This window comes from Corynebacterium spheniscorum, assembly GCF_900113445.1.
In the GTDB taxonomy this organism is placed as follows: Bacteria; Actinomycetota; Actinomycetes; order Mycobacteriales; family Mycobacteriaceae; genus Corynebacterium; species Corynebacterium spheniscorum.
Map to the genome: position 1 here is coordinate 1 of NZ_FOPJ01000014.1, position 57,671 is coordinate 57,671.

Consider the following 57,671-nt stretch of genomic DNA (forward strand, 5'->3'; position numbering starts at 1 on the left):
CGTTCGCCACTCGAGTACCCCAACAAAGTTGGAGCCTTTCCGTTCGACTTGCATGTGTTAAGCACGCCGCCAGCGTTCGTCCTGAGCCAGGATCAAACTCTCCACAAAAAATCAGTTCAATCAGAACAAGACCCTAATTTGATAAAGAGCCCAACACCTGACAAAAACAACTGGTCATCAATCAAAAAAACGTTCAGTCGGCATCCGACGAGGAAAAACCCAACCAAACAAAATTTCTGCACACAGAAAAATCCATGCCCATGACAACACAGTGAAATCATGCACCAAACAAGACAATATTTTCATGGCCCCTCGAAAACACACCCTTCACAAAAAAGGATGCCAGTGCTTCAAGGCCACCCGGCACACAACCACACACGGTCACAAACACAAACACCATGCACAAAACAAACAAAAGTACATCAACACACTATTGAGTTCTCAAACATCAAGACCAACACCCACACCAACCCGCCAACCAAGACAGGAGATGAAGATGAGTCAAAAATACCAGCAGACCAACACACAAACCTCCGCAAACGAAGGCCGCAACCAGTCATGCTGACCCCCATAAAGTTACACACCCCCACAACACTTCACAAACCCCCAGGTCAACCACGGTTTTTTAGGCACAATCTCGCGCCTTAAGAGCAATTGGTGCGGATAACGGCGTCCTATGCTCAGCATTGAGCGGAATTGGAGACCGTCGGGGCTTCGATCTCGGGGATAGCTCTGTACCTTTGCCCCGCGGGGAGCGGGCGTGGTGTGTGGGCGCTAGCCTCGGGAGACAGTGTTAAATGCACCCCCTGTGCAGTGCGTTGAGATGGACTGAAATTTTGTACGCCCGTACCCTTATTTATGCGAGCTTGAAGCGCACTGCATAATCTTGAGATGTACGTCTGCTCTGCGGTCGTGCCCTAGTGGCGGGAATATGAGGAGGCACCTTTAGTGTTTCCCATGCTCCTCGTTGATGGGGTTGGTGGATACGAGGGCATGGTTAAGTTTTGTCTTCGCAGCCAGTATCGAAGAGATGCAGGCGTACAGGTGTTAACACCTCTATGAATTAGGAATTAGGAGCCATGCTTGAACGCACACTGCTTTTTGTGGATACCTCATATCTACTGGCGAGCTTTTACAACTCGTGGGAGACCGGGGCCCGCGCACAATTAGAAATTGATCTTCCGGAGGTCGTTAATGTTTTAGGTCAGATGGTCCAAACTCAGCTGGACCAGCCCGTTCACCGACAATTATGGTACGACGGCATCCCAGATTCCGGGCCTCACCGTTATCAACGTTCTTTGCGCACTTGTGAGGGTGTGCAATTAAGAGCTGGGCATTTAATTGAATGGGGAGAACGCCGTACCCAGAAGGCGGTAGATACTCGCCTGGTAGCCGACATGGTTTTATCAGCTGCTCGTGGGCAAGTTTCTGACTTTGTGTTAGTTTCCGGCGACGCCGATATGATTCCGGGCGTAGAGGAAGCGGTAACTGCAGGTATTCGCGTTCACCTTTACGGGTTCGGCTGGGATTCGATGTCCTCGCTTTTGCGTCACGCCTGTGATTCCACGACCATTTTGGATCCGCGCGAAGACTTTGCCGAGTGCATGCAATTGCAGGTACTCGAAGGTCCACTGCCACCGGTGGTCCGTTCGCGCACTACCCCCGAGGATGCTGAAGATGCTTCGGGGGATACCGCCTGCGAGGCCTCGCAGGCGACTTCGGGTGAAGCCTCCGAAGTGCAGTCTTCGGATAGCTGCTGCGCACCAAACAGCAGCACTGAGTCTGCACAGCCGGGCTCTGCTGACAGCAGCGAAAAATCCAGCGACACCGATACCTCGCAGGTCGAGGGTAGTTCTTCTTGTTGCCAAGAAATCGCAGGCCCCGCAGCCGGTGCTACCAGCACCGCGTTGGGGCAACAAGCGAAGCGTACTGAAGAAGGCCAGGCGGGAGCTTCGGCTTCGAAGGGTTCGATTCGGCGGGATCATTCTGCGCAGCAGGATGCCGACACCGATAGCGAGCCTTTAAAGCCTGCTTCCCCGCAACCTGGGGAAAGCATTCGCCGCAGCACCACCCCGGCCGCTACCCCAGCAGCGATCCCCGGCGCGCATGCACGCTTGGATGCAGAGACCGAAGAACATGCCCCGGCTATACCGGAGCCCAAGCATGAGCAGCCGGCTGAAACCATTGATCCGGCCGCTGAGGTGGCGGCAAGTACCTCAAGTACCCCGCGTACGGTTGCTGAAACATCCGGCACCTCGAACGCTAATGCCGAGACGGCTAAGGATGCTACGGCCACCAAGGATGCTTCGAGCAGCAGCGAGTCTGCCACAAGCAGCACTGAGGCTCCGAAGCCCACTGCGGTGCCGAAGCCTTCAATGATGGCGCCGCGCAGGAAATTGCGTTCGCGTTATGTACCGCTACCCAATGAGGTGTGGGCCTCTGGTGGTTATCAAACCCCGTTTGATGTGGGCCAACAGTACGCATCGTGGTGGTATGAGCATGCGGCGACCACGGATCAGCGCGATAATGCGCACTTGCTTTCTGGTGGTGGTTTGCCCCCAGAGATCGACCGTCCGCTATTGCAATTCGCCTGTGAAACTTTGCATGAGTACACGCTCAGCGAAACGCAGCGCGTGAGTCTGCGCGATGGTTTCCACTCCGGTATCCGCGGGGTGTTGATTAATGTGTCGCGCAGAAATTAGGCGCTAACACTAAAAGCGGCGTTGGAGATCAATCATTCCCCAACGCCGCTTTTGCTTTGGTTCGGATACTTAGGCTCAGTGTCTAAAAACGCCAGCGCCCCGGCAACACCGTCTCTTTTGTTGCCGGGGCTTGCTAGCGAAACCTCGTACCTAACGCTACCTTGCTTAAGGGCTTCCAGGAAGAGGACTCGCCTGCAATTTTTAGGCGAAACACCGCCCTAGGCCTGCGAGGTTTTCCTAAGGTTATCCCCGATCGCTGCCCTAGTTAGCGGGCTTATCCGTTGTACCCTGCGCTTCTGGGTTCTCCTTAGCCTCAAATTCAGTGGAGTTCGCGGCATCGGCATCTGCGGGATCCTGCGAAAGATCCTCAGCGCCGGCGGCCTCCTTGGCCCCCTGCTTGGGTGTAGTTTCCTCCACAACAGCATCTTGGGGCTCGGCGGCGACCTCAGCGCCAGCGCCAGCATCAGCAGCTTCCTCAGCTCCGCGTTCTAACTCACCCGGGGCCTTATCGGATTTACCGGCATTAAGCTCGGCGCGCAGCTCCTCCAGTCGGGCCGCGGCCTTCATATCAGTGCCGGAGCTTTGGATCTCAGCCATATGCCCACCCACCGAACTCTGGGTTAGTTCTTGGGCGCCCAAAGCATCGGCATAGCGGCGCTCAATCTTTTCACGCACCGCATCCAAGGTGGGTACCGCATCATCGGGCTTGAAAGTGCCCATGGTGTCCATGGCTTGGGTGGCGGTTTCTTGCATGGCGGCTTGATCCGCTTGGGAGCGCAGCTCATTAATCTGGCTGAGCTGTTCTTGGAGCTTGGCTTCAGATTCGCTTTGCTGCTGGCGGGCCTGCTCCGCGGCGGTTTTCGCCTGGGAGTGAAGGGCAGCGGTTTCTTCTACCTGTCGTTCCACCGACACCAGCTGCGTGGCCAGCACCTCAGCGGTATTGCTGAACTGTTGGGCCTTTTCTGGGGTTTCGGCGGTATCGGCGGCGCGAAGTGCATCGCGGGCTTGTTGCTGCAGGCGTTCTTGATCCTTGCGCAGGCGATCAAGCTTCATTTCCAATTGCTTTTGGTTGCCGATCACGCGAGCGGCTTGTTCGCTAATCGCCTGGTGCTGGGCTTTCACGGCTTCAACGGCCTGTTGGATTTGTACCTTCGGATCCGCATTTTCATCGATTTTCTGATCCAAGGATGCCTTGAGGTATTTCCAGCCCTTGCTCAAAGGATTCGCCATGATATGTACGCCTTTCTTCGCGCGAACGCTAAGCGCGAACGCAGAGTCTGTCTATGCTCATCACCCGCACAAATAAAAGCTACAGCGCGCGGGCAATCAGAATCAGGGCCTAGTCTACGTGCGCTGTACATATCAGCGTCGGCTTATACACTGCCCCGCCATACCCCCATCTCTACCCCCATTCCCTCGGGCTACTCCGGCCCAAGGCACTATCCCGGCGCGGCAGACCCCTGCACCGGCCCTCCCCGGCGGGGAAAGTGCCGGGGCTTAGCCCGCGGGTCTCGGGGAAAGCTCACAGCCTAAAACCCCAAGACCCAAAGGGCCCTCACACACTACTGCGCTTCGTTTTGCTCCTTGAGCTGGCGGCGCACATCTTCCATATCCAGGGCCTTGACCTGGTTAATCAGGTCGGTGAGCACCGGTAAAGGCAAAGCGCCGGCGTCGCGATACACCATAATGCCGTCGCGGAAAATCATCAGCGTAGGGATCGACTGGATCTCCAGGGCCGCGGCCAACGCCTGGTTAGCTTCGGTATCTAGCTTCGCGAAGATGATCTCGGGGTTTTCTTCACTGGCCTTCTCAAAGGTGGGGGCGAAGGCGCGGCACGGGCCACACCAGGATGCCCAGCAGTCCACAATAACGATTCCTTCACCGCTCACGGTGGCTTCGAAAGTGTCCTCAGTGATGTCGATGGTTGCCATTTTTGGGGTGACTCCTGTCAGTTTTGGAATGTTGCGAGTAGCTTGCAGGTGTGGCGCATCGCGTGCTCCTGCGGGCCTCACGCACATCGCTTGCGATCTGTCTATGGTCGATGGGTACACGCCACTTATTAGGGTCAACCGACCGCGTGGCGCTGATTATTCCCCATCCTTCCAAGCTTTGCTGAAGGAAGCTCGCGGAAACCCAGAAATAAACCTGCGAACTATTGACATGAAAGGAAGGGTCAACAATGACCAAGAACTATCGCATTAAGGGCATGACCTGCGAACATTGCAGCAATGCCGTGACTGAAGAAGTCAGCGAAATCGACGGCGTGACTGATGTCACTGTGGAGCTGGAGTCCGGGATCGCTCGGGTCAGCGGCCATGATTTCACCGACGCCCAGGTCACCGCGGCCGTCGAGGAAGCCGGCTATGAAGTGATCGAAGAGGACTAACTTTTAGCGCGAAAGGACTCGCTACCTGATGAAGCAACACGTTGACCTCGCCGTCAGCGGGATGACTTGTACTTCTTGTTCATCCCGGGTGGAGCGCAAGCTCAATAAACTCGATGGGGTTGAGGCCAGCGTGAACTTCGCGACCGAAACTGCGTCGATCGACTTTAATCCCGAGCAGGTTTCCTGCGAAGAGCTCATCGAGGTGGTAAAGAAAACCGGGTATGGGGCGAACGTAGTGCCTGGGGCGACCGTAGTGCCTGGGGCATCCGAGGAGGCAGCTGAGGCCCCTGCTTCCCAACCCACCTCACGCACCGTGGAGCTGGCGATTAGTGGGATGACCTGCACCTCCTGCTCCTCGCGGGTGGAGCGCAAGCTCAATAAACTCCCCGGGGTTGAAGCCACCGTCAACTTCGCCACGGAAAGCGCGAATGTGCAGCTAGAAGGTGGTGCCGCCAGCAATGAGGAGCTCCTTGCCCTCATCGAGAAGACTGGTTATGGCGCCACGGTAGTTTCTGACTCTGCCTCCCCCGAGACCCGCGGGCACAGCACGCAGGATGCTGCGGGTACGGCGGTTGAGGGGTTTGCCGCACCTGGCACCTCTGCACCGGCGAATGCGGATACACACGTAGAAGAAAGAGACGTGTTAGGCCGCCGCCTGGTGATCTCTGCGGTGTTGGCTTTGCCGGTGATGTTGATTTGTATGATCCCGGCGTTGCAATTCGACTATTGGCAGTGGGTGGCCTTGGTGTTGGCCACCCCGGTGTACCTGTGGGGCGGGTGGCCCTTCCACCGCGCCGCGGTGATTAACCTGCGCCATGGTGCCTTCACCATGGACACCCTGGTATCGCTGGGCACCACTGCTGCTTATGTGTGGTCATTATGGGCGCTCTTCTTCGGCGAAGCCGGGGAGATTGGCATGCATATGCATATGAGTTTGAGTACTCGTGCTGCTGATAGTGCTTCCCATATTTATTTAGAAACCTCCGCCATGGTGGTGGTGTTCCTGCTTCTCGGACGCTGGTTCGAACACCGCGCCAAGCGACGCTCCTCGGCAGCCCTACGCGCGCTGCTCAGCCTTCGCCCAACTGAGGCCACCGCTTTAATCGATGGCAAAGAAAAGCGCATCGCCGCGCACCTTTTGCAGGTAGATGACCTATTCCTGGTGCGTCCCGGCGAGAAGATCGCCACCGATGGGGTGATTGTGGAAGGGGCGTCCGCGGTTGATGAATCCATGTTGACCGGGGAATCCGTACCGGTGGAAGTCACCGTGGGTGATGAGGTGACTGGCGCGACCATGAATACCTCAGGCCGGCTGGTAGTGCGCACCACCAGGGTTGGTTCTGATACCACCTTGGCGAAGATTGCCGCCTTAGTTACTGAAGCCCAGGCTGGGAAATCCCCGGTGCAAAAACTGGTGGATCGTATCTCCCAGGTGTTTGTGCCGCTGGTGATTCTGGCTGCCATCCTCACCTTGGTGTTGCACCTATGGCTAAGTGATGCCCCCACCACCCAAGCTTTTGCTGCCGCCGTGGCGGTAGTAGTGATTGCCTGCCCCTGTGCTTTGGGGTTGGCTACTCCTACTGCCCTGCTGGTGGGGACTGGGCGCGGTGCGCAGCTGGGGCTTTTGATTAAGGGCCCGGAGGTGCTGGAGAACTCCCGCAAGGTAGACACCATCTTGTTGGATAAGACCGGCACCGTGACCACCGGGGTAATGACATTGAGGGAAATCATCCCGGCGCGCAACACCACTAAAGATGATGTGCTGCTTACGGCCGCTGCCGTGGAGGCCGGTAGTGAACACCCCATTGCTGCCGCAATTCTGCGGGCCTGGGAAGAAAGCCCCGCAGCACATGCTGGCCGCGCATTACCGGCGGTGGATAATTTCAAAGCCCATGCCGGAAGTGGCGTAAGCGGGTTGATTAATGGCCACCGTGTGGAAGTAAGCAAACCACGGGCGCTAAGCCGTGTGGAAGCTTTTAGCCCAGAATCAGCCGCCCTGGTGGATGCAGAACGTGCCTCCGGCGCCACGATTGTGGAATTGCAGGTAGATGACCAGCTGATTGGCGCTTTAAGCATGCGCGATGAGGTGCGCGAAGAATCCGCCAGCGCCATTAGCCACTTCCGCGAGTTAGGGCTTCACCCGGTACTTTTAACCGGTGATGCGGCTGAACCAGCCGCCGCGGTAGCTGCTGAAGTGGATATTGCCCCACAGGATGTGATGAGTGGAGTCACCCCCGCCGATAAGGTGCAGGCGGTGCGTGATCACCAGCGCCAAGGCCAGGTAGTGGCCATGGTCGGTGATGGTGTCAATGATGCTGCTGCCCTTACCCAAGCTGATTTAGGTATTGCGATGGGTGGTGGCACGGATGTGGCCGTGGAGGCCTCCGATATCACCTTGATGCGGGAGAACCTCGAAGCCGTGGTTGATGCCATGCGGCTAGCGCGCCGCACGGTCGCTACCATCCGCGGGAACCTCTTCTGGGCTTTTGGCTACAACATCATCCTCATCCCGGTAGCGGCCCTCGGGTTGCTCAACCCCATGCTGGCGGGTGCGGCGATGGCATTATCTTCTGTTTTTGTGGTCACCAATTCGCTTCGCCTGCGCGGCTTCCAGGCGCACTCCGCGCCGGATCTTTAAAGCGCACGTACCGCACGCACACCGCGCGCTGGTGGCGCCAGCGGCGCCCTTGAACCCCCTCCGAAACCGCTACTTTAAGGTTCCTACCACCGACCCCTTACTACCCCGAGATGGGGTCAACCCTCAGCCCGAATTCCTTGGGTTTTGTCCCCCGCTTAGCCAAACTACCCCCACCCAGTGCTAACTTGTGGTTCACGCCACAAGTGTGGTGCCGAGTGCGGGGTAGTTTCCATTTCTATGATCTTCACCGCAGCCGCTCCACACCCTTGTGCTTAAGCAGCTTAGTAACCAACTAAGCAACTACCCATAACTACCCATACCCGCACAACCCCTAACCTGAGCGAACGCAATCACTGACCGCGTTCTCCACAGGCCTGCACCGCGAAGGGAGGCATCACCCGACATGCTGAAAGCAGATTGGTTCCGCGTTGCCCTAGGAATGTTCTCCATCGGCTTCGGGGCGAACCTCTTCGCACCTCTTCTCCCCAGCTACCGCGTCATCGACGACCTCTCCCAATCCCAAGTCACCTGGCTCCTAGGTGTCTATGTCCTCGGGCTAGTACCCGCCTTGATCATCGGCGGCCCACTATCGGATGTCCGCGGACGCCGCGCCATTGTGCGGCCGTCACTCGTCACCATCTTCATCGGCTCCATTGTGTTGGCCGCCGGCATGACCGGCTCCTTCCTCATCTTGAGTGTGGGCCGGTTCATCGTTGGCGTTGCCGTGGGATTGATGATGGCCGCCGGTGCTGCCTGGCTAAAAGAACTCTCCCCCGGCTCCGATAGCCAAGGTGCGCGCCGCGCCACCGCCGCACTTTCAGCAGGCTTTGGCTCCGGCCCGCTAATCTCCGGGGCAATCGCCCAATGGTTCCCACACCCCGATCTTTTCCCCTATATCGTCCACATCGGCCTGATGATGGTGGTCATCCCCCTGGTATGGAACCTCCCCTCTCCAGAAATCCAAGCCAGCCCCTCGCGCACCTACTTCCCCCGCACGGCTCTGAGCCCCCGCTTCCTACTCGCGGTCGCCGCCTGGGCGCCCTGGGTATTCGGCACCGCCACCACCTCCTTTGCGGCACTGACCAGCCTGGTCGTCGGCGAAGTCTCCATCCCGGTGGCTTATACCGGACTCATCGCCAGCATCACCATGCTCACCGGCGCGCTCATCCAACCGCTCGCCACCCGCTTCGGCACTGACCTCATCCCCCCAGCGGTCATCGGCCTGCTCTTTACTGCCGCCGGCATGGCGCTTGGTGTGATCGTCACCATCACGCTGAACCCACTATGGGTCATCCCCGCCGCCTTCATGCTGGGCGCCGCCTACGGCACGATGATGGTTTCCGGCCTCCGCGAAGTCCAAATGATCGCCCCGCGCAGCGAACTCGGCGCACTCACCGCCATCTACTACGCGCTCACCTACGTCGGCTTCTTCGCCCCTTTCGTGCTCAGCTTCCTCGGCCCACGCTTTGGCTACACCCAATGCCTCATCGCCGGCATCTTCGTCGCACTACTATCCATCGTCCCGGTGGCACGCGCCGCCGTCACCGCCGCCAAAGGCGGGCGCGCAGAGGCTTAAACCCGTGCCTTCCCCGAGATCGGGTGATGCATGCTGTGCGGGCATCGAACCCCCGTGATCAAGGGGCTGGGGGTTAGCCGCGCGCCATATCCACGAAACGCGAGAAGCGCAGCTGATGGGCCACGGTCACGGTATCGATCGGGCCACCACGGTGCTTAGCCAAAATAATGTCAGCTTCACCACCACGCGGATCATCCTTATTCTGCGAATCAGGGCGATAGAGCAACATCACCATATCCGCATCCTGTTCCAGCGAACCTGATTCACGCAAGTCCGCTAGCTGCGGGCGCTTATCGGTACGCGATTCCGGGCCACGGTTCAGCTGCGAAATGGCCACCACCGGAACATCCAATTCCTTCGCCAATAGCTTGAGTTGGCGGGAGAATTCCGAGACTTCCTGCTGACGCGATTCCACACGCTTACCGGAGCTCATCAGCTGCAGGTAGTCCACCACCACCATTTGCAGGTCATGCTTTTGTTTCAACCGGCGCGCCTTAGAGCGAATCTCCATCATGGTCAGGTTCGAAGAATCATCAATATAGAGCGGCGCATCAGCGATTTGCCCCACGCGGTTAGCCAGCTTCGCCCACGCCTCATCGGTCATCCGGCCGGAACGCATATCAGATAGCGGGATCTCTGTTTCCGCGGAGAGCAAACGCATGACGATCTCAGATTTGCTCATTTCCAAGGAGAAGATCACCGAGGCTTTATTGTTCTTAATGGAACAGCTACGCATAAAGTCCAAGGCCAAGGTGGATTTACCCACACCAGGGCGCGCAGCCACAATGATCATCTGGCCGCCATGCAAACCATTGGTCACATTGTCTAGGTCAATAAACCCCGTGGGGATACCGGCCGCTAAACCACCATGGGTTGCGATCTCATCAATCTCATCCATGGTGGGCTGCAAAATATCGGCTAACACCGCATAGTCTTCGGTGACATTGCGTTGAGCAATGGCGAAGACTTCTTGTTGGGCCATATCCAACACGGTGTCCGCATCGGCAGCTTCCACGCCTTCAAAGCCCAATTGTGCAATCCGGGTGCCGGCATTAACAATGCGGCGCAAAGTGGCTTGCTCAGCGATGATTTCGGCATGGTAGCGGGCATTGGCTGCGGTGGTGACTGATTCCAGCAGCTCCATGAGGTACATGTGCCCGCCGACGCGCTCAAGTTCTTTATTTTGCTTAAGGCGGTCAGCCACAATCACCGCGTCGATCTTCTTATTTTCACTAAAAAGATCAATGATGGCTTTGTAGATCAGTTGATGCCGTGGCTCATAGAAATCTTCTGGGGTCAGGGTGTCGAGGACATCCATCACCACCCCTGGGCTAAGAATCATGGCACCCAGCACACCGGTTTCGGCATGCGAGTCATGCGGCATACGGCGATAGTCGCCGCTACTTCCTTGGTTCATTCCGTAGTTCCCCCTGTCTTGCCGGAATTTTTTGCGACCCGAGCTGCCGTGGCTCGAGCTTCCCCCATATCCACCATCGCCATAGCGGTTTAAAGCCGCATCATCGAAGCTGCCATAGCCCGGCCCACCATAGGGTGTAGGGCTAGCAGCTCCTAGGACAGAGAAGTCCGGTGCGGCAGCTAGCCCATCAAGGTCTGGTGTATAGATCTCTTCGGGCACTGGTGCTTCTGGAGCTTCTGGCGGAGGTGGCACCTGCGCATTGTCATCAAAGCTGGGTGAAGGATTCTCGGATGCACTCATATCGCTGTGGTGTTCCTCAACCTTTCTTCATGAACAAGAGGCGCTAGCGAGCACTAGCCTACGTGGGTCTTTCACCGCTATGAAACAGCCGGGGGCACAAGCCCCGTACCTCCTATGTTGCGGTGGCGATAATTTCAGCAGAAGCACCGAGTTTCACACAACTTATCCACAACCGCCTGTGGATACGTTCGGTAGCGTAAAAGGAGTTATCCCCAGATTTCTCAGAATATGGGAGGCCGCTTGTGGATAACCTGTGGATAACTCTTGGCATCTGCCGGCAGTGATCATCGTTATCGCAGGTCAACTATGGTTTCTAGTTGTGGACAACTGGGGTTCCAATTGAGGATAACCCTTCTACGCTGCAGGTTTGCATTCGTGTTCCTTGGGAGCTAAGGGCCCTTTAAGGTTCTGAGCTGGCAGAATCTTCACATCAAGAAAAGGGGTTTCTCCACATTTTTGAAGAAGTTATCCACAGGCCTTGGGACAGCTGAGGAATGTGGGAAACTTGGGGAATTCCGGGTGCCGAGAAGACACTCCGATTAAGCCGCGGTGCAACGTCGCTAAAAAAAATTTCCGTAGTTCCCCTACCGCGAATACACATGGGGTGTAGAGACACGTAGAGACCCTCACTTTCCGACTCAATGTGGAAAGAGGGGTCTCGCAGTGCGCTGTTGTCGTTGGGCTTCGCGTTATAAACGGAAGCCGTCGTGGCATTGGTGCCTAATTAGGCGGCCACGACCTCAAAGTTCACCTTGGCTGCAATGTCTTCGTGCAGCTTGACGTCAACCTGGTAGGAACCGGTGGTCTTCACCAGGCCCTTGGGCACAATGATGTTGCGCTTATCCAGGGTGGGGCCGCCAGCCTGCTTGACAGCATCGGCAATGTCGTCTGCCTTTACCGAGCCGAAGAGCTTGCCCTTGTCGGAGGTGCGCATCTTGATGGTCACACCTTCCAGGTTATTAAGCTGCTCGCGGACTTCGCGAGCGTGGTCGATATCGCGGATCGCGCGGGCCTCTTGGGCACGCTTGATTCCCTCGATCTGCTTCTCAGCGCCACGGGTAGCCACAATGGCGACGCCGCGCGGAAGCAGGTAGTTGCGTCCGTAGCCGTCCTTGACCTCAACGATGTCGCCAGCGACACCGAGGTTCTCAACGGCGGCGGTGAGGATCAGTTTCATGATCCCTGCCTTTCTGCTTGCTTCACCTCACTTAGCCTGCAAAAGCTAAGGAGATGCTTGAAGTGTGTGGAGTTTTTAACAGTGCTGAACTGCGTTAGGTTTGCACAGCGCGGAAAGTGCCTGATGCGGACAGCTATTTAGAAGGGAGGCTCATCATTGGGGTCGAAACCGCCAGATTGAGGGGCGCTATTCCAGGGGTCCTGCTGGGCTTGGTCATTGGCGGAAGAACCGCCTCCGAAACCACCCTGCGGGGCACCGCCACCGAAGCCACCACCGAAGCCGCCCTGCGGCGCACCTTGAGGAGCACCGCCGCCGAACCCACCTTGGGGAGCACCCTGCGGGGCGTTGAATCCGCCACCACCTGGGCCGCCACCTTGGGGGGCATTGCGTTGGACATTGGCTGTGGCATTGCGCAAAGCGGGGCCGACTTCGTCGACTTCCACTTCGAATACGGTGCGCTTTTCGCCTTCGCGGGTCTCATAAGAGCGCTGGCGAAGACGGCCGGTAACAATAACGCGCATACCCTTGGTCAGGGATTCCTTGACATTTTCCGCTGCTTGGCGCCACACATTGCAGGTAAGGAAGAGGGCTTCGCCGTCTTCCCACTGGTTAGTTTGGCTATTGAAACGCCGAGGCGTTGAAGCAACGCGGAAATTAGCTACTGCGATAGAAGACGCGGTGTAGCGCAATTCCGGGTCAGCAACGAGGTTGCCGACGATCGTAATGTTGGTATCTCCCTGTGCCATGCTGGGTACCTTCCCTGATATTGAAAGCTAGTGATGTGTTGATTAGGTCTTTTGTCCACTTGGCTTAGAAGCGTAGTGAGTTTTAGCAACTCGCGTCAGCACACCAAGCCCTTGAGCGTGGGGGTTGTTAATAAAAGTCCTCAACACGTCTTTTGTGCACACCTTGGTGCAGGTGCGCGCAGCTGTCAGGCTGAAGCTTTCACTTAGCTGTCGGTGCGCAGGACCTTGGTGCGCAGAATGTTGTCATTCAGGTTCAGCAGACGGTCGAATTCCTGCACGGTGGCAGGTTCGCAGTCCAGATTGACGACGACGTAGACGCCTTCGTCCTTCTTGTTGATCGGGTACGCAAGCTTGCGCTTACCCCACACATCAACCTTTTCGACAGTGCCATTTTCTTTACGGACAACTTCGAGGAACTTGTCCAGGGACGGGGCTACAGTGCGTTCGTCCTGGGTAGGATCCAGGATGATCATAATTTCGTAGTGACGCACGGACCTCATCACCTCCTGTGGTCTAGTAGTAGTTCGGCTGCTTCCCTGTTGGATGCAGCAGGAGGATTCGTTGCGTCAGCAACCCCTTCAACCTACCCCAAGACCTTGAGCTTGTGAAGTTAGCGCTTAGCGGTCCACATCGCGCACGGTGCCATCCGGGTAAATCTCCACTTCGATGTCACCCCACTCGATCTCCCAATAGCCGTCATTATCCCACTTCGCGGCAGTACAACCTTGGCGAAGCACCTCATCTACTTCTTCTTTGGTGACACCCTCATCAACCAGGTCTTTTTCAGCATCCGGGGTATAAGAGCTGGCAGCACAGGGTACCTCCCCATGATCTGCGCTGGTCGGTGCGGCCGCTGCAGGTACAGAAGCAGCATCAGGTGCTTCGGTAACGGTGGTGGTGAAGCTGGCGGTTTCGGTGACGGTGACACTGGAGCTAGAAGAGCTTAAGGAAGAACAGGACACCAGCGAAGGAATCATTAAGACGGTGACACCGAGAACCACAGCGGTGCGGGCGCGTTGCGGGGTAAGCATGGACAGTAGGCCTCCTTCATAGGGCAATAGCAGAACAAGGCTATGAATGCACTATCCCTGAGCCTAACAATTCAATGTGGTGCGGCAAGCCCCCGGGCACCCTAGGTGCCGGAACTATGCCTGCCGCCGCGGGCGCGGTTCTCGGGGGAAGCAAAATCAGTGCCAGCAACCTGCACCGGTGTTGTTGGCGGCAGTGCTGCCTCCGCGGGGATGACCTCGGCGCTGAGGGTTTTGGGTGCGCTTGTGGGAGTGTGGAAGCAGCCGGCGAGGCGATCGTAGTGCGGGTCGGTGCTGCTGGTGACGCGGACTTTGTCGGTGGTTTTGGCGAGCATTTGGCGGATCACCAGCACCACGATGGCGATGATGAATGCATCGCGGATCAGCACGATGAGGTTAAGTAGTGCGCCAGGTGCGCCTTTGTTGTCCGCACCGAGGAAGAACCAGAAGAGGATGCGCCACACCAGAATTTCGGTGACTCCCCAGGCGAAAAGGAGGCGCCAGCGGGGCAGCGCGAAGGCCGCGGGGATGAGTAACCAGAGTGAATACTGCGGGCTCCAGACCTTATTGAAAATAAGGAAGGCGGCGATGATGAGCACCATTAATTCGGCGGCGCGGGGCGTGCGGTTAAGGCGGATACCGAAGAAGAAAATGGCGGCGCAGGAGAGCGCGAAGAGCAGAAAACTCAGGGTATTGATGAGTTTTGGTTCGAAGAAATGGGGCTCGGTACTGGAACCGATGAGTCGGCTGGCGACCGCCCAGATGGTGGTCCATTCAGGCCCGCGGGTGCGGTTGAGGCGGAAGAATTCGTGCCAGGCTTCGGGGTAAAGGTAGTAGATGGGGGCGTTGACAACCACCCAGCTGATGACCGTAACCCCCAGCATGCGGAGGAATTCCGGCCAGCGGCGGGTGCGCCAAGTAAGGACCAGATAGGCGCCGAGGAGGAAAAGTGGCCAGAGTTTGAATGCGGTGCCTAGCCCAATGAAAAGTCCGGCGAGGCCGGGGCGGTTGCGGGCCACGCAGTACATGGCGAGGGTGGCCAGCAAGATGGAGGGGATATCCCAGTTGGTGAAGGCGTGGACGATGAGCATGGGGCTGCCGGCGACGATCATGGTGTCCCAGATGCGCGGGCCCATCAGACGGGCAACCAGATTTAAGGTGGCCAGCCACATGAATCCCAAGATCACGCAGGTGATGATGAAGTACCAGGAGGCTGGGGGAATGGCGAAGGCGGAGAATTGGGGGACTAGCCCGAAGGTAGCCCGCGAGATGCTGCTGACAAGACCTTGGAAGAGTCCGGCAAGTACCGGGTATTCCATGTAGCGGGTGATGTCGCCTTCGGTCCAGGAGTAGGCGTAGGGGAAGCCGGGTTGGTCGAGGCCGCGGCCGCCGAAGAGCGGGATGATGTCGTTGTAGCAGCCCCAGACGTTTTGGCGGTGCCCCGGCCAGCTGAGGTAGGGGGTGCCTTCTTCATTGATGGCGCCGGGGACGCAATGCGCTTTGCTGAGGAAACCGAGGGAGAGCAGGAAGGAGCCGACCAGGACGATAAGGCGCCAGGGGGTCCAATAGCGTTGGGTGCCGCGCAGGCCGTGGTCGCCGAGGTTCCCGCCGATGAAATTAGTCCAAGCGCGAGCGAAAGGCTCGGTGGTGGAGGGTTCGACGTAGCGGTGCGAGATTGGGGCGCTGGTGGAGGTGGTTGCCGTGGGCGCGGTGGCTTCGGTGGCCTTGGGCGCGGTGGCCTTTGGGGCAGCGGCTTGGTTCTCGGGTACCTGTCCATCGCTGGGGGTCACGGGAGCGCTCCTCGTTTTCTCAGGGGGGGGCAGTGTCTTAGGGACAACTGCGTCACCCTTGTATTTATACCCGGCCACGTGGCATCCCAGGGCCTGAAGGTGGTGATAAATAGCGGGGCTGCTGATTAAAACGAATGAAGACAAGAAGCAGGCGGGGGTATTGGTGGCGGCTTACCGAGCGGATTGCGGGATGCAGGAGCCTCGGGAGACAGCGGCGCTCAGGGCACGCGCACCTATCGGGGCAGATCCCACTCAGCTCCTCATATAAAGAAACCTCCGTGGGTGCTGAGCTAAAAGAGATAGTTCAGCACCCACGGAGGCTATGCGGGCCAGCTCTCTCGGGACCAACCCTTCAGAAAAGCTCCCTTTCGGTTTAACCCCTGGCCTTAACCCTGCCGTTGTGGCGGTGCCGGAAGGAACACGCCCGGCAGTATCTCAATGCCCTGCTGGGGTGCCGGCTGTGGCGCCGGTTGCCCCGGCTGGCCTGGTTGCCCCGGGTGCCCCGGCGCGGGAGCCCCAGGTTGACCCGGCTCAGCGGGGTTTTGCGGGTTCTCCGGATCCTGTCCTTCTTCCCCTTCACCAGGTTCGGCGCTGGGGTCAGCTTCTTGGGTCGGTTGGGTAATCACCGGCGGCACATAAGGCGTACCGGCCTTATTGCCAATGCCATAGTTAATGGGCTTCGGGGGATTGAAGTTGCGGATCTCCTTGCCCTCCAAGGCACCATCCATGGTGGCTTTCCAAATGCTGGCCGGCAGCCCCGCGCCATACATCAACCCACCCCAAGGCGTGGTGATCGGGGAGTTATCATCCGAACCCACCCACACCGCGGTGGATAGCTGCGGAGTCGCGCCAATCATCCAAGCATCCTTATTTTGGCCAGTATCACCCAGCTGTGCGGTACCGGTTTTTGCTGCAGAAGGCCGTCCCCCAGCCAGGTTATTGCCATTGGACCAGCCCGCGATCGGCAGCATTGCGTCCAGCACATTATTAGCCACATTGGTGTCCACGCGGCGCTCACCGGGGCCATCTTCATGCTCATAGAGCACTTCCCCATTGGCGGTTTCCACGCGCTGCACAAAGTGCGGGTCATGCCACACACCCTCATTCGCCAGGGTGGCCATCGCCACGGCCATATCAATGGGGCGAGAAAGGTACTGCCCCAAAATCACACCGGCATAGGGGGCATCCCCATCACCTTCACTTAAGGTGTGTGGAATTCCCGGTAGCGAACGCTCCACGCCCAAAGCATGCGCCATATCGGCGGTGTCCTTTGGGCCATATTTGAGGTCTTCTTGGAGTCGGATGAAGCTGGTGTTCAGCGATTCCTTCAGCGCTTGCTTAATGCTGCAATAGCCGCAGTCCTCGCCCTCCACATTGGTGATGGTCAAATCCCCAATGGTCACCGGGGAGGATTCATAAATGGTGCTGGTGGGAATGCCCTGCTGCAGGGCAGCTGCCAACCCAAACACCTTGAAGGTCGAACCGGTTTGCAAAGCCGAGGTGCCATAATCCCAGCCGCCGGCATCATCGCCGCCATAGTAGGCACGCACCCCACCGGTTGCGGGATCCACGCTCACCGCGGCGGTGCGCAGGTTATCGTTTTGGCCTTCTAGCTGCGAACGCATTGCCTCAATCACGGCATGTTGTGCTTGGGCATCAATGGTGGTGGTGATCTGCAGGCCGCGGGTGCTCACGTCTGCTTCGGTGATGCCCTTTTCCTCTAGCTCAGCAATCACATGGTTCTTCACCAGGGAGTTCGGGCCATCCGCCTCAGTGTTCGTGCGGTTTAACGCAGGGTCGGTGGTTTCGGGGTACTCCATCGCGTCGCGCTCAGCTTGGGTGATGGCCCCGGTGGTCACCATGCCATCTAGCACATAGTTCCAGCGGGCATGCGCGCCTTCGGGGTTTTGCCAGGGATCCAATTGGCTGGGGCGCTGAATACTGGCCGCCAGCACCGCCCCTTCTGCGGGGCCCAGGTCAGACACGGATTTCCCAAAATAGGCATGCGCGGCGGATTCCACACCATAGGCATTGCGGCCGAAATAAACAGTATTAAGGTATGCCGCCAACACGTCATCCTTGGACCATTCATTGGCCATCTTCACGGAGTACACCAGCTCCTTGGCTTTACGCTCATAGGAGCGTTCATTACCCACCAAGGCGTTCTTCACATATTGCTGGGTAATCGTCGAGCCGCCACCTAAGGTCGGGTTACCGGTGAGCTGCCCAATCACGGCACGCCCAAACCCGCTAAAAGAAAAACCTTGGTTGGTATAAAACTCACGGTCTTCGGCGGCGAGCACGGCGTTGCGCACCGCGGTGGGGATCTGCTCAATTTTCACGATCCGCCGATTACCTTCCGGCGGCACAATGCGCGCCAGCTCAGTGGTGGAATCAGCGGCATAAATCTGGGAGACCTGCTTGACCGTCAATTCTTCCGGTTCCGGCACATCCACCATGATGTACGCCGCCAAAAATCCGCCCAGCGGCAGCAATACTAGGCCCAGAACCAGCGCCAGTAGCCCACGCTTGAGGCCCTTATGCTTCTTCTTCTGCGCCTGTGCGCGCCGCGAGCGCCGCGGCTTTGTCGAAGAATCCTTCTTCTCCGTCACCATATGCCCCTGTTCTTCATCGCGTCGTACCCTGTCCAAACCCTACTTCCTCGTACACAATTCAGGGGAATTACCCTGGCCTATTCCCAGTAGAAATGCGACCATTTCCCTGGTTTCTTTGCTTCACCCGAGACCCGCGGGCTGCGGTGTGCGGTATCCCCTGTGCGACAGTCAGGGGGTGAAGGCTATGCCACACCTTGGCTGTTTTAGTACGCGAGATTGGGTTTTTAATTTAGCCGCGTACTGCTTCAGCGGTGGCGTTAAGGAAATTCCACCGACAGCGCGGACATACCTCCACCCAATGCACGCTTAAGGGTTCGGCCTTGGAAGAACGCTGAAAAACTTGGTCAATCAGTGCTTCTAATTCCGCTTCACTTCGGGCAGTCCCAGATGGGTTTTCCACTAGCTCCCCAGCCACCGTGGCACTTGGTGCGGAGGCCCCATACACCCACATCACGTCTTTTAAGGGTTTGCCGCAGATCGGGCAGGGTGTGGGGCTTTCTTCGCCATGAAATTCCGCGGCCGCCACCAAGATGCCATCGGCATCGCAGACATCTTCTCTTTCAATCAGCCCAGCTTTGAGCCGGCGCAGTACGCGACGGCGTTGCAGCGCATGGGAGAGAAGATTGCGATAAGCGGGCACGGTACCCCATCTAAGCACACTCCCTTTAAGTGGTGAGGGTGAGAGGAAGCACAGCGGATCTTGAACGGTACAGGCAGTGGCCCTTCCCCCAAAGCCCAGTTTGCTGGCATAACGTTGCCTCCGGGTAGCACGAGTCTTTCGCGTGCCCATTTTCAATTACGCAAGACCACTCTTCATAAGGAGCAATTCATCGTGGGCAAGAAGGTCAGGGTAGCCATCGCCGGCGTCGGCAACTGTGCTACCTCGCTGGTGCAGGGCGTCGAGTTCTACCGGGATACCCCGGATGATCAGAAGGTCCCTGGGCTCATGCATGTGCGCTTTGGTGACTATCACATCAGCGATGTTGAATTCGTCGCTGCTTTCGATGTGGATGCCGCCAAGGTCGGCAAAGACCTATCCGAGGCACTGGATGCCTCCCGCAACTGCACCATCAAAATCGCAGATGTGCCCAACACCGGTGTCACCGTTCAGCGCGGCCCCACCTACGACGGCTTGGGCACGCACTACCACCAAGCCATCACCGAATCTGATGCAGAGCCGGTAGATGTGGCCCAGGCACTGAAGGATGCCAAGGTGGATGTGTTGGTCTCCTATCTGCCGGTGGGTTCGGAAGAAGCCGATAAGTTCTATGCCCAAGCTGCCATCGACGCGGGCTGTGCCTTCGTCAATGCGCTGCCGGTATTTATTGCTTCTGATCCGGAGTGGGCCAAGAAATTCGAAGACGCTGGTCTGCCCATCGTTGGTGATGACATTAAGTCCCAGGTGGGGGCCACTATTACGCACCGCGTGCTCGCCAAGCTCTTTGAAGACCGTGGCGTGCGCCTAGAGCGCACCATGCAGCTCAATGTGGGCGGCAATATGGACTTCATGAATATGTTGGACCGCAACCGCCTGGAGTCCAAGAAGATCTCCAAGACCCAAGCGGTGACCTCCAACCTCAAGGAAGGTCCACTGGCCGGCAAGATCAATGACCGCAATGTCCACATTGGCCCCAGTGACTATGTGGAATGGCTCGATGACCGCAAGTGGGCTTATGTGCGCCTAGAAGGCTCCGCCTTCGGCGAGGTTCCTTTGAACCTGGAGTACAAGCTTGAGGTCTGGGACTCTCCTAACTCCGCCGGCATCATCATTGATGCGGTGCGCGCCGCCAAGATCGCTCTTGATCGTGGGGTTGCTGGCCCGGTTCTGCCCGCTAGCTCCTATTTGATGAAGTCCCCGCCAGAGCAGCTCGGTGATGATGAAGCGCGTGCTCGCCTGGAGAAGTTCATCTCCGAGGAGTAGTCCATACGCTGTGAGCCACTCTAAGGCGCGGGAGCTCCATACCCCCTTACTCCCCCGCCTGTGGGTGGCACTACCCCACTGTCTCATAAAGTCCTATGAAATCCGGACCTTAGATAGCTTCTTGGTGTGCCCCACCACATTCAGATAGCCCCTCTTGAACTCTGTTCCCACCTTTGAGAGTAACTAATCACCGGGTCACCAAAGGACTTCCAGGCGCCTCCCTACCGGAACTAATAGTTAAGACTCCGAAAACTCGAAAGCCGGACTTAAGTAAGTTCACAAGCGCGTTCCTAACGTTAGGTCACCCCAGTTCAGCCGATGTTTCCACCAGGTGCACATTCACGCCTAGCGCCCACCACAGCACCTCAATAGTTCAAGTGACTTATTTGGTTTGTAGCGAGAAACTATCGCTGTTTAAGTACCGGCCTTGCGCTTTGGGGTAGCTTATGCACATCGTTTAGCCAGCAGGTAAAGAAAGCTTTTAGTTAGCCCAAAATTAGCACTGTACAAATTAGCTCTAAATTGTATCGCCAGTTCCGCACTTGACGCGTTTAACCAATATTTTCGCAGGTCACGGCTAAGGCAACCATTAGTGTGCAGACGCTTAGGTTACTTAGATACTGCGGTGGAAGAACTTCTGAACCGCCGTGTAGCGCGAGTGAATATCACGAACCTAGAATTTCGGTCTATCATGAACACATGAGTTCCCCCAGTCCAGAGGATATTGCTCGCCGCATCCGTCCGGCGATGACGAAGCTATATGTCATGTATTTCCGTATTGCTGAGCAATCGGATCTCACCGGCCCACAGTTATCGATCATGACGCGGCTTCAGGAAAACGGCCCCTCCCGCATTAGTCAGATAGCGCGCGAGGAAGGCATCCGCATGCCTACCGCCTCGAATGCGCTGCACCAACTTGAGCAGCGTGGCCTCGTTGAGCGCCTCCGCGATACCTCCGACCGCCGCGGCGTTCGAGTTCGCCTCACCGTCCAAGGCTCCGATGAGCTTGCCCGCGTAGGCGAAGAGCGCATCCAATACCTAGCGGAGATGCTTTCTTCCCTTAATGAAGAGCAACTACGCGCCGCTGATGAAATCACCGACGTCATTAATGCGCTGGCTGAATCCTACGGTGGACAGCACCTGCTCAAACCCGAGGCTTCCTAAGAGGAATCCCAGCGCGGAACTCTGTAACCACTGCTCTGAAGCTTTCGCTCTCGTCATCTTCACCACGTCTTTCACCCTCGTACTCGCCCCAGGTGAGTATGGGGGTTGTTTTTCTTGAGTTCTTCCCACAACCTTCCCGACATGTTTAAGCTAGGAAGCAGCATGATGAAGTCCCGTAGGGCACATGCGTACAGCGCAGAGATTCTCATGCTGGAATCCTTCCTTCCCTCTCGTGATGAGTGAGGCAACACCCAATATGTCGGAAGAGGCATTAGCCGCCACGCCGGAACCCACGGCTAGCGCAAAGTCGAGCAACACCCGGCTTATCGCACCCCAGGAATGCATCCGCGTTCTCGTGGCTCTCCGCCCCGGTGATGATGGAGCTGAGCCCTGCGAGTTCGCAGCGTGGATCGCTCGCACCTCAAAAATGCGGGTTAGGGTGCGTGCGGTGACCACTTTCGTTCGCCCTTGGCCGGCTGTCTCCTTAGCCAAGCTCGGCGGCAAATACCGCAAGTGGGTGAAAAAAGAAGCCCATACCTCACGCGCCACCGTGAAAAAAGCACTCCATAATGCTGGTATCCCCAAGGAACAGTGGGATGAAGAATTCTCGGTTTTCCGCGATGGCCCTTCTGAGTCCTTATTGCTCACTGAAGAAGCCAATGCTTTCCACGCAGACCTCATCATTCTTGGTTCCGATGCCGCCGCAGCTAAGGGACGTTTCTTAGTCAGCAGCACCGCCGATGCCATGTTGCACTCCTCCCCACAACCCTTAGGGCTGGTACCTCGTGCCGTAAAGCTCAGCAAACGTGGTGTCACACGCGTGAACTTCGCTTTCTTGGAGACCTTCGAGATCGACGAACCCTCTCTCCTGCTTGCTGCTGCCTGGGCTGATCTTTGGGAAGTTCCACTACGGCTGCTCGCCTTCTCCCCCGAAGGCCTGGTGGATTCGCCACGTACCGACACTTTGGATCTTGCCGCAGAGCTGGGAGATCCCTGGCGGGAACATTCCCTGGCAATGTTGGATCGTGGCGGCGATATTGTCGGTCAGCACTTCCCGAAGCTCACCGTAAATACCGATATTGGTACCGGCACCGGATGGTCCGGCGCGGTGGATTCCTTGAAGTGGAAGAAGGGCGATCTGCTCTATCTCGCCTCTCATCCCATGGGGCCCCTGGAGCGCGTATTTATTGGCTCGACGGCCACCGAGTTCCTCCGGCACGTCAGCGTTCCCGTGGTGGTGCACCCCACCGCACATAATGCTTAAAACAAAACCTCAAAGGACACCCTAGATCTATGAAAGCCCTCGTTACTGGTGCTAGCAGCGGCGTTGGTTTAGCAATTACCCGCGAACTTCTCAATACCTACCCAGATATCGAAATCATCGCGCAATATAACTCCCAACGCCCAGAGATAGAAGATGAACGCCTGCACACCTGGCAATCAGATTTCACCCAACCCCTAGCAGACCTTCCTGCTGTGGGCGATAGCCTTGACCTACTCATTCACTGCGCCGGGGTATGCCCACTAGGTAGTTGTGCCGAGAGCACCAGGGCACAGTGGGAAGAGGCCATGTCAGTTAACCTGCATTCCCCTGCTGAACTTACCGCTGCACTTCTCCCTCAGCTTAAGAAAGCCGGTGCGCACGTTATCTACATCAACTCCGGGGCGGGCATGAACACCCGCCCACTATGGGGCGCTTACTCGGCTAGTAAATTCGCGGCCCGCGCCTGGTGTGAGGCTTTACGCCAAGAAAACCCAGAGATCCGCGTGAGCTCTATTTACCCCGGTCGCATCGCTACCCCAATGCAAGAAAAGGTAGTGGAGTTCCTCGGCGAAACTTGGAATCCGAGTAAGTATCTTTCCGTTGATAGCGTGAAGGCCGCGGCCATGGCTTTAGTAAAGGCGCCGGCGGATTGCCAACCCCAGGATATTGTTCTGCGCCCCCGGGGCTAGCTCTTTGGGGGTCAGTGAAATGTACGAATGCGCGATTGGGGGCTGAGACTCTGGCCTTAAGGGGCTATGCTCAATCACATGGCTAAGGACAGGCGAAAGGGTTTCCTCGAACATCCGGAAAATGATCTGAGCATCGACGCGGATTTTGCGAACCTTCGACCCCCGGAGCCGCACTCTTTAGAGGAGCTTGCGACCTCGGAGGATCCGGTGGTTGCCTTTGAGCGCAACCAGTATTCCACGCGCCAAGCCATCATCTATGCCGTGGCTTCCCCGGTGATCCTGCTTGTTTTTGCCGCGATTTTGGCATTTATCTTCCGGCTCCAGGGCGGGGAGTTCTGCGATAACGGGCCGGCACGTTTTATTTGTAGCCGCCAAGCACAACTGTGGTGGCCGATTATGACCAGTATTGTTGCACTCGCCAGCCCGATCGGCTGCGCCATCATCATGGTTTATAAACTGCGACACTACACTCGCTGGCGCCCCTGGATGGGAGCGTTCTGGTTCTTGGTTCCCATGAGCATGCTGTGGATGACCACAGTGCTGCCCATCGCTATCCTGGGCAAGACCATGTTCTAAGTCTATGGCCTAAAGTCATCACTAGAGGGCACGTACACCACTGAAGGTGCACGTGCCCTTTTCAATAAGAAAACTAGTTGCCCGTGAGGTATTGGGGAAATACCGACTTTAACTAGCAAAGTTCGCACAATTGCGCCACAGTCCTCACGCACCGAGGAACCCCCCTTATTGAAAATACCCGGTTTGCACACTGTGGTGGGCAAACCGGGTATTGGTCTGAATTCTTCAGCGCTTAGCGCTTGCGATATAGCGCCTTGCGTTGGTACTTCGCTTCGCTGGTGACCAACATGCCGAGGTTGCGGAAGATCCCTTCATCCACGGAACCCAAGATGGTCGTGGTGTGCACATCGCAGCCACGCAGGTTCTTTAATTCCGCTAATGCTTGGCGTGCATATTCATCATTGGCAGCACTTACTGATAAAGCGATGAGCACTTCGTCTGTGTGCAGGCGGGGGTTTCGTGAACCCAGGTGCCTGGTTTTAAGGGTTTGGATGGGCTCGATCGCTGCCGGGGCTAGAAGATCAATATTCGTCGGGATATTGGCCAGATGCTTCAACGCATTGAGCAACATCGCAGCAGAGCATCCTAGAAGCTCAGAGGTTTTACCAACAATGACGGTGCCATCCGCTAATTCCATGGCACTAGCTGGGGCGCCGGTTTCTTCCTCGAGTGCCACAGCAGGGGCAACCACTCGGCGGTCGGAGGTAGTGCAGCCGGCTTTACTCATCACCATGGCGACGCGGTGGCTGAAGGTGTCATCACGTTCATTGCGGCGTTCATCTACCAAGGCTTGGTAGTAGCGCCGGATAATCTCCTGGTGTGCAGCATCCCGGCAGACCTCATCATCGCTAATGCAATAGCCCGCCATATTCACGCCCATATCAGTGGGGGATTGATAAGGGGAGTGGCCAGATAGTTTTTCTAGCAGCACCTTAAGCAGCGGGAAGACTTCCACATCGCGGTTATAGCTGGTGACTTGTTCACCATAGGCTGCCAGGTGGAAGGGGTCGATGAGATTAATGTCATCAAGATCCACGGTGGCTGCCTCATAGGCGAGGTTCACCGGATGCTCCAGCGGAAGATTCCAAATGGGGAAGGTCTCAAACTTGGCATAACCGGCGGTAATGCCGCGCTGATGGTCGTGGTAAATCTGCGAGAGGCAGGTGGCGAGCTTGCCTGATCCTGGTCCCGGCGCAGTAATCACAATGAGTTCGCGGCTGGTTTCCACATACTCGTTTAAGCCGAAGCCTTCATCAGAGACAATGCGTTCAGTGTTGCTGGGGTAGCCGGGGATAATGCGGTGGCGAGCCACTTTGATGCCTAGGCGGGTGAGGCGCTCAATGAATTCGCGGGCTACCTGGTTATCGTCTTTAAGCTGGGTGATCACCACATTGTCGACCATGAATCCGCGTTCCCGGAACACATCAATGAGCCGCAGGACGTCTTCCTCATAGGGGATATTGAGGTCGGCGCGCATTTTCTTGCGCTCTAGGTCTTTGGCGTTAACGCAGACAATGATTTCCATATCATCGCGGAGCTTTTCCAGCATGGCGATTTTATTGTCTGGGGTAAAGCCTGGGAGGACGCGGGAGGCGTGCAGATCATCGAAGAGTTTGCCACCCATTTCTAGGTAGAGTTTGCCGCCGATTTCTTCGCGTCTTTCGTGGATATGCTGCGATTGCATCTCGATATAGCGTTCGCGGTCAAAGCCGATCGCATGGTTGGTGCTCTTCGGCGGGTGCTGCGGCATAACGTAGCTCTCCAAAATGTGGTGAGGATGTGTCTCTGGTGAGCTGCCTTGAGAAGTGGATGTGGGCACCAGTTGGTGATGTCCTGACAACCCCAGCTAAGCAGTCTCTGTACACCCTACCCCGGGCACTGTGGTACTCCCGAAAGAATTGTGGTTGAGCTGCACAGATGGCGTTCTTCTGCGCGAAGTAGCTGAAGGAGCGCTTAGAATCGGGTGATGTGCCTGAAGGTCATGTTATTCATCGTCTTGCCCGGGAATTCAATGCTGCCTTCATGGGGCAATCACCGCATCTGAGTTCCCCGCAGGGCCGCTTCGGTGTGGAAGCCGCCAGCTTAGATGGAGCGGCCTTTGATCATGCTTCTGCTCATGGCAAGCATCTTTTCTTACACTTCGATAGCCCACACCCGGCGAATATCATTTGGGTGCATTTGGGCCTGATTGGTTCCTTCAGGTTTAGTGCCCTGGGTGAGCCGGAGGGGCAGGTGCGCCTGCGAATTAATAATGATGATGTGGCTGCGGATCTGCGGGGGCCGCAGTGGTGTCGCTTGATTACGGAGGCGGAGGAGGAAGCGGCCTTAGCGAAGTTGGGTGCGGATCCTTTGCGAGAGGATGCTGATCCCACGGCAACGCATAAGAAGGTGTTGGCTTCTAAGCGCAGCATTGGATCTTTGTTGATGGATCAGTCGTTATATGCCGGGGTCGGAAACATTTATCGGGCGGAGGTGCTGTTTCGACAAGGGATTGATCCGCGGACTGAAGGGCGGCAGCTAAAACCTGCAGAGTTGCGTAAGATCTGGGATGACTTAGTTGAGCTCATGCACGAGGGGGTGCTGCAGGGCAGGATTGACACGGTGTATCCACAACACACACCAGAGGCGATGCATCGTGCACCACGTAAAGATGACCACGGTGGGGAAGTGTATGTGTATCGGCGGACGGGCCAACCGTGCTTAGTGTGCGGGAACCCAATCAGAATTGCGGAGCTCGAGGGACGCAATCTTTTCTGGTGCGCGCGGTGTCAGCGCCGCGGGCGGAACCGCAAGATAAAGACAACCCCAGCCACACGATCTCGAAAATGCAATTAAAGGAGAACCTATGGCTAGGCCTTGTTATAACGTCGAACAAATTCGTGAGGTAGAAAAAGACCTACTGGATAGGCAGCGGAAACCAGATGAGTTAATGATTGTGGCGTCGCGAGCGGTGGCGACCATTTCTGCGCAGATTTTGGAGAAAATGTGGCGGCCGTATACGGGGTCGGGTTCGACGATTTTGGTTTTGGCGGGTGCGGGCGGCAATGGAGGGGATGCGTTGTATGCGGGCGCATTAATGGCGAAGAATCTGGAGAGAGCTGAAGTTATTGGTGTTTTGACTGATGATCGGCAGCGGGTGCATGCCCCGGCGTTGAAAGCGTTTAAGGAGGCTGGGTGCCGGGTGTGGGATCCGAAGTTTAAGGCTGAGGATCTGATGGAGCGATTCCCCTTTGACCTGATCATTGATGGAATGTTAGGGATTGGGGGCAAGGGTGCGTTGCGGGGGCGCGCGAAGGAGTGGGCGAAGCAAGTAAATATTTTTGCCGCGGATCCGAAGCATCATGCGAAGGTGATTGCGGTGGATATACCTTCGGGAATTGATACGGATACCGGGAATGCGGGGGCGGAACCGGCGACATTAAGTGAGATTAAGAAGCTGGGTTGTGGCTGGAAGAAGCCGAGCCCTTATGAGGGGGATTTTATTTCCGCGGATTACACCATCAGTTTTGGTGGGCCGAAGCGCGCGAATGCAGTGAACCCGCATTGTGGGCGGGTCATCGTGACGCAATTGCATTTAGATATTGATGCTTATACCCCGCCACAGGATGATATTTGGGAGATGCAGTTTGAGTTAAGGCGTCGTTTTGATCCGGTGCGGCAGGTGCATTTGCTGCAGATTAATCCCTGGAAATCCGGCGATATTGGGTTGCGTGTTAATGAGGGCGAGATTTTGGAGCCTTCGGCGACGGCCAATAAATACAGTGGGGGAGTGGTGGCTATCCATGCTGGTAGCCAGGCGTATCCGGGGGCTGCGGTCTTAGCTTGTGGTGGGGCGGTGCATGCGACATCCTCGATGGTGCGTTATGTGGGCCCGCATAGTGAGGGGGTGATTGCGCGCTATCCGGAGGTAGTGGTTGCACCCGATTTTGATTCCTGTGGCAGTGTGCAGGCCCGGGTGGTGGGGCCGGGGAGTTTTGATGCAGATGGTCGCATCCCGGATTTTGAGAAGATTCTTTTGGCCCCGGAGACGGTGGTGATTGACGCGGATGCTTTAACGGCTTTGGCTAAGGATGAGCAACTGCGCCGGCTGCTGCAGGAACGTCAAGGACAGGGAGTCTTAACCCCGCATGATGGAGAATTCCTTCGCCTCTTAGAGGGCTTTGGGATTGATATCAATCCGGGGGCGGATCGGATTGGGGCGGCCCAGGCCTTGGCGGCGGCTACTGGCTGCGCGGTGGTGGTGAAAGGCCGGGTGACGTTGTTGGCGGCACCGCCGTCGCGGAAGGATTCCCTGTGGAACACCAAGCCTTATGTGGTGGGGGTGGATGTGGGCCATAGTTGGTTGGCGACCCCGGGTTCTGGGGATGTGTTTGCTGGCATGTTAGGTGCTTTTGTGGCGCGCCGGCAATGGAATGGTGAGCCGGTTGACTATCTGGCTGCCACTGAGCGGGTCATTGCGATGCATGCCATTGCGGGTCGGCTAGCTGCGCAAACACCTTTTGGGCAGGGGCCGATTGCAGCGAGTGAGATTATTAAGCACATCCAATCAGCCGCTGCGTTGACCAGTATTCAACCGGTACGCCGCGGGCTGGGGATGGCTTTGGAGGGCATCACCGCGGTGGGTTTGACCCCCGATGGTCCAGAAGATGAAACCGGAATTGATAGTGGCGGAAACCTGGAAGAAAAGCTCACCCCGGAGCAATTCCAGAAGCTTAAGAAGCTGACCGCCACGGATTCCTTGGAGCGGCTACTCGCCGAGCTGGGGCTTTCCTTGCGGGATCTTCAAGAAGATGAGTAGCGCAGGGGAGGGTTAAGCTAATACCCTTATTCTGGCTGCATAACGGTATCCGGAATGGGGATGCGCCTTCCGGAATACGGGTCAGTGACATTAAGGCAATCCACTTGGAAGATCTCTTTAATGAGGTCTTCCGTGAGGGTGCCATTGACCTCTCCGGCGCGAATGATTTCCCCGGAGTGCATGGCCACCACATGCTCAGCAAAGCGTGCTGCTTGGCTCATGTCATGCAGCACCATCACCACGGTGCGGCCTTCTTTACCTAAGGAAGCCACCAGCTCCAAGACCCCCAATTGGTAGGCGGGGTCCAGGTAGGTGGTGGGTTCATCAAGCAGCAGGATGGGTGCGTCTTGGGCCAAGGTCATGGCGATCCACACGCGTTGTTGCTGGCCACCGGATAAACCTTCGGCCGGTTCGTGGAGAAGGTCGGTCACCCCGGCACGTTCAGCGGCGGCGTGGACGATCTGCCAATCCTGCTTCCTTAAAGAGGCAAAGGCGCCGGTGTAGGCATAGCGCCCATAGGCAATGAGCTCTTCTACCAGCAGCCCGTCTGGTGGGATGGGTTGTTGGGGGAGGAAAGCCACGTGGCGAGCGAACTCCCTCGATGGGATCGACCAGGTGGCGCGTTGTCCAAGGAAGGCATCACCAGCACTGGGTTTTAGTTGCCGTCCCAGTACCCGCAATAGGGTTGATTTACCGCAACCATTCGGCCCAATCAATGCAGTAACTTTGCCTTGGGGGATCTCAAGGTCCACGCTGTTTAAGATCAGTGGACCACCGTAGCCAGCGGAGACACCCTCCACGCGCAGCTGTTCCGAAGAGATAGGTGCAGCAGAGCTACTCCTTGAGTTCTTCTGATACTTCGGGTTTGTGGTCATGCGGCACGCACCTTCGTTAAACGCAGCAAAAGATAAATGAAGTAGGGGGCACCAACAATGGCAATCAGTGCGCCCACCGGGATCTCAGTGGGGGCAAAAGCCCAACGCCCAAAGGCATCACAGCCCACCACCAAGGTGGCGCCGGCAAGCAAAGCCACCGGGATTTGACGGCGGAGTTTCCGGCCCACCAACATGCGGGCGGCATGCGGCACGATCAGCCCAGCAAAACCCAACACCCCAGCCCCAGCAACTGCGCCGGCGCTGGCAATAATCGCCAACCCAATGGCCACTAAACGCCACACCGCGGCGCGCCCACCAATACCGGCCATGGTGGAGTCATCGAGCGACAAAATATCCAGGTGCTTCGCCAAAATCAGCACCATCACCGCAACCCCTAAAATCAGTGGGGAAGTGATGATGGCATCCGGCAGGGTGCGAGCATAAAGCGAACCTTTTAGCCAGGTCATCGCCGCACCAGCTTCCGGTGCGGCGCGCACCAAAAGCAACTTTGTCAGCGCAGCTAAGCCCACGGATAGGGCCACACCGGTCAGCGTTAAACGCACCGGGGAGGACACTCCCTTCCCGGATAAAATAATCACGATCAAAGCCCCGACTAGCGACCCCACCAAAGCCGCGGGAGTAAGTATCCAAGCCGGTGGGTTAACAGAGGTCAACAGCACAACGACCGCAGCTAACCCACCACCAGCGGTCACGCCAACAGTATCGGGGGCGGCCATCGGGTTTCTTAAACCCAGCTGCAATAAACATCCAGATATCGCCATACCCATGCCCGCTAAGGCACCCACCAACAAGCGGGGGAAGCGGTATTTCCAAATTAAAGAATCACCCTGCACCAGGCCTTGGATTACTTCCCGCGGTGGTGTGTGTACGGCACCTAAGCCTAGGGCCAACACCACGGTCGCTAAAAAGGCCACCAGCAGGATCCCCAGGATCACACTTAAAGAACGTGCCGATGTCGCGGTCGGGGGGTGTGCTTTGCGAGGTGTCATACGCGCTCACCTCCTATGGTGGCCCTGGCTGCACCCGCAGCTACCTTGGCAGTACCCACGGTGCCACTGGCGCCAACGTGGTTCTTGGCGCTTCGCCCGTGGCGGCGTTGTACCTGCCTAATACCCCAGAGCAGCACCGGTACTCCAACGATGGAGGTCACAATGCCCACCGGAGTTTCCGCTGGTGCCCACAACCATTGCGCAATGGAATCAGCCAAAAGCAAAACCGCCGCACCGCTAAGCGCCGCAACCGGGATACCCCAACGGTGTCGCGGCCCGCATAAGCGGTGCGCCACCACCGCAGAAAGCAAGCCTAGAAAACCAATCGGTCCGGCGGCCGCCACACAAGGTGCAATTAATAGCACTGCCACCGTCGTGGCAATCAGCCGCAGCCGTGCCGGGCGCGCACCGATGGCGCTGGCCACGGAATCCCCAATGGCTAGGGCATCGAAACCGCGCGCACCCCACCACACCACCGGCACCACCAGCACGCTGATCACCAAGGCTGGGATCAGATCAGGCAGGCGGATACCACCCAGTTTGCCGGAAAGCCAGGACAACACTGTCACTAATTGGGCTTCATCTAACACCAAAACAATGGCGGTAATGGCACTGAGCATGGCAGATACCGCTAAACCTAAAAGCAGCATGCGTTGGATCGCCACCACGCCACTGAGATCCCCGTGCCCGCCGCGCAAGCCCACCATCACGGTGATGCTGGCAGCAGCAATCGCCCCCAGCAGTCCACCAGGTAGTAATGCGGCAGCGCCTTGGGCTGGGGTGAGTGCCGCCACCGCCACCACGCCTAGGGCTGCGCCAGCATTTACCCCAGTAATTTCGGGGTCAGCTAGCGGGTTACTTGAGGCGGTGCGCAGTAATAACCCCGCGATTCCCAGCACCGCACCCACAATCGTTCCGGCAAGCAGTCGATCGCGCACAATGGCCTGCATTTCCGGGGCTAACCAGGTCGCCTCGGCGGGGACCTCAATATGTGTGAGCCGCCATGCCCACATCATCCCAATGATCAGCAAGCACCCGCCTACCCACAGGGCAAGCGCGACCCGCTGAATGCTAGTGGCAGGGGAGTGCGCGGCAGCAACCGAGTGCGCCTCAGCTACCGAGTCCGCCGCCCCAGCACCAAGCGAGGAGCCTAAGGTCACTTGGCTGTTTCGATAATCTGATCCAGCATCGCTTCTGCCGCTAAGGGACCGCGCGCACGAGACCACACGTCTTGTTCAACCCCGACAATTGTGGGAACTGCCTGCGCGAATGGGGTTTCACGGAAACCATCTACATCCAAATACATGAACAGGACGTCTAGGTTCATCTCCGGCAACTTATCCGCGGTCAACTCCGCTACATCCGTCTTGGACTCAATGTTGGACTTCTCGCCCTCATAGCCATACTCAAAACCAGCATCCTTCAACAAAGACGCCGGGAAGGACGCGTCCACCCAGGTATATAGCGTGTTCTTAGTCCACCCCGCCAACGCGGCACGGGTCCCTGGCTTCACAGCCTTCTTCGCTTCCTCCAGCTTGGCCTTGAGGTCCTCACGAACCTTCTTCGCCTCATCTTCCTTACCCACTTTCGCGGCGATCTCATCCATGGATTTCAGCACATCTTGGTAGGTGGCATCGGAGTACGCCTCGGTCGGAGCGATCTCCTTTAGTTGATCCATAATCGCAGCGTGCCGGGTGGGGCTCGCCAAAATCAGGTCCGGCTCCAGCGAAGAAATAATCTCCAAATTAGGCTGCTTTGCCTGCCCCACAGAGGTGATTTCCGTCAATTTCCCCGCCAAAGTACCGGGCTCCTTGGACTTGCCAATTTCCACAATGCCCACTGGCTTTACGCCCAGCGCGGTCAAAATTTCCTCATAGCGCCAGTCCAGCGCCACAATCTTCTCGACCTTCGAGGTTCCGGTCTCTTGCTTCTCATCCTTCTTATCCGCAGCCCTGCTGGTGGCAGCAGCGTCCTTAGATCCACTGCTACTTTCGGAATTACCACAGGCACTCAACCCAAATGTCAGGGCAACAATTGCAATGATGGCCAGGAGAATTTTCCCGAGAGTGGCAGGTGCGGCTTTTACTATGCTTAGGCTATCCAAATTCTGCATGTGGATGAGCGTAGGCGCAACACCGTGCGAACAGCAAGGGTTTTGACCTCGCACAGGGAAAATCTCACTTGATTATTCAAGCTCTCTGATCAAGAGCAACCACCAAAGATGTACTTGTGTGTATCAATCATTACTTCTCGCACGCTATGCCATCCCCATCACGATCTAAGTGCGGAGCATAACCAGGCTCCCCACGGTAAATCGGGGCGGCCCCGGCATTTTTAGCTTCCTGGCAATTCCGATAATGCACGCTTGCCGGCTGCTGCGCGGGAGGCTGTGCCGGCTGCTGTGCGGGGGGTTGCGCAGGTTCAACTGCCGCAGGTTTAACTACCTCGGGGGCCGGGGCGGGAGCCGGAGGTTCACTGCTGGGTTCTTGATAGAGCAACCCGTGTTGGACCTTTTCCACTGGTTCTTCGGTGGTTGGGGCGGTTTCGGTAGTCGACGTTGCTGAGGAAGAACTCGCAGTTTGTGTACGCGAGGTGGTGCTGAGAACCGTGGTGGATACTTGCGTCGTCACGGTGCTGGTGGTTGTCGCACTATCGCTCTTTGACTGTGCACCTGGGACAATCACCCAACCCACAATGAATAAGAGAACGGGGACGAGAAACACTTTCATGGCGCCGCTGGCAGAAAGCTGTTGGTTTCCGCGCAGACGATCGCGCAGCATCATCGCGAGGATAAAGAAAACAGCAAAAGCACCCACACCCATCAAGATGCACCCAATGAAATTCCCAATGCCACCGCTAAACGCGGCAACTAGGAAGATGAGGCCAATAAAGGCCCCAATCCCAAGGATGATCGTTGGTAGGACACCTAATTTGGAGCCAGTGGTGGGTTGCTGAGAAGGCGTGGGCATTCGTTATCTCTCAGGAGTTGGATGTGTTCATCAACTTATATAAACGATATACCCTGGTTCTTCCAAACTGAGCCCAACCATTGGTTCCAGTTTTCTCCTAATTAATGAGGAATCCCCCGCTATCTTTGCTACGGCTGCTTAAGCAGCCAGAAGAAGACGCGGGGGAGCCCCTGGAGGAAAACTTTTAGTGCAGGGAACGCTCCTGGATTCCCTTGGGAACCATCAGAGAGCCGACCAGCGAGACAGCACAGACCGCGGCGATATAGATGCCGATGGAGGTGGTGTTGCCGGTGCTTTCCAACAGGAGCGCCGCGATCATCGGGGCGAAGGCGCCACCAATAATGGAGCCGGAGGCGTAGCCGATGGAGACACCGGAGAGGCGCACCTTGGCAGGGAACATTTCGGCGTACATGGCCGATTGTGGACCATAGCTAGCACCGAGCATACTTGCCAGCACGAAGAGCGCGACTGCATACCAGACAATGGATCCGGTATCGATCAGCCACCAGGTGGGTACTGCCCAGATCATCGCGAAGATATAGCCCCAGACAAAGGTGCGTTTACGACCAACTTTGTCAGAAAGAGCACCGAAGCCAAGGGTGGATATACCCCAGAGCACCGACGCAGCCAAGGAGACGGCCAACACGGTGGGACGATCATGGCCTAGGACCTTGGTGGCATAGGACATAAAGTAGGCAATCAGCATGTAGCCAGCCGCGTTATTGCCAGCAAAGATGATGGCGGCGAGGAAGACCGGCTTGCGATGTTCGCGAATGAGGATGGACAGTGGGGCGGATTCAGTGCGGGCGAGGGCTTCCAGCTCTTCGAAGACTGGGGATTCACCCACCAGGCGACGAATCCAAAAACCAATAGCAATAAGCACCAAGGAGGAAATGAAGGGGATACGCCAGCCCCAAGATTCAAATTGCTCAGGAGTTAAGGTAGCGGCAATAACCAGCATAAAGATGGTGGCCAAGAACATACCACTGGGAACACCGATCTGAGGGAAGGCACCGAAGAGGCCACGCTTATTCACCGGAGCATGTTCCACGGAGAGCAGCGCTGCGCCACCCCATTCGCCACCGGCAGAAAGTCCCTGCAGGATGCGCAACAGCACCAAGATCAGCGGGGCAGCAATGCCGATTGATTCATAGGTGGGCAGCACACCGATAAGGACAGTAGCTCCACCCATGCCAAGCAAGGTGAGCACCAACACTGGTTTACGGCCCAGTCGGTCACCGAGGTGACCAGCCAGGATGGCGCCTAGTGGACGGAAGAGGAAGCTAATACCCAAGGAAGCCCACGCCACGATTTGGGCTAGTCCGGGACGATCATTCGCAGCGGGGTTGAAGTAATGCTGGGCGAAGATTAAGCCGGCTGCTTGGGCGTAGATGAAGAAGTCGAACCACTCGATGGTGGTGCCCACCATCGCGCCAGCGAGGACGCGACGATGTTCTTTGGTGACATTACCGGGAGTGGGTGGAAACTCTGGGATGGGGTGTTTCTCAGCTTCAGTGGTGGAGCTACTGTTAGCTGATAGGTCGTGCTCAGGCTGGTGCGATGTCATCGTCAAGACCTGCTTTCTGGTGTCAGTGAAGGCAACGCATGTGTTGTCTTGGCTTCGGCATTAATGCGGGTGAACTAATGCCATCAGGCAGGAGCGAGCAGAGAAGCGCTACGGTTTCATCTGGGGACGGAGGATGGGAAAAAGATGAAGAAATACTGCAAGAGCTGGTGTGGGAAATTTTGGGGAGGGAAGTGCCTCCCCTTTTCCTAAGGGGGAGTTCAGCATCCAAAGGATCGCAGTGTGCCTGTGGGAGCACAATGCATGCGGCTTTATTCCTTGGCGCGGTTATCAACGATGCGCTTGGCTTTACCTTCGCCGGTGCCGACCTCTGCTTGGAGTTCCACATCAACGGTGACACCGATGCGGTCCTTGATTTGCTTACGGAGGTGACGTTGGGTTTCGGCTAGCTCATCGGCAGTGCGGTCCGGGGCGTGTTCGACGACCAAGGTGAGGTGGTCCATGCGGCCTCGCTTGCTGAGCACGCATTGGTAGCGCGGGCGCAGGTTGGAGTCTTGGGTGATGAGTTCTTCGAATTGGGAAGGGAAGCAATTCACACCGCGCAGGATGATCATGTCATCATCACGAGCCGAGATGCGTTCTAGCCGACGCATGGAAAAAGCGGTGCCCGGCAGCAATCGGGTGAGGTCGTGGGTACGGTAGCGGACAACCGGGAAGGCCTCTTTGGTCAGCGGGGTGATAACCAATTCGCCAACTTCACCTTCAGCAACGGGCTCGAGGGTTTCTGGGTCGATGATTTCTGGGTAGAAATGATCTTCCCAGACGGTTAAACCATCTTTCGTTTCGATGGATTCTTGAGCAACACCGGGGCCCATGACTTCCGAAAGGCCATAAATATCGGTGGCATCGATGCCGAAACCATCCTGGAGATCGCGGCGCATCCCTTCACTCCAGGGTTCTGAACCGAAGATACCAACGCGGATGGAGCTTTCACGTGGGTCTTGACCGTCAGCTCGCAGACGATCGAGCACGTTGAGCATATAAGAAGGGGTTCCCATGATGGCGTCCGGCTGGAAATCTTTCATGATCTGCAACTGGCGTTCGGTTTGACCACCGGAGGTTGGGATAGCGGTGGCACCGAGTTTTTCCACACCATAGTGAGCGCCAAGGCCACCAGTGAAAAGTCCATAACCGAAGGTAACCTGGACGCGATCACCGGGGCGAACACCACCAGCCCGCAGCGACCGGGCCATCAAATCGGCCCAGACTTCGATGTCATTGCGGGTATAGCCCACAACGGTAGGTAGACCCGTGGTTCCGGAAGAAGCATGGACGCGAACGAGCTGGTGTTTTTGCACGGCGAACATGCCGAAGGGATAGTTTTCGCGCAAGTCACTTTTATCGGTGAGCGGGAATTTTGCGAAATCAGCTAGTTCTTTGAAGTCATCAGGGTGAACACCCTTTTCATCAAAGGCCTTCTTATAGTGCGGCACATTGAAGTAGGCGTGGCGCAGGGTGTTCTTAGCGCGGGCGGTCTGCAAAGCGGTGATCTCATCGCGCGAGGCGTACTCAATACCGGTTTGGGGGCCGTGATGGGTGGAAGTGATATCTGCTGTAGAGGCCACTCGGCGTTCCTTTCTGGGCGAGGATGCCATGGGCACACGCCTGTATCTTCACCGCCATCGTGGGCTACACAACTGCGGGGTTTAATTTCATGATCTCCCGTTTGAGCTGGTAATGCGCGATGGCTTAGGCGGGGAACCAATGCACACCTTCGTCAGTCTTAGATTGCTCAGCCCGCGGTTCTCGGGAAAGCGCCGAGGCTAAACAAAGTATCTGACGCGAGTATGCGTCATACAGGCTTACTGACCGAGCGGTCAGTCATGGCATGTGATTCAGGCTACATACTGAGCTAGTGAGCCGCAACACATTCCATAGGTTATTTGCACGTTCGCCTACCCCTATTGCCTGATAGACAGAAGGAGAGGTGCACCGGTTCACATAATCCTGACCTGGTTGTTTTCCGGACCTATCTAGCTGGCATACCAAGCTGAAGAATTACCCCCATCCGAATCCCCCCCGGAGGCCGCGTCGACTAGTTTTTAAGCGCGGCAGAACTATTAAAAATCGAGTGCTCGCCCCCCTCCGCGCGCACCCCATCGAAAATAATGGCGGGAACAGTCTTCGCGAGCTCTTCGGAGCCATGCGGGCCGCCGGGGCGATACCACTCGACGATGGAATTAATCATGCCAAACATGAGACGGCTAATTGCGCCGGCATTCAGGTCGGTGCGCACGCTGCCCTCTTCCTGAGCGCGGCGGACGACTTCCTCGCTTTGGCGAGTTAATTCGCGGCGACGGTGAAGTAATTCCAGCTCAACATCCGTATTGCCGCGGAGCCTGAGCAGCAGGGTCACGCATTCGGGATTCTCGCAGAGCACGCGAACCGAGCCTTCGACCATGACTTCAAGCTGCTCGATAGCGGGACCACGGGTCATGGTTGCTGTGTCGATAACAGCACCTAAGCCGCGCAGGGCACGGTCGGTAGCTTCGACCAGAATTTCTTCTTTGCTGGAAACATGGTGGTAGAGGGCAGATTTACTCACCCCCAAAGATTTTGCCAGAAGCCCCATGCTGGTGGCCTCATAACCATGATGATTAAAAGCGGCTACAGCACGGGCGATCACATCATCACGGGTGTAACCGGGACGGCCACGGCCGGGTCCAGGGACCGGGGTGCCGGGCAGTTCAGAATTAGCCGCGGAAAGAGATTGCGCATTCATTTGTGGGTTCTTTCTCGGTGCGCCAGAGGCACGGGCGGCGACCGAATTGGACGCCATAGGGTCAGCCATGAATACTCCTCGCTTTACTCCCAGAAGCATTTCAGTAGCTAGTCTCTATTCTAAAAGTACACTTCACTCCCATAACCGAACGAGAGGTTAGTCCAGCTCAGATTGCTCGCCGCCTGGGAAACCACGGCGATAGAACTGGCTTCCCAGCATACAGGTGAAAGTGACTTTATACAGCTCACATGCCGCACCAAGAACGTGAGCCTCCTACTGATCCCCTGGCCTAAAACTAAGCTTCTTTAATGCTACCAATTAGCCCAACCCGACCCTTCGTCAAGGAGAAATCAGACCTCATGAGCCATAATTCAATGAACAACGCGCACCCCATTTTGGGCGAAGGCGCAGCCAGCTCGGAACAATTCCAGCATGTTCGCGAGATGTTTGGCGCAGATATTGCCAGCCAGGCCATTGGCTTGAAGATCACCGTGCTAGAGGAGGGACACTGTGAGGGGGAATTCCTAGTCCGAGAGGACATGTGCAACGGTCACGGTACCTGCCAGGGTGGTTTTATATTCACCTTCGCGGATTCTCTATTCGCCGGGGCCTGTAATTCCCATGGGGAGATTGCGGTGGCAGCGCAAGTAACTATTCATTTCATCGCACCAGTGCTTAAAGGCCAGAAGGTTCACGGGGTTGCAGTGGAGAAGCAGCGTTACGGGCGAAACGGAATTACTGATGTGACCCTGTATTGCGAGGACAAGGTGGTGGCAGAATTCCGTGGGACCTCCCGGATCGTGCGAGGCGTGCCACAGTAGAGGTGGACAGGCACTCCGGGGCGCACTGAGGTTCTGCAAGGGTGTTTTAACCCCGGCGTTTCGGGGGTACGTTCTGAATCCTGCACCACCTGCGAATTCCAGCTAATAGTTACCCCCGTCACAATTAGCTGTCCTGGCGATTTTAAAGCGAAATGTTGACCTATGTCACAGATCGCCATATACTGACCGCACGTTCAGTTAATTGTTTTGTTGGATTGGATGCTTGCTCACCCGCGAGTCACCATCCAATCCAACAAAACAATGTTTCACCCGCAGACTGCACCGGACAGAACGTGTTTCATCTCCCTGATTAGAGATGACGATACGTTGACAGGGATATTCCGCAGCCGCGGACTGCACCTGAAAACCAGAAGTCTTCTCTTTTACACCTCACAGGAGGTCCGTCCCATGACCACCACACCCCAGCCCAATCACATCCCCATCGCAAAGAACAATGGTCTCAGCGCCGCACCCGACCCGCGGGTATCAGACGGCGAGACCAGCCCTCGTGAAGCTGACATCGCTGGTGAAAAGAATTTTGACCGGCTGATCGCCGAGGACTCTCGGGTTGAACCGACCGACTGGATGCCAGCTGGCTATCGCAAGACCTTGACCCGTCAGGTATCGCAACACGCGCACTCCGAAATCATCGGTATGCAGCCAGAAGCCAACTGGATTACCCGTGCACCATCACTTAAGCGCAAAGCTATCTTGATGGCGAAGGTCCAGGACGAGGCAGGCCACGGCCTGTACCTGTACTCCGCTGCTGAGACCCTGGGGACCTCGCGCGATGAGCTCGTAGAGCAATTGCTTTCCGGACGCGCCAAGTACTCCTCCATCTTCAATTACCCTGCCCGCACCTGGGCAGATATTGGGGCAATTGGGTGGCTGGTCGATGGCGCCGCGATTTGTAACCAGGTTCCCTTGTGCCGCGCTTCCTACGCGCCTTATGCACGTTCGATGGTGCGCATTTGTAAGGAGGAGTCCTTCCACCAGCGTCAAGGTTGGGAGATCCTCTATGAACTGTCCCATGGCACTCCGGAACAAAAACAGATGGCACAAGAAGCGATTAACCGTTTCTATGGACCAGCCCTGCAGATGTTCGGGCCACCGGATAAGGATTCTCCGAACTCCCAGAAGTCCATGAATTGGAAGATTAAGCGCTTCTCCAATGATGAATTGCGCCAGCGTTTTGTGGACATGATCGTTCCGCAGGTAGAGGCTTTGGGTCTGCATTTTGAAGACCCGGACCTGAAGTGGAATGAAGAGCGTGGCCACTATGACTATGGCGAGCTCGACTGGGACGAGTTCTTCAGCGTCATTAAGGGCCATGGCCCCTGCAATGTGCAACGTATGCAACGTCGCCGCCAGGCCTTTGACGAAGGCGCTTGGGTACGCGAAGCCGCCGCCGCCTATGCCGAGAAATACGAGCGCCCCGGTGCAACGCGAGTGCTGGAAGAAGATTCCGCGCTTATTGCATAGATGGCGGTTGGCAGGGTCTGCTGCTTAGGCCTGTTAACTCGACTTTGCACGCGGGGTACGTGTTAGCTGAGGTGCTGCAACATCCTCTCAGCGACAATCCTCGTACCCCGCTTTCAGAGATCCTTTGTGCCCACTTGCCCTTCCCGTATAAGAGCAAGCGCACATGAAACAACAATGCATGAGATAACGCACCCCGGCCCAAAGCGCCTCTGGTTTCCTGCCACCGAGGTTCGTAGCTCCCTGCGACAACACTGATACTCACCCAAAAGATTTTTCCCTGTTAGGAAAGGACACCCCAGCCCGCCATGTCCGAAAATAAGACACCAGACAATGAGTGGCCCATGTGGGAGGTTTTTGTTCGCTCCTCCCGCGGACTCTCCCACGTGCACGCCGGCAGCCTGCATGCCCCCGACGCTGCAATGGCTTTAAGAAACGCCCGCGACCTCTACACCCGCCGCAATGAAGGTACCAGCGTGTGGGTTGTTCCCACAGAAGTAATTACCGCCAGCGACCCTGATTCCAAGGGTGGGTTCTTCGAATCCGCGCAAGGCAAGAATTATCGCCACGCAACCTATTACGGAAAGTCTGAGGGGGTGCCACACCTATGAGCGGTTTCGCAACCTCAGATTCTGCCACCAAACACACCCAAGGCCACGGGATCACCGCTGAAGATATTCAAAACGCGAATCTCCACGCCACTGAAGATGTCGCTCAATACGCACTGATTCTGGGTGATGATTCCTTAATGCTGGCCCAACGCCTCGGATGGTGGATTTCTCGTGCCCCGGAGATGGAAGAAGATATTGCTTTGGGCAATATCGCACTTGACCTCGTAGGACATGCACGTTTTTTCTACTCCTATGCCGGCACTGCCTGGGACAAGACCGAAGATGATTTAGCTTATTTCCGAGATGAAGAAGAGTTCCGCTCCGCGCGCCTGATGGAGCAGGAAAATGGCGACTTTGGTCAAACCATCGCCCGTCAATTATTGGTGAGCTACTACCACTACGGTTTGTACACCGCACTGCAGCAATCCGAGGATCAGACGCTCGCCGCAATTGCTGCAAAGGCCGTCAAGGAAGTGGAATACCACGTTGACCATGCCAGCCAGTGGATCCTGCGTCTCGGTTTAGGCACCGAGGAATCGAAGCGTCGGATCAGCAGCGGCCTGTACTACATGTGGCCCTACCTTGATGAACTTTTTGAAGACCTGGAAGTTCATCAGCGTCTAGCCGAGCAGAATATCGCCCCGCTGCCTTCCTCCTTAAAGGAGGAATTCGATACTCGCGTCGCTCACATCCTGGAGATGGCGGAACTGGACATCCCACAGGTTCACCCGGCCCGCAGCGCACAACGTACGGGAAAGTATTCAGAACATCGCGGCTATATCTTGGCCGAAATGCAATCCCTTGCTCGCCAGCACCCCGGCGCGACCTGGTAGCAGACGCTATGCGTCTCGCGGGATCACCCACAGCCACGGCCACCGCTCTTCAGGCCCTACTGATTGAACTTGCAATCTCGCACACCAGCCCCACCCTGTGTCAGGAGTGATCGTTTATGACACACCCTTCTCGCAAAATTCGTAAGGTCCCCGAACACCTACCGAATTTCGAGGTCACTGAGCCAAAGACCTCTAAGTACGCCGGTGCCCCCAAACTCCTCAGCGACGCTGACCTGCTTGAGGCAGCTGGAAATCCACGAGGCCACCTGCCCGAACAAAGTCATGTGGAAGCAGTGGAGCGCGCTGACCACGAGGCACATATACCCACCGGCAACCCGGTTGTTGGAATCAGCACCCGACACTCCGATACCCCACATGAGCTGCGCCCCACTGACCCTGAAGCCGCTAAAGTATGGGATATCGCGGCACATGTACCAGACCCCGAAATCCCCGTGATCTCTATTGCAGATTTGGGCATCCTTCGTGGTGTACGTATCGATGAAGTCCCGATTGTCACCATCACCCCGACTTACTCCGGGTGCCCGGCGATGGAGCACATCACTGATGATCTTCGTCGCAGCCTCCGCGATAAGGGTTATCCCGAAGCCAAGGTGGAGTTAGTACTCGATCCCGCGTGGAATACCGATTGGATTACCCCGCACGGCCGCGAAGTTCTACGCGAATATGGGATCGCCCCGCCCTCCGGTAGCTCTGCGATACAGGATGCTGGCCCTATTCCGTTGACCTTAGGCCTACGCCCCCCAGTTACTGAGGTGGCTTGTCCACGCTGCGGCTCCACTGAAACCCAAGAACTCAGCCATTTTGGCTCGACCTCCTGCAAAGCGCTCTACCGCTGCAATGCCTGCCTCGAGCCCTTCGACTACTTCAAGGTGCACTGATGACCACTCCAACAACTGAAGCAAACACCGCACAGGATCCCAGCGCCGAAAGCCAAACCTCGACTCGTCGTCGCGCTATCTTCAACGCTCTCGAGGTCATGAGGGTTCGCCGTCTGACCGATGAAGCAGTGGAAGTCAGCTTCCATGTGCCTGAAGAACTCCAAGCCGACTACGACTATGTGCCTGGCCAATATGTGGCCCTACGCGCAGAGATCGACGGCCAGGAAGTCCGACGTTCCTATTCCATCTGCGATATCCCGCGCCCCGGCATCATCCGGGTAGCCATTAAGAAAAACTTGGGCGGGATCTTCTCTACCTGGGCGAATGAAGAACTCAAACCTGGTGATGTCATCGACGTGATGAATCCGCAGGGTGCCTTCACATCTAAAACGCATGTTACTGGGTTGAATAACCCACAGGCCATTGCGGATGAAGCCGAAAGCATGCAAGAGCATAGTAACCTGGTGGCTATTGCCGCAGGTTCCGGTATTACGCCGATCATGGCGATCGCCCAAACCGTGCTCTCACAATCCCCAACCACCAGCTTTGAACTTGTGTATGCAAACAAGGGCGGCGGGGATGTCATGTTCGCAGAAGAGATCGGCGATCTCAAAGACAAGTACCCCTCCCGTTTCGCGGTCCACCATGTGCTCTCCCGTGAGCAGCGTGTGAACCCGCTCTTCTCCGGTCGCATTGACCAAGAAAAACTCAAGAGTCTACTTGATTCGGTGCTTCGCCCCAGCACAGTAGAGGAGTGGTTCCTCTGCGGCCCCTTCGAACTCGTGCAGCTATGTCGAGATGAGCTTGCCGAGCGTGGAGTGGATGCATCCGATGTGCGTTTCGAACTCTTCACCACGTCCGCGAACCCACAATCCGGGTCCGATTCCGGCAATACCGGCCGTGAGGTGGTGCTCGACCCAGAGGGCAAGAACATCACCATAAAATTCATGCTCGATGGGCTTTCCGGCAAAGTCGACTCTCCGGTGGCAGCCAAAGAAACCATCCTCAACGCCGCCCTGCGCACCCGACCCGATGTGCCCTTCGCCTGTGCTGGCGGGGTATGTGGCACCTGCCGCGCCAAGGTCATCGAAGGTGGCTATGAGATGGATGAAAACTACGCCTTGGAACCGGACGAAGTAGCTGCCGGATATGTGCTGACCTGCCAAACCAGGCCCACGGAAGATTCCATCACCGTCGACTACGACGCCTAAGCAAACGCCAATCAAAGGACCCCCAGCAGCATGATTGATCTGCATATTGACAGCACCGCCAATACCGCCGAAGTGGTTCTGAATGACCCGCGTGCACTTAATTCCCTCGATGAAGCAGCGCTCAAAGAACTCTCCGAGGTCTACATCGAGGCCGCTGACGCAAAGGTACGAGCCCTCCTGCTCCGCGGCGAAGGCAAAGGTTTTTGCGCTGGCCGCAATATCAAAGGCCTCGACCCCAAGGACGACGACGCCACCGAATACCTTGCTGAGAAGGTCACCCCTGTACTCAAGCAAATGGCAGAGTTTCCGGCACCAACCTTCGCTGCGGCGCACGGGCCTTGTCTCGGTGTGGGTCTTGGTTTATTGATCGCCACAGACATTGTGTACGTCGCCGATACTGCCACCATCGGTTCACCTTTTGCGAACCTCGGTGCCACCCTTGATTCCGGTGGTCATGCGCTCTTCGTGGAGCGCTTAGGCGCCCACCGTGCAATGGACCTTATTGTCACCGCAGATCTTATGACCGGGGAAGAGGCTGTTCGCGCCGGGTTATTCTCCCGCGTTATCCCGGAGGTCGCCCTTTTGGACTTCACTCGCGAAAAAGTTCGCAATGCTGCCCGGGGCGCTACCCAAGCGTTCTTGGCCAGCCGTCGCCTGGTGCACCAGGTACGTGACGAGGGCTTGGGGCTGTGGGAATCAGTGGATCAAGAAAACATTGCCCAAGGTCAACTGTGTTCTTCCGAAGATTATCTCGAAGGCTTCGCAGCCTTTAATGAAAAACGTCGCCCCACATTCCACGGCAAATAACCTCACTGTCTCACCCCACTATTTTCCATCCTTTCTGCACACCTTCTTCATCTCCTCGAACTGGCACTCCCCTTGCTACCCCTGGCACCCACCGCAGGTCCTTAAGTTTCCGGACGCATAGCGGGCCAGCACCAGGGCAACAGCCCGCATATCGCGATGAGTGCCAGTGGAAAGACATAGGCATCACTTCATGAGTTCTTCAAATGCATATCTGGTTTCTGGCCTTCGCACCCCGGTTGGCCGCTATGGTGGCGCCTTATCTTCGATTCGCCCCGATGATCTGGCAGCCATGACGATCAAAGCCGTTGTCGAAGAGGCCGGCATCGACCCAGCCACGGTTGATGAGGTCATCTTCGGCAACGCCAATGGCGCCGGGGAAGAAAACCGCAATGTGGCACGCATGGCCTGGCTGCTTGCCGGTTTCCCGGATACTGTGCCGGGCATAACCGTCAACCGACTCTGCGCTTCGGGTATGTCAGCTATTGGGTTGGCTGCAGCGATGATTGAATCCGGTCAGGCCGACATCGTTATCGCCGGTGGGGTGGAGTCCATGTCGCGGGCACCGTGGGTGATGGAAAAACCTGCGAAACCTTTCGCTAAACCCGGAGAAGTCTTCGATACCTCCATTGGGTGGCGTTTTGTGAATCCAATGTTCGCGAAAGAAGAAAAGACCACCTTCTCCATGCCTGAGACCGCTGAAGAAGTCGCGCGGGTAAAGAACATTAGCCGCGAAGACGCAGATACTTTTGCGGCGCAGTCTCAAGAACTTGCGCTTAAGGCGATTGAAGAAGGAAAATTCAATGCCGAAATCATGCCGGTGCATGTCACTGACCGCAAGGGCAACGTCACGGTTATTAATCAGGATGAAGGACCACGCCCAGGTACCACCACCGAGATCCTAGCGAAACTGCGTCCCGTGGTGCGCGATGGGAAAGTGGTGACCGCCGGCAACTCCAGCTCGTTAAATGATGGTGCCTCCGCGGTTATCGTTGCCAGTGAAACAGCCATTGAAAAATATGGGCTGCGTCCCCGCGCGAAGGTGGTGGGCAGTGCTCATGCTGGTCTTGCCCCAGAAATCATGGGTATGGGACCTGTGCCGGCAACCCAGAAGCTCCTCAAGCGCATTGGTTGGGAGATTAATGATCTCGACGCTATGGAACTCAATGAAGCTTTCGCCACACAATCCTTAGCGTGCATGCGCGAACTTGAAGTAGACCCAAGCATCGTCAACCAATGGGGTGGAGCCATTGCCCTGGGGCACCCCTTAGGAAGCTCCGGCTCGCGTATCACCATCACTTTGCTCAACCGCCTAGAAACTGAAGGTGGCACTCGCGGGGTAGCAACCATGTGCATTGGGGTGGGCCAAGGCGCCGCCATCGCCATTGAACGCCTCGACAATTCCATCACCCCCACCGACGCTCCTAATACGAAGGAGGTCTAAGGTGTCCGAGCATCTTTTCCCGCACTTCCAAGCCCTGAAGGTTAGTAGACTGCATGATGGTGAGATCGTCCTCGCGCAACTTCACCGCCCTGAGGTGCGCAACGCTATCGACCACACCATGGTCACTGAGCTGCACGAATTATGTGCAGATTTAGAAGAAACCCCCCGGATTCTCATTATTGCCGGGTGCACCACCGATAACGGTCGCAGCATTTTCGCCTCCGGCGCGGATATCGCACAGCTCAAAGAACGCACTCACCAGGATGCCCTGCGCGGAATCAACAATATGATTTTCCAGCGCATCGCAGAGCTACCATTGCCCGTGATCGCGGCGGTAGATGGTTTTGCCCTAGGTGGTGGTTTGGAGCTCGCCTTATCTGCAGACTTCCGGGTTGCCACCGCTGAAGCAAAATTCGGACAGCCCGAAACTGGTTTGGGCATTATGGCAGCTGCTGGTGGCACCTGGCGTTTGCGTGCCGCCGTGGGCCAAACACTCGCCCGCGAGATTCTTCTGGCCGGTCGCGTCCTCAACGGTGAAGAAGCCCTAGAACACCACTTGGTTTCCTCTCTGCATGAACCAACGCAGCTACTCGATGCGGCCGTGGAGCTTGCCCAAAACATTGCTAAGCAAGACTCCTTGGCCATCCAGATCACCAAATCGGTGCTGGCGATGCCGGAATCCGCACACCCGCATGTGGACAATATCGCCCAAGCAATCCTCTTCGAATCTCCCGCAAAACACCAGCGTATGCAGGCTTTTCTAGATCGCCGCAAGAAATAAAAGGAGCCTTGTCCCTTCACTATGAATAACTCCACCAACACCCAAGCCACTCACCCGGGTGATACCCCTGAACCGAATGTCCCCGCCATCGTCGGTGTCCTCGGTGGTGGTCGCATGGGCTCCGGTATCGCACACGCTTTCCTCACCGCCGGTGCGCAAGTACGAGTCGTCGATATTAATGATGACGCCATCGCCGCCGCTCAAGATCGCATCATCCGCGCCGTCGATGGATCCTTTGCTCGTGGTGCTCAAGGAGACCGCGAGGAATGGTTAAAGCGGTTGAGCTTAAGCACCGATGCCAACGCGGCTTTCGCCGATGCAGAACTCATCATTGAGGCAGTACCGGAAGATCCTCAGCTCAAAGCTCAGAGCTTTGAGAAGATCCAACACGCTGCTCCACAAGCCGTGGTGGCTACCAACACCTCCTCGCTTTCTGTTTCAGACCTAGCACGAACGATCAGCAATGATGTGATCGGCCTGCACTTCTTCAACCCGGTTCCCGCCAGCAAGCTCGTCGAAATTGTGGTCGCCGATAGCACCCCGGAAGAGTTGGTTGATCGCGCCCGCGGTTGGGTGACAGGCCTCAAGAAAACCCCCATCGTGGTTAAAGATGCTCCCGGTTTCGCTTCTTCCCGCCTCGGGGTAGTCATCGCCTTGGAAGCCATCCGCATGGTGGAAGAGGGTGTTGCCAGCCCTAAGGACATTGATAACGCTATGGTGCTGGGCTATAAGTTCCCGGTCGGCCCCCTAGAACTCACTGACATTGTGGGGCTGGATGTGCGCCTCGGGATAGCGGAGTATCTGCACGAAACCTTAGGCGATCGTTTCGCTCCGCCGCAGCTCATGCGCGATATGGTGGCCCGCGGGGAGCTGGGCCGTAAATCCGGCAAAGGCTTCTATGATTACGGCGACTAAAGTCTCACGGGTCCAATGCACCCTGGTGCGCCAGTGGGCGACGGCAGCCCAAGGCGTCAACGCACCCCACACTGACACCAGCGTGCTAAGTCTTCGGCTCAATCACCGCATTACTAATCCGCGCGGTACACAGCCGCTGTCCTTGCTCGTTGCGCAACACCACCTCATGACTGCACATCCGTCGTCCCAGGTGCAGGGCAGTGGCCGTCGCCGTCACCCAACCTTCCTTCGTGGAACGGTGATGAGTCGCATTAATATCTACGCCCACCACCACTTTGCCCAGCGTAGAGGCATGAATCAGGGCCGCCCAGCTGCCCACGGCCTCCGCGATCGCCACCATGGCCCCACCATGCAAAAGCCCCAGCGACTGCCGATTCCCCGCCACCGGCATTCGTGCCACTACTTTCTCAGCGGATTCCTCCACAATCTCCACCCCCATACGCTCATCCAACTCCCCCAACTGGATTTTCCACAGCTCAAATCCGCCGCCGTGTGGCTTCCAAGATTCTGGAGTCGACATTGAGCACCAACCTCTCTCATCTCTAGCCAGCAGGAAGTTCTCGACTATAAGTTCTCGAGAGCCCCACCGAGCGCTGGCACAATGTGACGTTAATTATACCGCCACGTCCCTCTCTCCGCCGTTAGTCCGGCAACTATCTTTAGCCCAAAGGAGCACCCTCACCCAATGACCACCAACACCACAAACCTGAACCTCAACCCCCTGCCCAGCTACCTCCAAGGCCAGTGGATCACCCCTACCGACACCACTGATGTCACCGCGATCCGCGATGCCAGCGCCACCCCCGACTCTCCTGCCGTCGCCACGGTTTCACGTGAAACATTAGATCTCGCCGGGGCAGTCCACTACGCCCGCGACACCGGCCAACGCGAGCTCGCCAAACTCTCCATTCACGAGCGCGCCCTCATCATTAAAAAACTCGCGCTCTACATGAAGGATCACCGCGACACCCTGCGCGAATTAGCTCATGCTACCGGTGCCACCAAGGCAGATAATTTCATCGACATCGATGGTGGAATCACCACCATGCTGGTAATTTCCTCCAAAGCACGCCGCGAGTTACCCAATTCCAATGTCATTATCGATGGCGCCACCGAACAATTATCCCGCGATGGATCCTTCATCGGCACCCACATTTACACCTGTATTCCCGGTGTTGCGGTGCAAATCAACGCCTTCAATTTCCCAGTATGGGGCATGCTCGAAAAATTCGCGCCCGCGTTTATCGCTGGTGTCCCCAGCATCGTGAAACCCGCCACCCCGACCGCTTTTGTCACCGCCGCCTGCGTCAAAGTCATGATCGACTCCGGCTTGCTCCCCGAAGGTTCTCTGCAACTTATCTGCGGTCCCGCTCGCGAACTCCAGGATCACCTCGATTACCGCGATCACCTGGCCTTTACTGGTTCCGCCAGCACCGCCGCAACACTGCGTGCGCATGATTCGGTGCAGCAGCGCGGCCTGCGTTTCAGTGCCGAAGCTGATTCCTTGAATGCCGCCATTATGGGGCCAGACATTCGCCCGGAGGACCCCGAATATCAATTATTCATTGATACTGTGCTTTCCGAGATCGTGGCTAAAGCTGGGCAAAAATGTACCGCTATCCGGCGGGTACTGGTTGCCGCGCCTTATCGCGAAAAAGTGGCATCGGATATCGCCGACGCCTTAGCCGAAAAGGTCACGCTAGGTGATCCCCGTGATCCTGCCACTACCGTCGGCCCCTTGGTCTCTGAAGATCAACGCCAGGATGTTGCTGATGCTGTTCACACACTCATCGACGCCGGCGGCCAGGTCATCTGCGGTGGCACTGAGCGCCCTGAGAACCTCGAAGGCGCTTTCTTCCAACCCACCGTCCTAAGCTTCGATAACCCTGATGTGGATGCCATCCATGACACCGAAGCCTTCGGCCCGGTGGTCAGCGTGCTTGGCTACGAAGACATTCATGATGCGATTCGCCTTGCTGAACGCGGCAAAGGTTCTCTCGTCACCTCTGTGATTAGCCATGCCCCTCAGGTCACCCAAGAACTTGCCATGGGCATTGCGCATTGCCATGGTCGCCTGCACTTCCTAGACCGTGGCGACGCGAAGACCTCTACCGGCCATGGTTCCCCGCTGCCGCATCTCGTGCACGGTGGACCCGGCCGCGCTGGCGGTGGCGAAGAACTCGGTGGTGTGCGTGGCATTAAGCACTATATGCAGCGCACCGCCTTGCAAGGCACCCCCGATCATCTCACCGCCATCACCGGCCAATGGCACCAAGGCGCACAGGTCCAACGGGTTACCCGTGAAGATGTTGACCAGGGCAGGGGAGTGCACCCCTTCCGCAAGGATCTCGCCACCTTGAAGGTGGGCGATCAATTCGCTTCCGAGCTGCGCACCGTGAGCCTTCAGGACATCACCGACTTCGCCAATGAAACCGGCGATACCTTCTACGCACACACCGATGAAGAAGCCGCGATGGCCAACCCCTTCTTCCCACGCCGCGTAGCCCACGGCTACCTGCTGGTGTCCTGGGCAGCGGGTCTTTTCGTTGATCCTGCTCCCGGCCCGGTGCTCGCCAACTATGGCCTGGAAAACCTGCGCTTTATCACTCCGGTTACCTACGATGACTCCATTCGTGTGGAGCTCACCGCCAAGCGCATCACCCCGCGGGTAACCGAAGATTATGGCGAGGTCTGCTGGGATGCGGTGCTTTATAACCAGAATGATGAAATCTGCGCCATGTATGACGTACTTACTCTCGTGGAGAAGAAGTCCTCCTACTAAAAAGCACTACGCTTAGCGCACCCCGCGCACATAACGTACACATACCCCGCATACCGGAAAATCTTGAGGTTCCACGCCCCAAGATAGCCCCAAGAAGGTCCACTCGAGGCCTCCAAAACGGCTTCCAGTACGCGGGGTTTTGTGCTTCCTTAAAATACAACTACATATCAGCTGAGCTGCTTAAACGTACAAGGAAGCTACTAACTTACTCATAAGTAGCTTTCTGTCTGGCCACACTCCTGCGGCTTTCTTGTTTTAGCCACCTATTTGAGGCAAGATTCACTCCATCTTTTCCTTTCACTTCTAGCTACCTCAACCACCATCCCCCACTGACACATCCGCTACCGGGGATCTTACCGCCCTATCAATCACACTAGACCGCCTTGCGGTCTCATCTCCGCAAAGAAGTCGCACACCACATGCACAGCAGCACCGGCCCCGCCCTCGAACCACCAACACGCCCGCCGGCAAAACGCCAACCAGAAACCCGCCTACAAGCAGAAACCTCGCAACAACCCCAATCAGCCCTGCGCACCATCTCCACCACCGGTGTCGGCAACGCCCTGGAATGGCTCGATTGGCATATCTACGCCATCTTCGCTGCCTTCTTCTCCACCCAACTCTTCGACAACAGCGATCCCGCTTCCGCCTTCCTGCACACCATGGCGGTCTTCGCCGTCGGCTTCATCGCCCGCCCCTTAGGCGGCATCTTCTTCGGCTGGCTTGCTGATCGCATCGGCCGCAAACAAGCCCTCACCCTCGCAGTCGCCGCAGCCTCGCTCGGCTCCCTCATGATCGCCCTTACCCCCACCTATCATCAGATTGGCTGGGTGGCCTCCGCGATCCTGGTCACCGCACGCCTCATCCAAGGCCTCGCACACGGCGGTGAACTCCCCGCCGCCCAAACCTATCTCGCTGAGCACGCCCCACCTGCTCACCGCGGCTTGTGGGCATCCTCGGTTTACATCACCGGCAACCTCGGCGCCCTGGCCGGCATGTGCCTTGGCCTTGGTCTCAACGCCGCACTGCCAGAAGGCGCCATGCACAGCTGGGGTTGGCGCATCCCCTTCGCACTCGCAGCCGTCCTCGGCATCTTCGCCTGGTGGATGCGCATCAACATGGCCGAATCCCATATCTTCGAAACTCACAAACAGCGCGAAACACACACAACAAGCGCCCAAGGCACAACAGATACCACCAGCACCCTCCAAGCCCTCCGTGAAACCTGGCGCTCCGGCCTCCAAGTCATCGGCCTGACCTGCGGACTTACCGTCTGCTACTACATTTGGTCAGTCACCATGCCCTCCCTCGCGCAACGCGAATACGGCTACTCCGCACACGATGCCTTCCTCGCCAGCATCATCGGTACTCTCGTCTTCCTTATCTCGCTTCCCTTCTGGGGCGCGCTTTCTGATCGCATCGGTCGCAAGCCCTGCATGCTCATCTCGCTGATCAGCTGCTCCACGCTCTACCTCCCGCTGAACTACTGGATCGAGCACAGTCATTCCCGCCCGGCTCTCACCATCTCCATCGCCCTCATGCTGGTCTTCATCGGCGCCTTCCTCGGCCACGGCCCCGCCACTTACGCTGAGATGTTCCCCACCAAACACCGTGCCACCGGCTTCGGCATCCCCTACGCTTTCGCTATCGCGCTCTTCGGCGGTACCGCTGCATGGGTGCTGAGCTGGCTCAACAACAACACTTATTTCGCTTTCTACGCCATCGGCTTGATGATGTTGTCGATTCTCACGGTTCTTAGCCTTCCCGAGACCCGTGGGCGCGACCTGGCACATTGAGTTCAGCGCGCGCGCTCTTCCGAGGCGTGGGCACGCACCTTCATCGCCCCTAGAACGCGAGTAGCCCTTGGCTTAACCGCGTTCTTTTCTATGCATCCACTCCGCCACCTCGCTCAGCTCCCCAGGCTCCACCCGCTCCTTCTAGCCACCCCCGTCTGTGTTCCAAACCCACAGGTCATACGTCCACATATTGAGATACTCAACCCATACACACTCGATATAGTGACCTGCACTACACCTGTGCCGTAGTTTGAACGCACACCCGGAACTTCAAGAAGGGAGTGTGAACACGCATATGGAAGCTAGCGCACAGGCCAATAAGGCGCTCCACAGCATCCCCGAGGCTGCCCAGGAATTGGCCCCGGAGCTCATTGCGCTTCGCCACGTACTCCACCAGATACCTGAGCTTGCCCTCGAGCTTCCCCACACCCAGAACGCCGTGCTGGAAGCCATCGCCGATTGCTCTGAACTAGAGATCACGCACTGCAACTCCGCCACCGGCTTCGTCGCTGTCGTACGCGGCGGACATGCTCCCACCGGCGGCAGCCAACGGCCCATTATTTTGCTGCGCGCTGATATGGATGCCCTCCCCGTGCAAGAAACCACCCAGCTTCCTTGGGCATCCACCAATGGCAATATGCATGCCTGCGGACATGATCTTCACATGGCCGGGCTTGTTGGGGCATTAAAAATTCTTTAGGTCCGCCGCCAGGAACTCGCCGGGGACATTATCTTCATGTTCCAATCCGGGGAAGAAGGCCACGATGGTGCCCAACACATGATTGATGAAGGCCTCCTCGAGGCCGCCGGGCGCACCCCAGATCATGCCTATGGCTTGCACGTATGGGCTTCCCGCTACCCAGCAGGGTTCATCGGCACTCGCCCCGGCGCGATGATGGCTTCCTCGGATACCGTGGCCATCACCATCAAAGGCCGCGGCGGTCATGGTTCCGCCCCGCATGAAACCTTAGACCCCATCCCGGTTGCTGCGGAGATCATCACCCAAGCCCAGGTATTGGTCACTCGCGAGTTCAATGCCTTTGATCCGGTGGTGATTAGTTGCGGCCAGGTGCATTCCGGGCATGCCGCCAATGTCATTAATGATGACGCCTTCTTGGAGTTCACGCTGCGCGCCTTTAGCCCGAAGAACCGCGAGAACCTCATTCTTCGCCTGAAAGCATTAGCCGAAGACATCGCCCGCGCGCACCGCATGGAGGCGGAGGTTCACATCACCCGCCTCTACCCGGTGACTATGAATAACGCGCAAGAATACGAGTTCGCCAAAAACACCGTAGAGACCATCTTCCCGGGGCGTTGGCAGCTCCAAGAAACTCCCATGGCCGCAGCAGAGGACTTTTCCAAGGTTTTAGAGCGCATCCCCGGTGTCTTCATTGGGGTTTCCGCGGTGGAAGCTGGCGGCGACCACACCTCCTTGCCTTTCAACCACTCCGGGGAGGCGCAATTTAGCGATCAGACCGTCCCGGATTGCGCCGCGATTCTCGCCAGCTTGGCCTACCAACGCCTCACCACAACCAACACCGGAACCAACCCCGAAACGACCACCTAAACCAACCGCACCCACATGCCTTAATCAACACACACCTCGTAGGGAAGGAATGTCCCAGAAGCTATGAGCACTCCCAATAAAAATCCCGAACACGCACCCCCAACCAGCACCCTTTCACGCAGCCAACAACGCAGAAAACCCGCCCGCACGCAGGCACAATCCACTGCCCGCACGCTCACCGGCACCGGCGTGGGTAATGCGCTTGAGTGGTTCGATTGGAATGTCTACGCCACCTTCGCGGTCTTCTTCTCCACGCAAATCTTCGATAAATCAGATCCCTCCTCCGCCTTCTTCCACACCATGGCGGTCTTCGCGGTGGGCTTCGTCGCCCGCCCCTTCGGCGGTTTCTTCTTCGGTTGGCTCGCCGACCACATTGGCCGCAAACACTCTCTCTCCGTGGCAGTCTTCGCCGCCTCACTCGGTTCACTAATCATCGCGATCACCCCCACCTACAACCAGGTCGGCTGGGTGGCTTCAGCAATCCTGGTGTTCGCACGCCTCATCCAAGGCCTGGCACATGGTGGTGAACTCCCGGCCGCCCAAACCTATCTTTCCGAACATGCACCCCGCAGAAGCCGCGGCCTGTGGGCTTCCTCGATCTACATCACCGGCACGCTCGGCATGTTGGTCGGCATGATTTTGGGCCTCATCCTCGAAACCACCCTCAATGATGCCCAAATGGCCAGCTGGGGTTGGCGCATTCCCTTCGCCATCGGCGCTGTCTTGGGCGTCTTCGCCTGGTGGATGCGCATGAACATGGAAGAAACTGAGGTCTTCGAGGCCGCCCGCAAAGCCCAATCCCACACCAAACGGCCCAGCGTCCTGCTTGGCGTGATCCGCAATTGGCGTACCGCCCTCCAAGTCATCGGCATGACCTGCGGCTTAACCGTCTGCTATTACGTTTGGTCGGTCACCATGCCTTCGCTGGCGCAACGCTCCTACGGCTACACACCGCGCGATGCCTTCCTCGGCACCATTATCGGTAATATCGTGTTCATTATTGCGCTGCCCATTTGGGGCGCTATTTCGGATCGCATTGGCCGTAAACCCTGCATGCTCATCGCCATGATTGGTTGCTCGATCCTTTATATTCCGCTGAATAATTGGGTGGAAGCATCGCACTCGGTGGCTGCGTTGTGGGTCTCTATTTCGATTATGTTGATCCTGCTTGCGGCCTTCCTCGGCCACGCGCCCGCCACCTACGCAGAGATGTTCAGCACCGGCCAACGCGCCTCTGGCTTCGGCATTCCCTACGCACTCGCCATCGCTGCCTTCGGTGGCACTGCCGCCGCGGTGATGGCCAAGATGGACAATAATCTTCACTTCGCCTTCTATTCCATTGGTTTGATGATTATTTCCTCTCTCACCATTCTCACTCTCCCTGAAACGAAGGGAATCGACCTCCACAAGGAGCATTAAAGGAGCTTATTCGAGAGAGTCCTTCCGCACGCCGCAGCATTATTCATAGTCGGCAGGCGCAGGCTAGGGGTATGCCACACGCTGTTCTTCATCCACGCGGATAGCAAGCACCCCGGGTCATGTTCCATCTCCCGCACATTCCTCAAGCGTCCCACCTGTTGGGACGCTTGTGTGTTTTCTGGGACATGCGCCTTTCACCGAGTAGATTCCTTAATTATGAGGGGCATGCCTTATCCGCCCCTGGCGATGAACAAAAGCAGCACAAGAATGGGAGTAGGTAGGTCGCAGTAATGTCGCAGCAGATTCTTCAGCACACTAAGGAACTCGCCGAAGAGCTCATCGCCCTTCGACATGACCTCCACCAAATCCCCGAACTCGCCCTTAGCCTCCCCGAAACCCAAGAGCGCGTTCTTTCTGCCATCGCTGATTGCAGCGAGCTAGAAATCCACAAGTGCGAATCCGCCAGTGGTTTCATGGCGGTACTGCGTGGCAGCCAAGCCTCAGCAGATATCAATACCCGCCCCATTGTTTTGCTGCGTGCCGATATGGATGCACTTCCAGTGCCAGAAAAAACTGAGCTCACCTGGAAGTCCACCAATGGCCGGATGCATGCCTGCGGGCATGACCTGCACATGTCTGGCCTCGTTGGGGCAGTCAAAGTCCTTTATGCCCGGCGCGAAGAACTCTGCGGGGATGTTGTCTTCATGTTCCAATCCGGGGAGGAAGGCTACGACGGCGCCCAACACATGATTGATGAGGGCCTCCTCGATGCCGCTGGCCGCACCCCAGATCATGCCTATGGCCTGCATGTGTGGTCGGCACGCTATCCCCATGGTTTTATCGGCACCCGCCCCGGCGCCATGATGGCTTCAGCCGACACCATGGCCATCACCGTCAAAGGCCGCGGTGGTCATGGTTCTGCCCCGCATGAAACCTTAGATCCCATCCCGGTTGCCGCGGAGATCATTACTGAAGTCCAGGTGATGATCACTCGCGAATTCAATGCTTTTGATCCGGTCGTCGCCAGTTGCGGGCAGATCCACTCCGGGCATGCCAGCAATGTCATCAATGATGAAGCCTTCATGGAATTCACCTTGCGTGCCTTTAGCCCGGAGTCCCGGGAACGTTTGGTGCGCCGCATGGGTGAATTGGCAGATGGGATTGCGCGGGCACACAATATGCAGGTTGAGGTTGATACCACTCGCCTTTACCCGGTGACCATGAATAACGCCGAAGAATATGACTTCGCCGCTTCCACCATTGAATCGGTCTTCCCGGGGCGCTGGGGTGTGCAAGAAACCCCCATGGCCGCAGCAGAGGATTTCTCCAAGGTCCTCGAACAGATCCCCGGTGTCTTCATTGGCGTGTCCGCAGTGGAACCAGGTGCTGATCATGAGGCTTTGCCTTTTAACCACTCCGGTTATGCGCACTTCAGCGATAACACTGTGCCGGACTGCGCAGCGGTACTCGCTTCTCTGGCCTGGGCTCGTTTGCAAGGCACTGCCGCCAAGGGCAACACCCAAGCAAGCACAGCAGGGGAGGGTGCCTAAGGCGATATCCCGCACACACCCGTCACGGCCGCTGACACACTGTCCTTTCCCCTTTTCGGAAGAACACCTAACCCACAGCTCACGCCCTAGGGCTCACTCCACAAAGTTTCACGCCCAAAGTTTCACGCCCCCTGTCCCAACTTCGACGTAGAAATGATGATTCTCGCACCATGACTACTCCTCCCAACCCTAATAATCACGAGGGCGAAGCTACATCACGGCCTCACACCACCACCGGGACTCCACTTGAGTCCCCCATCAACAACACCGAACTCCACGACCCCAATAAACTCACCCCAGCCGGTCGCCGCGCATTATTCGCAGCCGTACTCGGCACGGTTATTGAGTGGTATGACTACGCGCTCTATGGTGCAGCCGCCGGCGTGGTCATCGGCCCACTATTCTTCAAAGATTTCACCACCGGCCAACAGCTCGCTACCTTCGCCACCTTCGCGGTGGGCTTCGTTGCCCGCCCCCTCGGTGGCCTAATCATCGGCCATATTGGCGACGCTTATGGCCGCCGCCCCGCCATGATGGCCTCCATCTTGATGATGGGCCTCGCCACTGTTGCCATCGGTCTTCTGCCCACCGCCGCCGCGGTCGGTATTCTCGCCCCCATTCTCCTAGTGCTCTTGCGGCTTATCCAGGGCCTCGGCGCTGGTGCCGAGCTCGCAGGTGCCATGACCTTGGTCGCCGAATTCGCCCCACCTGCTAAACGCGGGCTGCTCACCTCCGCGGTGCTCAGCATGCCCCCGCTGGGCATTGTGATCGCCACCGGCGCCTTCTTGGCGGTCTCCTCATTGGGGGATGC

45 protein-coding genes, 1 rRNA gene and 3 pseudogenes (1 of these 49 running past the window's edge) are annotated in these 57,671 nt (G+C 57.0%); 28 read left to right on the plus strand and 21 right to left on the minus strand.

Annotated elements, in window-relative coordinates; translation table 11 throughout:
* A 16S ribosomal RNA gene (locus tag BMZ01_RS09280) occupies nt 1-108 on the minus strand; the annotation flags it as partial.
* A gap of 971 nt (nt 109-1,079) precedes the next feature.
* Between BMZ01_RS09280 and BMZ01_RS11560 the strand changes: the two are divergent.
* Nucleotides 1,080-1,652, plus strand: a pseudogene (locus BMZ01_RS11560) (NYN domain-containing protein); the annotation flags it as partial.
* 693 nt (nt 1,653-2,345) lie between these two features.
* A pseudogene (locus BMZ01_RS11565) lies at nt 2,346-2,702 on the plus strand (NYN domain-containing protein); the annotation flags it as partial.
* 261 nt (nt 2,703-2,963) lie between these two features.
* Here the strand turns inward: BMZ01_RS11565 and BMZ01_RS09290 are convergent.
* The gene (locus BMZ01_RS09290; protein WP_092286722.1) at nt 2,964-3,932 is read right to left on the minus strand and encodes a PspA/IM30 family protein; all 969 of its coding nucleotides are present in this window, start codon (nt 3,930-3,932) and stop codon (nt 2,964-2,966) included.
* A gap of 332 nt (nt 3,933-4,264) precedes the next feature.
* Nucleotides 4,265-4,633 carry a thioredoxin gene (gene trxA, locus BMZ01_RS09295; RefSeq protein WP_092286724.1) on the minus strand — a complete coding sequence of 123 codons (369 nt, stop codon included), beginning with the start codon at nt 4,631-4,633 and terminating at the stop codon, nt 4,265-4,267.
* A 248-nt stretch (nt 4,634-4,881) separates the two neighbouring features.
* On the opposite strand from trxA, the gene BMZ01_RS09300 reads away from it, so the two are divergent.
* The 3 genes from BMZ01_RS09300 (at nt 4,882) to BMZ01_RS09310 (ending at nt 9,302) form a co-directional block, all read left to right on the plus strand.
* Entirely contained in the window at nt 4,882-5,088 is a 207-nt protein-coding gene (locus tag BMZ01_RS09300; protein WP_092286726.1) for a heavy-metal-associated domain-containing protein, read from the plus strand.
* Nucleotides 5,089-5,116: 28 nt separating this feature from the next.
* Nucleotides 5,117-7,726 carry a heavy metal translocating P-type ATPase gene (locus BMZ01_RS09305; protein WP_092286728.1) on the plus strand — a complete coding sequence of 870 codons (2,610 nt, stop codon included), beginning with the start codon at nt 5,117-5,119 and terminating at the stop codon, nt 7,724-7,726.
* A 403-nt stretch (nt 7,727-8,129) separates the two neighbouring features.
* Nucleotides 8,130-9,302, plus strand: a complete 1,173-nt coding sequence (locus tag BMZ01_RS09310) for an MFS transporter (RefSeq protein WP_092286730.1) — start codon at nt 8,130-8,132, stop codon at nt 9,300-9,302.
* Between the two features lie 73 nt (nt 9,303-9,375).
* Here BMZ01_RS09310 and dnaB read toward each other — a convergent pair whose 3' ends face one another.
* From dnaB to BMZ01_RS09350, 8 genes are all read right to left on the minus strand, one after another.
* The gene (gene dnaB, locus BMZ01_RS09315) at nt 9,376-11,019 is read right to left on the minus strand and encodes a replicative DNA helicase (protein ID WP_223845952.1); all 1,644 of its coding nucleotides are present in this window, start codon (nt 11,017-11,019) and stop codon (nt 9,376-9,378) included.
* 724 nt (nt 11,020-11,743) lie between these two features.
* The gene (gene rplI, locus BMZ01_RS09320; RefSeq protein ID WP_092286732.1) at nt 11,744-12,196 is read right to left on the minus strand and encodes a 50S ribosomal protein L9; all 453 of its coding nucleotides are present in this window, start codon (nt 12,194-12,196) and stop codon (nt 11,744-11,746) included.
* 137 nt (nt 12,197-12,333) lie between these two features.
* Complete coding sequence (locus tag BMZ01_RS09325) at nt 12,334-12,942, minus strand: single-stranded DNA-binding protein (protein ID WP_092286734.1); 609 nt, start codon at nt 12,940-12,942, stop codon at nt 12,334-12,336.
* Nucleotides 12,943-13,145: 203 nt separating this feature from the next.
* Nucleotides 13,146-13,442 carry a 30S ribosomal protein S6 gene (gene rpsF / locus BMZ01_RS09330; protein WP_092286736.1) on the minus strand — a complete coding sequence of 99 codons (297 nt, stop codon included), beginning with the start codon at nt 13,440-13,442 and terminating at the stop codon, nt 13,146-13,148.
* Between the two features lie 117 nt (nt 13,443-13,559).
* The gene (locus BMZ01_RS09335) at nt 13,560-13,973 is read right to left on the minus strand and encodes a hypothetical protein (protein ID WP_092286738.1); all 414 of its coding nucleotides are present in this window, start codon (nt 13,971-13,973) and stop codon (nt 13,560-13,562) included.
* Nucleotides 13,974-14,074: 101 nt separating this feature from the next.
* Complete coding sequence (locus tag BMZ01_RS09340; RefSeq protein ID WP_092286740.1) at nt 14,075-15,760, minus strand: glycosyltransferase family 87 protein; 1,686 nt, start codon at nt 15,758-15,760, stop codon at nt 14,075-14,077.
* Nucleotides 15,761-16,146: 386 nt separating this feature from the next.
* The gene (locus BMZ01_RS09345; RefSeq protein WP_092286742.1) at nt 16,147-18,375 is read right to left on the minus strand and encodes a transglycosylase domain-containing protein; all 2,229 of its coding nucleotides are present in this window, start codon (nt 18,373-18,375) and stop codon (nt 16,147-16,149) included.
* A 229-nt stretch (nt 18,376-18,604) separates the two neighbouring features.
* Complete coding sequence (locus BMZ01_RS09350; protein WP_092286744.1) at nt 18,605-19,015, minus strand: DUF5318 family protein; 411 nt, start codon at nt 19,013-19,015, stop codon at nt 18,605-18,607.
* A 192-nt stretch (nt 19,016-19,207) separates the two neighbouring features.
* On the opposite strand from BMZ01_RS09350, the gene BMZ01_RS09355 reads away from it, so the two are divergent.
* From BMZ01_RS09355 to BMZ01_RS09375, 5 genes are all read left to right on the plus strand, one after another.
* Nucleotides 19,208-20,296, plus strand: a complete 1,089-nt coding sequence (locus BMZ01_RS09355) for an inositol-3-phosphate synthase (protein WP_092286746.1) — start codon at nt 19,208-19,210, stop codon at nt 20,294-20,296.
* 699 nt (nt 20,297-20,995) lie between these two features.
* Nucleotides 20,996-21,460, plus strand: a complete 465-nt coding sequence (locus tag BMZ01_RS09360; protein ID WP_092286748.1) for a MarR family winged helix-turn-helix transcriptional regulator — start codon at nt 20,996-20,998, stop codon at nt 21,458-21,460.
* A gap of 235 nt (nt 21,461-21,695) precedes the next feature.
* Nucleotides 21,696-22,724, plus strand: a complete 1,029-nt coding sequence (locus tag BMZ01_RS09365) for a universal stress protein (protein WP_223845953.1) — start codon at nt 21,696-21,698, stop codon at nt 22,722-22,724.
* A gap of 29 nt (nt 22,725-22,753) precedes the next feature.
* Nucleotides 22,754-23,413 carry an SDR family oxidoreductase gene (locus tag BMZ01_RS09370; protein WP_092286752.1) on the plus strand — a complete coding sequence of 220 codons (660 nt, stop codon included), beginning with the start codon at nt 22,754-22,756 and terminating at the stop codon, nt 23,411-23,413.
* A gap of 78 nt (nt 23,414-23,491) precedes the next feature.
* Nucleotides 23,492-23,989 carry a hypothetical protein gene (locus tag BMZ01_RS09375; protein ID WP_092286754.1) on the plus strand — a complete coding sequence of 166 codons (498 nt, stop codon included), beginning with the start codon at nt 23,492-23,494 and terminating at the stop codon, nt 23,987-23,989.
* A 232-nt stretch (nt 23,990-24,221) separates the two neighbouring features.
* Here BMZ01_RS09375 and BMZ01_RS09380 read toward each other — a convergent pair whose 3' ends face one another.
* A complete protein-coding gene (locus tag BMZ01_RS09380; protein ID WP_092286756.1) occupies nt 24,222-25,739 on the minus strand; it encodes a DUF1846 domain-containing protein in 1,518 nt (505 codons plus the stop codon).
* Nucleotides 25,740-26,011: 272 nt separating this feature from the next.
* Between BMZ01_RS09380 and BMZ01_RS09385 the strand changes: the two genes are divergently transcribed.
* A complete protein-coding gene (locus BMZ01_RS09385; protein ID WP_092286818.1) occupies nt 26,012-26,824 on the plus strand; it encodes an Fpg/Nei family DNA glycosylase in 813 nt (270 codons plus the stop codon).
* Between the two features lie 10 nt (nt 26,825-26,834).
* On the plus strand, nt 26,835-28,787 hold the full coding sequence (locus tag BMZ01_RS09390; RefSeq protein WP_092286758.1) for a bifunctional ADP-dependent NAD(P)H-hydrate dehydratase/NAD(P)H-hydrate epimerase: 1,953 nt from the start codon (nt 26,835-26,837) through the stop codon (nt 28,785-28,787).
* Between the two features lie 26 nt (nt 28,788-28,813).
* Here BMZ01_RS09390 and BMZ01_RS09395 read toward each other — a convergent pair whose 3' ends face one another.
* From BMZ01_RS09395 to BMZ01_RS09430, 8 genes are all read right to left on the minus strand, one after another.
* Nucleotides 28,814-29,662: an ABC transporter ATP-binding protein gene (locus BMZ01_RS09395; RefSeq protein WP_092286760.1), complete on the minus strand. Its 849-nt coding sequence runs from the start codon at nt 29,660-29,662 to the stop codon at nt 28,814-28,816.
* Nucleotides 29,659-30,672: a FecCD family ABC transporter permease gene (locus tag BMZ01_RS09400; protein ID WP_092286762.1), complete on the minus strand. Its 1,014-nt coding sequence runs from the start codon at nt 30,670-30,672 to the stop codon at nt 29,659-29,661. Before BMZ01_RS09400 ends, BMZ01_RS09395 begins: the two co-directional genes overlap by 4 nt.
* Complete coding sequence (locus tag BMZ01_RS09405; protein ID WP_092286820.1) at nt 30,669-31,688, minus strand: FecCD family ABC transporter permease; 1,020 nt, start codon at nt 31,686-31,688, stop codon at nt 30,669-30,671. Before BMZ01_RS09405 ends, BMZ01_RS09400 begins: the two co-directional genes overlap by 4 nt.
* A gap of 140 nt (nt 31,689-31,828) precedes the next feature.
* A complete protein-coding gene (locus BMZ01_RS09410) occupies nt 31,829-32,791 on the minus strand; it encodes an ABC transporter substrate-binding protein (RefSeq protein WP_223845960.1) in 963 nt (320 codons plus the stop codon).
* Nucleotides 32,792-32,915: 124 nt separating this feature from the next.
* Entirely contained in the window at nt 32,916-33,641 is a 726-nt protein-coding gene (locus BMZ01_RS09415) for an excalibur calcium-binding domain-containing protein (RefSeq protein ID WP_092286766.1), read from the minus strand.
* A 184-nt stretch (nt 33,642-33,825) separates the two neighbouring features.
* Nucleotides 33,826-35,208 (minus strand): MFS transporter, encoded by a 1,383-nt coding sequence (locus tag BMZ01_RS09420; protein WP_092286768.1) that lies wholly within the window; start codon nt 35,206-35,208, stop codon nt 33,826-33,828.
* Nucleotides 35,209-35,477: 269 nt separating this feature from the next.
* Nucleotides 35,478-36,821, minus strand: coding sequence for a phenylacetate--CoA ligase family protein (locus BMZ01_RS09425; protein WP_395891080.1), 1,344 nt, complete (start codon nt 36,819-36,821; stop codon nt 35,478-35,480).
* A gap of 440 nt (nt 36,822-37,261) precedes the next feature.
* A complete protein-coding gene (locus tag BMZ01_RS09430) occupies nt 37,262-38,017 on the minus strand; it encodes a TetR/AcrR family transcriptional regulator (protein ID WP_223845954.1) in 756 nt (251 codons plus the stop codon).
* 374 nt (nt 38,018-38,391) lie between these two features.
* On the opposite strand from BMZ01_RS09430, the gene paaI reads away from it, so the two are divergent.
* The 10 genes from paaI to BMZ01_RS09480 all read left to right on the plus strand — a co-directional run bounded on the left by paaI (nt 38,392) and on the right by BMZ01_RS09480 (nt 47,746).
* Nucleotides 38,392-38,769, plus strand: a complete 378-nt coding sequence (paaI, locus tag BMZ01_RS09435) for a hydroxyphenylacetyl-CoA thioesterase PaaI (protein ID WP_223845962.1) — start codon at nt 38,392-38,394, stop codon at nt 38,767-38,769.
* 408 nt (nt 38,770-39,177) lie between these two features.
* Nucleotides 39,178-40,251, plus strand: coding sequence for a 1,2-phenylacetyl-CoA epoxidase subunit PaaA (paaA, locus tag BMZ01_RS09440; protein WP_223845955.1), 1,074 nt, complete (start codon nt 39,178-39,180; stop codon nt 40,249-40,251).
* 305 nt (nt 40,252-40,556) lie between these two features.
* Nucleotides 40,557-40,859 (plus strand): 1,2-phenylacetyl-CoA epoxidase subunit PaaB, encoded by a 303-nt coding sequence (gene paaB, locus BMZ01_RS09445; protein ID WP_092286772.1) that lies wholly within the window; start codon nt 40,557-40,559, stop codon nt 40,857-40,859.
* A complete protein-coding gene (gene paaC, locus BMZ01_RS09450) occupies nt 40,856-41,692 on the plus strand; it encodes a 1,2-phenylacetyl-CoA epoxidase subunit PaaC (protein WP_092286774.1) in 837 nt (278 codons plus the stop codon). The genes paaB and paaC overlap by 4 nt, the downstream gene beginning before the upstream one ends.
* Before the next feature lie 347 nt (nt 41,693-42,039).
* Nucleotides 42,040-42,591, plus strand: coding sequence for a 1,2-phenylacetyl-CoA epoxidase subunit PaaD (gene paaD / locus BMZ01_RS09455; RefSeq protein ID WP_280513523.1), 552 nt, complete (start codon nt 42,040-42,042; stop codon nt 42,589-42,591).
* A complete protein-coding gene (gene paaE / locus BMZ01_RS09460) occupies nt 42,591-43,802 on the plus strand; it encodes a 1,2-phenylacetyl-CoA epoxidase subunit PaaE (RefSeq protein WP_092286778.1) in 1,212 nt (403 codons plus the stop codon). The genes paaD and paaE overlap by 1 nt, the downstream gene beginning before the upstream one ends.
* A gap of 30 nt (nt 43,803-43,832) precedes the next feature.
* The gene (locus tag BMZ01_RS09465) at nt 43,833-44,609 is read left to right on the plus strand and encodes an enoyl-CoA hydratase/isomerase family protein (protein WP_092286780.1); all 777 of its coding nucleotides are present in this window, start codon (nt 43,833-43,835) and stop codon (nt 44,607-44,609) included.
* Nucleotides 44,610-44,799: 190 nt separating this feature from the next.
* Nucleotides 44,800-46,050, plus strand: a complete 1,251-nt coding sequence (locus BMZ01_RS09470; protein ID WP_092286782.1) for a thiolase family protein — start codon at nt 44,800-44,802, stop codon at nt 46,048-46,050.
* Between the two features lie 34 nt (nt 46,051-46,084).
* Nucleotides 46,085-46,831 carry an enoyl-CoA hydratase/isomerase family protein gene (locus BMZ01_RS09475; protein ID WP_177180143.1) on the plus strand — a complete coding sequence of 249 codons (747 nt, stop codon included), beginning with the start codon at nt 46,085-46,087 and terminating at the stop codon, nt 46,829-46,831.
* Between the two features lie 21 nt (nt 46,832-46,852).
* Entirely contained in the window at nt 46,853-47,746 is an 894-nt protein-coding gene (locus BMZ01_RS09480; protein WP_092286784.1) for a 3-hydroxyacyl-CoA dehydrogenase family protein, read from the plus strand.
* An 85-nt stretch (nt 47,747-47,831) separates the two neighbouring features.
* On the opposite strand, the gene BMZ01_RS09485 is transcribed toward BMZ01_RS09480, so the two are convergent.
* Nucleotides 47,832-48,266: a PaaI family thioesterase gene (locus BMZ01_RS09485; RefSeq protein ID WP_092286786.1), complete on the minus strand. Its 435-nt coding sequence runs from the start codon at nt 48,264-48,266 to the stop codon at nt 47,832-47,834.
* Nucleotides 48,267-48,431: 165 nt separating this feature from the next.
* On the opposite strand from BMZ01_RS09485, the gene paaZ reads away from it, so the two are divergent.
* The 6 genes and pseudogenes from paaZ to BMZ01_RS09515 form a co-directional block, all read left to right on the plus strand.
* Entirely contained in the window at nt 48,432-50,528 is a 2,097-nt protein-coding gene (paaZ, locus tag BMZ01_RS09490) for a phenylacetic acid degradation bifunctional protein PaaZ (RefSeq protein ID WP_092286788.1), read from the plus strand.
* Between the two features lie 383 nt (nt 50,529-50,911).
* Complete coding sequence (locus BMZ01_RS09495) at nt 50,912-52,324, plus strand: MFS transporter (RefSeq protein WP_218140949.1); 1,413 nt, start codon at nt 50,912-50,914, stop codon at nt 52,322-52,324.
* A gap of 295 nt (nt 52,325-52,619) precedes the next feature.
* Nucleotides 52,620-53,891: pseudogene (locus BMZ01_RS09500) on the plus strand (M20 metallopeptidase family protein).
* A gap of 63 nt (nt 53,892-53,954) precedes the next feature.
* Nucleotides 53,955-55,310, plus strand: a complete 1,356-nt coding sequence (locus BMZ01_RS09505; protein ID WP_092286792.1) for an MFS transporter — start codon at nt 53,955-53,957, stop codon at nt 55,308-55,310.
* Nucleotides 55,311-55,600: 290 nt separating this feature from the next.
* Nucleotides 55,601-56,860, plus strand: coding sequence for a M20 metallopeptidase family protein (locus BMZ01_RS09510; RefSeq protein WP_092286794.1), 1,260 nt, complete (start codon nt 55,601-55,603; stop codon nt 56,858-56,860).
* A gap of 170 nt (nt 56,861-57,030) precedes the next feature.
* Nucleotides 57,031-57,671 carry the beginning of an MFS transporter gene (locus tag BMZ01_RS09515; protein WP_092286796.1) on the plus strand. It continues 769 nt past the right edge of the window, so 641 of the gene's 1,410 nt are visible here — the first part of the coding sequence; the start codon lies at nt 57,031-57,033; its stop codon lies beyond the right edge, outside the window.

Coding starts and splice junctions, on each gene's coding strand:
- BMZ01_RS09290 (WP_092286722.1), bottom strand. CDS start 3,932: ATGGCGAATCCTTTGAGCAAGGGCTGGAAATACCTCAAGGCATCCTTG.
- trxA (WP_092286724.1), bottom strand. CDS start 4,633: ATGGCAACCATCGACATCACTGAGGACACTTTCGAAGCCACCGTGAGC.
- BMZ01_RS09300 (WP_092286726.1), top strand. CDS start 4,882: ATGACCAAGAACTATCGCATTAAGGGCATGACCTGCGAACATTGCAGC.
- BMZ01_RS09305 (WP_092286728.1), top strand. CDS start 5,117: ATGAAGCAACACGTTGACCTCGCCGTCAGCGGGATGACTTGTACTTCT.
- BMZ01_RS09310 (WP_092286730.1), top strand. CDS start 8,130: ATGCTGAAAGCAGATTGGTTCCGCGTTGCCCTAGGAATGTTCTCCATC.
- dnaB (WP_223845952.1), bottom strand. CDS start 11,019: ATGAGTGCATCCGAGAATCCTTCACCCAGCTTTGATGACAATGCGCAG.
- rplI (WP_092286732.1), bottom strand. CDS start 12,196: ATGAAACTGATCCTCACCGCCGCCGTTGAGAACCTCGGTGTCGCTGGC.
- BMZ01_RS09325 (WP_092286734.1), bottom strand. CDS start 12,942: ATGGCACAGGGAGATACCAACATTACGATCGTCGGCAACCTCGTTGCT.
- rpsF (WP_092286736.1), bottom strand. CDS start 13,442: ATGAGGTCCGTGCGTCACTACGAAATTATGATCATCCTGGATCCTACC.
- BMZ01_RS09335 (WP_092286738.1), bottom strand. CDS start 13,973: ATGCTTACCCCGCAACGCGCCCGCACCGCTGTGGTTCTCGGTGTCACC.
- BMZ01_RS09345 (WP_092286742.1), bottom strand. CDS start 18,375: ATGGTGACGGAGAAGAAGGATTCTTCGACAAAGCCGCGGCGCTCGCGG.
- BMZ01_RS09360 (WP_092286748.1), top strand. CDS start 20,996: ATGAGTTCCCCCAGTCCAGAGGATATTGCTCGCCGCATCCGTCCGGCG.
- BMZ01_RS09365 (WP_223845953.1), top strand. CDS start 21,696: ATGAGTGAGGCAACACCCAATATGTCGGAAGAGGCATTAGCCGCCACG.
- BMZ01_RS09370 (WP_092286752.1), top strand. CDS start 22,754: ATGAAAGCCCTCGTTACTGGTGCTAGCAGCGGCGTTGGTTTAGCAATT.
- BMZ01_RS09375 (WP_092286754.1), top strand. CDS start 23,492: ATGGCTAAGGACAGGCGAAAGGGTTTCCTCGAACATCCGGAAAATGAT.
- BMZ01_RS09380 (WP_092286756.1), bottom strand. CDS start 25,739: ATGCCGCAGCACCCGCCGAAGAGCACCAACCATGCGATCGGCTTTGAC.
- BMZ01_RS09385 (WP_092286818.1), top strand. CDS start 26,012: ATGGGGCAATCACCGCATCTGAGTTCCCCGCAGGGCCGCTTCGGTGTG.
- BMZ01_RS09390 (WP_092286758.1), top strand. CDS start 26,835: ATGGCTAGGCCTTGTTATAACGTCGAACAAATTCGTGAGGTAGAAAAA.
- BMZ01_RS09395 (WP_092286760.1), bottom strand. CDS start 29,662: ATGACCACAAACCCGAAGTATCAGAAGAACTCAAGGAGTAGCTCTGCT.
- BMZ01_RS09400 (WP_092286762.1), bottom strand. CDS start 30,672: ATGACACCTCGCAAAGCACACCCCCCGACCGCGACATCGGCACGTTCT.
- BMZ01_RS09405 (WP_092286820.1), bottom strand. CDS start 31,688: ATGATGTGGGCATGGCGGCTCACACATATTGAGGTCCCCGCCGAGGCG.
- BMZ01_RS09415 (WP_092286766.1), bottom strand. CDS start 33,641: ATGCCCACGCCTTCTCAGCAACCCACCACTGGCTCCAAATTAGGTGTC.
- BMZ01_RS09420 (WP_092286768.1), bottom strand. CDS start 35,208: ATGACATCGCACCAGCCTGAGCACGACCTATCAGCTAACAGTAGCTCC.
- BMZ01_RS09425 (WP_395891080.1), bottom strand. CDS start 36,821: ATGGCATCCTCGCCCAGAAAGGAACGCCGAGTGGCCTCTACAGCAGAT.
- BMZ01_RS09430 (WP_223845954.1), bottom strand. CDS start 38,017: ATGGCTGACCCTATGGCGTCCAATTCGGTCGCCGCCCGTGCCTCTGGC.
- paaI (WP_223845962.1), top strand. CDS start 38,392: ATGTTTGGCGCAGATATTGCCAGCCAGGCCATTGGCTTGAAGATCACC.
- paaA (WP_223845955.1), top strand. CDS start 39,178: ATGACCACCACACCCCAGCCCAATCACATCCCCATCGCAAAGAACAAT.
- paaB (WP_092286772.1), top strand. CDS start 40,557: ATGTCCGAAAATAAGACACCAGACAATGAGTGGCCCATGTGGGAGGTT.
- paaC (WP_092286774.1), top strand. CDS start 40,856: ATGAGCGGTTTCGCAACCTCAGATTCTGCCACCAAACACACCCAAGGC.
- paaE (WP_092286778.1), top strand. CDS start 42,591: ATGACCACTCCAACAACTGAAGCAAACACCGCACAGGATCCCAGCGCC.
- BMZ01_RS09465 (WP_092286780.1), top strand. CDS start 43,833: ATGATTGATCTGCATATTGACAGCACCGCCAATACCGCCGAAGTGGTT.
- BMZ01_RS09470 (WP_092286782.1), top strand. CDS start 44,800: ATGAGTTCTTCAAATGCATATCTGGTTTCTGGCCTTCGCACCCCGGTT.
- BMZ01_RS09480 (WP_092286784.1), top strand. CDS start 46,853: ATGAATAACTCCACCAACACCCAAGCCACTCACCCGGGTGATACCCCT.
- BMZ01_RS09485 (WP_092286786.1), bottom strand. CDS start 48,266: ATGTCGACTCCAGAATCTTGGAAGCCACACGGCGGCGGATTTGAGCTG.
- paaZ (WP_092286788.1), top strand. CDS start 48,432: ATGACCACCAACACCACAAACCTGAACCTCAACCCCCTGCCCAGCTAC.
- BMZ01_RS09505 (WP_092286792.1), top strand. CDS start 53,955: ATGAGCACTCCCAATAAAAATCCCGAACACGCACCCCCAACCAGCACC.
- BMZ01_RS09510 (WP_092286794.1), top strand. CDS start 55,601: ATGTCGCAGCAGATTCTTCAGCACACTAAGGAACTCGCCGAAGAGCTC.